We start from the raw sequence: 57671 nt of genomic DNA, 5'->3' as shown, positions 1-57671 counted from the left end.
CTTGTGAATTATTTATCGATAGACGACTCATTCATAGAGCCATAGAAAATATTGTACGAAATGCCTCTCATTATTCTCCCAAAGATCAGCCGGTTATTATTTCAACGCATTACACTGATAATCAGGATCAAATATGCATCGAAATTAAAGACAAAGGCCCTGGAGTTCCTGAAGATCAACTGGAAACCATCTTTAATCCCTTTTATCGAGTCGATACCTCCAGAACAAAGAAAACAGGAGGCTATGGATTGGGACTGGCGATTGCGGCCAGAGCAGTTACTCTACACCACGGTGTTATTACAGCAAAGAATAATGAAGATGCTGGACTGTTAGTACGTATTACTCTACCAGTTCAGAGTAACCAAACAGTCAATTGATGAACCCGGTGTTAATGCACTCCATTATCGCATCACTTAGATTTTAAGTTCTGTTTGCGATTGCGTTGATGGAGTATCGCGTAACATCTTGGACCCCAGAGCCAATTCAAGTTGAGATTTTAAATCAGGATCTGCATTTTTTTTATTTAAAAAACCCTTGCCTAGATTAATCAGGTCGCTATCGCCTGGATTTTTTTTGATTGCTTCGGCCAATTCTTTGACCTTATCAGCTTTCATATCTGCTTTAAACTGTTTGTATTCATCTCGCGCATAGGCCATATCCTGTCCATCCAGCTTATCAAAACCGCCTTTTTTAACTGCCTGCTGACAAAGTAATATACCATGAACATTAGCGCCAGAATTAGCAATCGTACAATTATCGACCTTCTGTCCTTTTTGTCGAATGACATGAATGGGATCTTTACCTTCGGTTACTTGCGCAATTTGTCTTTTGATTTCATCATGAGGTGTTCCATTATGAAAACCATTCATCATGTTATTTATAAACTGTGGATTGGCTTTACTGACATCGTCCAAACGATATATTTGCGTCCCATATTCAGCAGGTTTAGCACCTAAACCTTTGTTTGTATACACCAGATAACCTGATTTTGAACCCGGACCATCAGGGACAATTGAAAGCCCCATAGCATGCCCTTCACAACTTATAGGTATTGTGGTCAGCTTTCCGCTTTGTATGCGATCTGATAACTCTTGACCCGCTGCAGGATTTCGCTGAGATGTACTATTGGAAAATGCGGCAGATTTATTTGAAAAACTAAACGCATCAGCCAGCTCTCTAAAATCCTGATTTTCAGGATTTTTTTGAGCGTGTCTGTTTACATTATCCGTCATTAATTGGTATGTAGGCGCAATATGCGCGTATTGAGAAAAGGTTACACCGTCTTTACTCGTCATTTCTATACCCAAAAACAAGCCAAAATACTTAACAGTGTGTAATTGTTCTGATGGTGACGGCTCAGGCAATCCATATTCTCTAGCTGCTTTACTGTCACGCGCCAACTCAAATACAGCCTCTTCAACAGGTCCAAGAATAGCCCCATTATCCATTAATGCCCTGGCGCCTGAAAAATCCTGTTTTTGTATAAGATACTGCAGCGGGCTTTGTCCTTCATTATTGACTATTTTATTTAAAGCATCAGCCACACTAGTAAAACCAACCTGTATTGTCGCATGCTCAAGGTTGCCTTTTACATCTGAAGATCTTAGAGCCTCCATCATCAATTGAAAAAATAATTCGTTGATAATTTTGACTTGATTTAAATGGTCTGCTTCAGCAGCCATCTTATTTGCAGCTAATCTGTCAGCGGCAACCTTATCAGCAAATGCTTTATCAGAAGATGCTTTTATTGTATTCAGTGTTTCATCAGAGGTGTTTTCAGGTGTTTTATCGTTCTTATCACGATACAATTCATCGAGCTGTTCATGTAAAGATGAAGGACCATCAGGAAACTTTCCAAACATAAGAACCCTCTGTAAACGACAGACTATATATTGATTATATATTCACAAACGCACCATGTCTAAATAACGACCATTTATTTATTCGTTAGCGGTTTAAAAAACAGCGAACATTGCTCCAATCATAAACGCTCCTGACCCTTCATTTACTCCAATAAGCCCTTATAAAAAAGACCTTTTGTCGCATTATGCATGGTTTGTTTTTAGCGCACAATTAACTTATTGCTTTCCATTTCTAATAAAAACAATTACAGTAATATGTAATCAATTATTACAAATTGAGCTATTAATGTTTCAGTGTTTTATTGAAATAATCCAGGCCCTGGGGATACTTCATCGACTCAGATTATTCAAAATCCCAAGCTGCCTGGGCATATCTGCATTATGCAGTAGTTCAATAGATAGCGCGGACATACAAGGTCTTGCAGGGATTATGGAGCACCTATCAACAGCTCCTAATAAGCCGATATAAAAATTTATGAAAATTACTCATGAAACTTTAATGGAGTTAATGAAATTATTCGGTTATAACCAGGATTTTGAAGGCATCTGTAATGGCTATACATGGATGTGGATTCAATCTCAATTATTGGATCCAGCTGAATCCGAACAGTTCTATAAACGGTTAAAAATCATAGAAGCTTATCAAAATGATATTGGCAAACTAAAAGGAACCATCGATGAGATAAAAAAAACCATCATTTCGCTTACAGGCCAATCTGAACTGAAAAAACAACTTCATACCGAACATCAGGAACTGTTGGAAATTCTCTCCTTCTGCGAAGGAATAGAGCTCTATCATAATCCAGAGCGACATAAAGAATTATTTACCACTAATGAGACTGAATCGGATAATAAACACCGTTCAGACCCAAAAACATCCACTACTAAAATGTACTTTCAACAAAATAACGTACAACTTATTTCGCCAATCACTGCATCGGACAAGTTACTGGAAATAAATAGAAACAGAGGTAATCATTCACCGATGAATGTATTAATAAATGATTGCTTTATTCTGACACCAGAGGAATGTACTTCCTATTTTAAAGATCTTCAATCATGGTTTGATGAACATAGTAAGCAGTTTGGCCATCAAACAGTAATCCCTATTAAATTAGGTACTGATAATCATGCGATTGCTTGTACCTATAACCTGAAGTTAAAAAAATGGCAATTTATGGATATAAATGACTCTGATGAGCAAGAATACGTCAGAGACATTCAAAATATTGATGATTTAACCAATAACATTCAATTAGCATTTTCCGATGATATATACCTGCTATTTAACGCAATGCCCATTGTCATGGATCCTTCGACTATTTCAACAGATGCACTGTCTGAATTAAAACAACTCAACCAAAACCATCAGAATTTATCAAAAGAACGATCACTCCGTGTTAATAGCCGCAATGCATCAATACAATACATCGCTTCAAAAAATGGTGATCTTGAGGTGATTAAAAAATTAGTAGCACTTGGTGCCGATGTTAATGTAACTAAAATAAATGGTTCCTCGCCGCTATGCATTGCCTGTCAAACCAAAGAATTTAAAGTAGCTCAATTTTTAGTAACAAATGGAGCAACTGTAAATCACACTAAAAATAATGGAGCAACTCCCCTCTTCCTGGCCGTTCAGGCCGGAGATGTGGATATAGTTAATTTACTGCTGGAAAACAAAGCACAAGTAAATCAACAGGGCGATCAGGGAATAACCCCTTTATTAGCAGCGTGTAGTGAGGATAATGTCACGATGGTACAGGTTCTATTGAGCCATGGTGCAGATCCTAATCTGGCCAATAGGAACGGAGTTACGCCACTAGATTTTGCATTTAAATACAAGAACACCGAGTTAATTAAGCTATTAATCTCTAATGGCGCTTGCATCGACCAACACTTGATAAATGGATTTTCTCCTCTCATTAATGCCATTATATCAGGTGATTATGAGTTAATTAATTATTTACTGAACAATCGAGCAAATCCGGATCATCAGGATCAGGATGGTGTTACTCCGATCTATTGGGCCTGTATGCTTGGGAATGATTTGGCAGTTCGTCTTTTATTAGAACACAAAGCACGATCGATTAATTGTATATGTGAGACAGGACATACTCCTTTGTTAGTTTCCTGTTTAAGCGAATACACAAGAAGAAACCAGAATTTATTTCGACTGCTACTTGATTCTGGAGGCGATATTAACGCTAAAAATGATGATGGAGAATCATGTCTGGAAATTGCTTTAAAAAGTAACAATTCTGCAGCCATTAAAGTGCTGTTAGCTTATTTCCAAAAACACAGTTTAAAATATGAAGAGTTCTTATCCATAAAATCGCGTTCCAGCCAGGATATTTTAAGTTATCTGGTACAGATAAATAACTCAAACGAAAATGAAGAAATTAAAAATTCATCAGGTTTCTTTAATAATAACTCATCCCAAGCCAATCAAACCCAATTCCCCACAGCAGAGTTGATGAAACATCTATAACACCCTGGACTTCTATATAAACCAATGAATCCCATCCTGCTGCTTATTTGTTGATCAAATCCCAGTATATCTTGAGTAATTCTAATCCATTAACAGCCCTTTATTTTTAATTATTTTCTCTTAATTCATACATTTAATAATTTAATGCGCATCACTTCGCGCTGGCTTTATGCTCCTATTTTAAGTATTATGCTCAAAATAATTGTAGCTCGGATTTTAGCTCAGTGACTCAGGCAAAAAATATAAGTAAAGCCAGTAGTTATTTCTTTTTAATTGGATTTATAGTTTCTAAAATCCAGTATCTTCCTATTGTATTTGTTTCAATCATTCCCAATGTAATTTCACTTGTATGTTATTTTATGGCTTATGGTTTATGGTTTATTTCGAGCCATTTTCTAGACAGCAATAAACCGAATAAAGAAGAATGGTATGGATTTGCTCAATTTAAGGAGCAATTTTTATATGCTGCGACCATCGGTATTATCGCATCACTTATAAGCATCTCCTCTCTATTCCTTCCTGTACTGATTGTGCCGGCGACCTGGTTGTTTTGTACCAGCAATATACTATGGTCAATTGGAGAATATAATAAATTAAAGCATCCTTCTGAATCCGATATAAATTTTTCATACAGCTATCAACAGACCTACCTATCCTATGCTCTTACAATGACCGCTATCGCATTCACTACAGCTCTAGGTGCTACATTAATCTTTATTTTTCCACCAATAACCATGCCAATACTCATTATTTCCACAATAACCAGTTCAGGGTTAGGAATATTGTCATGTGACTATTGGCTGGATTATACATTTGGAGATCACAAGACAACATCTCCAGTAAATCAAAGTTATCATCAGATGAGCGATTCGCTGGGTTCAGCTTTGTCTAATCAACACAATGACTCAGCAGAACCCTATCATGGAGAAGCCCTTCTAAAATCACCACCGACCATACCAGCCAATAATGAAACAAAAGAACCCGATTTATCCATTCAGTCTTGTACACCGAGTCAATAATTTAGTATATTCTGCACGCCAATAAAGAGATTCACTATGGACAAATTGATTTCACGAATGATTAACGATGCTCATAATGCATTAAAGCATGCTTATGCGCCCTATTCAAAATTTAGTGTCGGATGCTGTATCAGTACTGTTGATGATAAGTTATATACCGGTGTCAATGTAGAAAATAGTTCTTATGGTTTAACTATTTGCGCTGAAGGTTCTGCTATCTGTCAAATGGTTACTGCAGGTGAGCGCCACATCAAAAGCATAGTAATATTAGCTTCAAATAATTTATTATGCCCACCTTGTGGGGCCTGTAGACAAAGGATTTATGAATTCTCTAATCCCGACACAATGATTTATTTATGCAACAAAGACTCGATATTTCAAAAGATGACTATGAATGAACTGATGCCCCTGGCTTTTGATATTAAACCCTGATTGGACAATAGAATGACTCAACCTGTACTAAACAAAACACATGCTCACTTGGCAGCAGACCGTATTCAATCATTACTTCCTTCATTTAATCCAACCGTTGGAGTAATTTTAGGTTCCGGATTAGGTCAGTTTGCTGAAGAACTGGAAGATGCTGTAGTTATCAACTATAAAGATCTGCCTGGATTTCCTAATACTACCGTTCAAGGTCACGGTGGTAAATTAATACTTGGATATTGTGGAGGCATTGCCGTAGTCTGTTTACAGGGACGCGCCCATACCTACGAAGGTCTGGAACATTATGACACAGTAAAAACTTATGTAAGAACTCTGAAACTCTTGGGATGCAGTCATTTTATAGCCACAAATGCCTCAGGTTCGCTCCGGGAAGATGTTGGACCCGGCGAGTTAATGCTTATTACAGATCATATCAATTTACAGCCCAGTAATCCTCTTATTGGGCCTAATGATGATGATTTTGGACCCCGATTTTATCCTCTTGATAATGCTTATGATAAGGTCATGCAGGAAGATTTATTAAGCACTGCTCAAAAACACTCAATCAAATTGAATCAAGGTGTTTATATCTCTGTATTAGGCCCTCATTATGAAACAGCTGCAGAGATCCGGGCTTTTAAAATACTAGGTGCCGATGCTGTTGGCATGTCTACTGTACCTGAAGTATTGGTAGCAAATCATTGCGGGATGAAAGTAGCAGTCATAGCGATGATCACCAATTATGCTACAGGTCTTTCTAAAACAAGTCACAATCACCAGGCTGTAGTTGAAATGGCATCCAGTGCCGCGGTAAAACTCAATACTCTGTTAAAACATTATATTATGGAATTATAGTGACCCTGGAAACTCAATTAAATGAACTCTTGGAACAGCTCCTGACTGCGCAGGCAGCAGGAACTATTTCTAAAGAGCAATTAATTCATACACTGGATTTAACCTTATTAGAGCCTGATGCCACAACAGAGGCTTTGGCTTTACTGGGAGATCGGGCGAATACTCATCATGTTGCTGCTGTCTGTGTTTTACCAGAACACTTATCTCAGTTTCACCTTCCTTCTTCTCTTAATTTAGCTACGGTGATTAATTTTCCTCACGGGAATGATGAATTATTGATTTCCCTGGCCGGTATAGATAATGCAATTCAGCTTGGCGCCAATGAAATAGATTTCGTACTGCCTTACCAAGCTTATCTTACAGGCAACAGTCAAAAGGTTTTAAATCACTGTGATGTCATCATACAGGCATGTAAAAAAAACGAAGTGACTATTAAAATCATATTGGAATCAGGTGCTTTTCCCGACATGGAGCACATTTATAATGTCAGCAAAGAACTCATTGCGATGGGAACTGATTTTATCAAAACCTCTACCGGTAAAATATCGCAAGGAGCCACTCTTCCAGCCGTTTTTTCAATTTTAAGCGCTCTTAAAGAATCAGAGGAAACCCCATGCGGCATAAAAATATCCGGAGGAGTTAAAACGACACAACAAGCACTAAATTACGCGTGCCTTGCTGAGTTGATGTTAGGTAAAACGATAAGCAATAGTTGGTTCCGCATAGGCGCGAGTTCTCTACTGAACGAATTGCTGAATGGTGTATAAGAAACATCCCGCCTTTCTTTTATGTCATGCAGACCCAGATGATATTATAGTTCTTCATTACTCAGGAGAGTTAATCAATGAAGTTATGGAAAATCGCGCTGTATCTTATTCTGGGATTTATTAGCATCCCCTCGCAAGCAGTTCAAACTGAAAAAACCAATGGCGCCACTTACTGTACTCCTGAGAGCCCCTGTTGGCCTAAAGAATCTGAATGGAATGATTTAAAAAACAAAGTAAATGGACATTTATTTAAAGGCGTCTCTCCGCTGGCGCCTTGTATTAAAAACAGTAAAAGCATTGCATGTCACAAAATTCTGGAGGACGTTAAAAACCCCTTCTATCTTGAGTCACACTCTGGGTCAACTCAATCAAATGGATGGATAGATGCCTGGCAAGCAAAAACAAGTTCCTATGTAGTAGCTGCTGAAAATGCTCAGGAAATCGCGAATGCGGTAGCGTTTGCTAAAAAGCACCATCTAAAACTTGTAATTAAAGGTACTGGACATGACTACCTGGGGCGCTCTAATGCACCCGACTCATTATTAGTATGGACTCATAAAATGCGGAAGGTACATGTGCATAATGATTTCATACCTGCAGGATGCCCAAAAACTCAACAAGGAATCCCTGCTGTAACCGCGGAAGCAGGCACTCGATGGTTGGAGGCATATAAAGAAGTTGTCGTTAAAAATGGACGTTACGTTCAGGGAGGAGGTTGTACCTCCGTTGGTGTTGCAGGCGGATTCATCCAGGGAGGTGGATTTGGCAGCTTTTCAAAAAAATTCGGAACTGGAGCAGCAGGAATACTTGAAGCTGAGATTGTGACTGCAGATGGTACATTATTAACAGCAAATGCCTGTCAGAACTCTGATTTGTATTGGGCTTTGAAAGGAGGCGGCGGTGGAACGTTCGGTATAGTCACTCATATTACTTTGGAAACACACGCTCTCCCCGCTCTATTTGGTGCTCTGACAGGCACCATCAGTGCAAGTTCAGATGAAGATTATAAACAGTTAATAGATTACTTCATCCGCTTTTACCGGGTAAAACTGCATAATGAACATTGGGGTGAACAGGTTATATTAAACCCGGATAATAAAATGCAGCTGGGTCTGGTCTTCCAAGGAATGAATAAAACTGAAGTTGATAGACTCTGGCAGCCATTTAAAGACTGGTTGTCTCTTAAACCAGAACACTACCAATTTACTCTGCATAGTCTAGTCCTTCCGGCAAGAAAATTCTGGGATTATGACTATTTAAGTAAAAATCTGCCAAGCTATATTGTAATTGATAAGAGAAAAAACGCACCCTATGGAGAGTTTTGGTGGACTGGCAATCAGTCAGAAGTGTCAATATATTTAACTCATTATCAATCCGGATATCTTCCTTTTCGCCTATTTGAAGAACGTAATGCCAGTCAATTATCTGATGCACTATTTAAGGCATCACGTATGACGAGCCTATCACTCCACTTCAATAAAGGCCTGTCCGGAGCCTCCGCACAAGCTGTTGCTCGGCAAAAAAACACCTCCATGAATTCTGCCGTTCTTGATGCTGCAGCGTTAATTACCATTGCAGGTGGCCAACAGTATACCTACCCTGATATCTCTGGACATAAGCCCAATTTGGCCCAGGCAAGAGAATCTGCTTTAAAAGCAAAACAGGCAATGGAATTAATTCATCGTTTAAGTCCTGATGCCGGTACTTACGGCAATGAAGCGGATTATTTTCTTAATGATTGGCAAAAGGCATTATGGGGATCTAACTATGAACAATTGCTGCAGATTAAGCGGCACTACGATCCCAATAATCTCTTCAATTGCCATCATTGTATCGGGAGTCATTAAAAATGGGTTAAAATTTATTGGAAACTCAGCTAGAATGACGAAGCAATTTAATCAATAACTATTGGAGTTTAAATCACTATGAACATAAATGCCGTATTTAAATCCATTTTAGTAGTTCTGTTGGGTCTTGTATTAGCAAGCTGCAATAAAGATCTACCTCCTGGTGAATATGATGCAAATGAGATTGGTAAAATTAAAAAAGTAATACCTGGTACCATTATTTCCAAAAGACCTGTGAATTTACACCGTCAAAACACAGACAGCAGCAACGCTCAATCAAAAAATACTGCTGATGGTGGTTTTATTGATGGCGGTTACAATCAAACTCATGGTGTTGAATACGTAATCAAATTAAATTCAGGAAGTATTATTTCCGTGGTTCAATCTGAAGATTTGAAACTGAAAAACAAACAGAAAATTCTGGTCATCTATGGCAGACATACTCGAGTTGTAGCTGATAACGGGAGTGATGTGTATTAATTCATTTAAGGGTTTTGTTGCTCATCAGCAAAGCCCTGTTAAACCACCTTTTCAGTCTATATAAATCCTAAAGTGAACGAATTGTATAATTCTTCTTACTGATTTGCCTTCTTATCCTCTCTTAACCTATGTATTCAATAATTTAAATCATACGATTTTTTAATACCTGTTATTTATTTTTTAAATGGAAATTTAAGCAAACCTTAAGGTTAACCTTGTAGATTAAACCACTTTATCTATCAATCACGCTCCTCGCTAATCGAATCATAGAGAATTGAAATGCCCAAAAGTTACGTCATCCTAAACAACGATGGATTTACACTCGCTCAAAAAGGATCATTTAAAGAAGCTCTTTTGAAATTCAATAAATCAATAAGTCAAAAGAAAAATTATTACGAAGCCTGGTTAAATAAAATCCGTACACACATAATGCTTAAAGAATACGCAGAAGCTGTAGTCACTCTTGAGCGTCTGGAACAAATGAAACTAGATTTAACTACAATAAAAAATATAGAACACTTATATAAACTTATTTATACAACCAACATTAAAAAAGACCAAGAATATCAGAAATTATCCTTAGAACAGTTGTTTCGCCAAGACATTTGTAATGAACACTATCTCCTGGAATTACACCAATTGCAATGCTCTCATCAATCGGTTACACAGTGGGATTATCCTCAGCAAATTAAATGGATTGAACAGTTAATTGAGTTTTGCTTGTTTTATTATAACAATCCATCGTATCCATTTATTAAAAATGATTTTTTGGAAAAAGACAGTGATGGGTTTAGTCAGGCTTTTTACGTAATGAGCAACAAATGCTCAAGTCTTTTAATTAATATAAAACGTCATGGAAATCACACCCAGTATCTTAAGGAGATGATATCTCACTACATACAGGACACTCAAAACGAGATTTTATCTATGGATGCGATAACCATTTTGCACATGATTTTTGAGACTATACATTATCTTCCGAGGGAAAAAAGAGGTGAATTAGTAGCTTTTCTTCCATGGGGTGCAAACTCGTGGTATCTGTTGGAATTTTGCGGCGCTATCATTAACGGCAAAAACTATGGCCACTTAGTTCCGATACTTTACACTAGTGATTTGGATGTCCCCTCAACCAACTTACTCTATACCTTTCAACAAGTACAAAAAGACAGTAGTTGCTTAGTAAAAATTGCTATTCGTGACATTATAAAATGTGATCTGCCAATTATGCTTCATTTTTTTTCAAATATTAGCAATCCTTCAGGACCATCTCGTATGGGTGATTTACCCAATTTAAGACCTCTGTTATGGAATCATAAGCAGATATTTAACTTGACACGACTTACTAGCATATTGCCAACAGACCGAAAACCGATGTCAATTATCAGAGATGATAAGCAAGATTATATAAGTCTAACACCTTATGCACAATTAATATTACTTAATAAACCTGATTTTTCTTTTAGCTTAAAAAGCAGGCTCACTTTGATACGACGCTTACAATTGTTAGGAGAAATATTTACCAAAAAACATTTAGGCGATGAACTGGATAAAGTAACCTATATTAATCCAAAACAATTGACATCAGTTCGCAATGCCTTATGTCATATAGAAGATCTTGTATCCTATTCGGAGATATACGATTTAGAGCAGAATGCATCCCTGGTCAATCAGCTCTATGATGAACTGTCACATTTAAACAAAATCATTTATCATGAAATCGTAAAATTTCAAAGTCAGTTTCCTCGTTGGAGTGATACTCACAAAGCTTATTCTACCTGGAGTGGCCCTGTATCGATTTATTGGAATGCAGTAAAGGAAGTATATCGCCAGAATAATACATTTGATCATGAAAACTATAGCCCAAATACTAATCTTCTGCCTGAGGATCAAATTAATTTCATATTAAGCCGTCTAAAAGAAGGTGACATTAAAGAGAAGATTTGTCATATGTTAAAAGGTGTTATTCCGTTTCAAAAAACCGATAATAAAGAACTTTCTTTATTTATAATCGATGGTATTAAAGCAGCAACTGTAAGAAAACCATTACAGGCGGCTCTTAAAAATTACAATCAATTAAAAAAAGCAGCAGAAGCTGCCTGGGCTAAAGAAAATAAAGAGAAATACTGTGAAATCGAAAGGCTAAGAAACGCAGAGATGCACACACATTTTCCAAGATTGCTTGAATTAAGTCAAAATCTGGATGCTCAATATCGTCCTAGTCAACATACGAGCCAAGTTGAAATCTTGGAAATATTTAATTGTTTAAAATCACGTATGTCAATGCTCAGAGATGTATTGATTGAGTCAGGTATTGATTTTACCAATGTGAGTAGCATTTCCGAAAGCCTGATAGCTAAAATGCTGATAAACGATGTTGAGTTACTATTTGCATGCGCCTATTTGACTGGACAAATTGTTGAGATAGTAAATAAATTTGTCAGCTTAAATATAGTTCACGAAATGACTCCTGAATTAGCACCAAAGATCGATGACTATATTGCATTAAGAAATGGACTTGAGCACAGTAATCCAATCTACGATAGTGAAATGGATTTGTATATCCACATGCAAAGTAAAGTGAACATTAAACTTGCAACTGTAGTTTTTGATTTAGTCGCAACACATTACGATGTGATTATAAATCACATCCCTCAGAATATACCCGATGCACTTATCGAAAAAGGACGCAAACAACAGAATAGCTTTATTGATTTTTCTCAAACGAAATATATGTCACCAGCCAGATTAAGTTTTCTAAGAAACAGTGCGGACGAAAAGTCATTTTTTAACAGATTTAGTACCCACAGAAGCAAAGAAGATAGTCAGTGCTCAGTGAGTTCTATGCCATATAATAACAGTACAAATTGTTCTACCAGCTCAAGCAGCTCCGATTGCTCCAGTAGCTCAAGCAGCTTCGACTGCTCCAGTAGCTCAAGCAGCTCCGACTGCTCCAGTAGCTCAAGTAGCTCAATCTATTCCACTAGACCTACTAGCTCTGCTAGATCACCTAGAACTGCTGGCTCATCCCGAACTGCCAGCACATCCAGACCTGCAAGCTCATCAAATTTTACTATATTTAGCCGATCAAGGGGATCAAAAAAAGTTGTAAAGGTAAAATCTTATGGATGTTCATCATCGTCTAAAAAGGAAAAACCTTTCAGTCCATTTGGGTAAACAGATTTTTGAGAAAACAGGCAACATGTATCACATGCCTCAATAATTAATTAACTTTTATCAGTACATGAGAGGTTTTTACTCATGTACATAGTTAACATGCAGATCATTGAATACAAATAGCAGCCCAAATTATACCATATTTACAGATACAGCAGCCCACATAAGAGCCCCGTAGTAACTGCTGACTAAAAAGGCTCTAAAACATTCATTTGGATTTCGATTGTAGATAAGCTTCAATTGATAAAATAATACGCCAGCTCCCGCATACCAAAACAAATAAAATCCAGAGTTAGTTTTAGTCAGAAAAGCCCAGAGTAACCATAATGAATGAACTGTAAACAACAATACGCCGATGATGAAACGATCGTATTCAGCAAAATAAATTGCTGTCGATTTCACTCCAATTCTTAAATCATCTTCCTTGTCTGTCATCGCATACATGGTGTCATATGCGACTATCCAGGCAAAATTAATCAATAACAAAATAACCAAATCACCATTCATTGGGACAGAAGACGCTACAAAGGCCATGGGCATACCCATAGAAAATGCCAAACCCAGTACAATTTGTGGTGCATTTAAAAATCGTTTACAAAAGGGATAAACAAATGTAATGAGTAATGAAATTAAAGCCAGATAAAAACAATCTTGTGGCAAATTTATTAATACAATCAAAGAGCCAAAAAGCAGAATGATTAATATTACAAAAGCCTCAACCAAACTGATTTCACCCGAGGTTAATGGGCGTAATTTAGTTCTCGCGACATGTAGGTCAACGTTCCTGTCCGCTATGTCATTAATAACACAACCCGCCGAGCGCATGAATACCGTTCCGATTAAAAATAAAGAGAATAACTTAAATGATGGATTCCCTTTATTTGCTATCCACAGAGCCCAGGCTGTTGGGTACCACAATAATAAAATTCCGACCGGTTTATTTAATCTTGCCAGCCGCAAATAAGCACTCCACTTTGTCACATAACACTCGCTAGTTGTGGTAATAATATTTCTAACAAATAAAATCGATGCATCTGCTGTAATGAATACTCTGCCAATCGAACCCAAAGAATTCCATTAACTGTTTTTACATGGTTCTTGACCCAATGATACTCGATACAGTCAGTGTTAACTGGATAACAAAGCATCTGTACCCTTTGGACTCTGCCTTCACCAAAGATTAAATTTCGAATCGATTCTTTTTGCAGCCTATTAAAAAAATCAGGGTTGGAATCATAACATCTTTGGGGAATAATGGTTCGAGCATACCAACACTCGATACCTTTATTTTTCATCAGTATTTCCCTTAAAAAAACCTGACCATCCTGTATTTGCAGGACATAGTGACTCCACCAGTCTGTTTTAATCCAGTTTTGAAAAACGAGCTCCAAATCTGCTGATCCCGTGGACGAAATTAACTTATCAGTTAATGAGTCCTCATACTCTCGCCACTCCTTGAGAAACTCAGAGTTTTGAGGGTCAGCTATATAAATTGGCTGGCTGTTAATATACATAGGTACTTTTACTTGAATGTTATTCAGATGAATAGTACAAAAATAACGGATTGGGAACAAGTAGATTAACCTTCCAGGTACTGATAATACCCTTATGACAATGCCTGTTGTTTCATCCTTACTCTGCCCAGTCTGTTTACTATAATCTTTATTTTTTCATGAGTTCGGATATTACTTAATGTAAAAGTTCCATTGCTTATTCCATGTACCGTATCATGTGCAAAAGCAATATTATGTGCCGCATTAACACCTGACCAATTTACAGTCCAATGATGATAACTCCATTGCCACTGATGAAGTACTTCATCCTGAGACAGTTTTTTATTAAAACGAGTAAGGGCAACCCCTTTTGACCAATTGAATGCAGGATCCAAAGGAGCAAGATATACAGTATGTCCAAGACTTACTGCTTGAATCCTTGCGTATTGAACGATGGTTCTGATGTCATCTATTAATGCCTGCTTTTCATTTTTACTGATCAATTGAGTAGATGAACTGACGCCTAATATAGTTAATCCAGTAATCAGAACCAGAACGATTACTAGTTCAATCAATGTAAATCCTTTTATATTCATATGAACTGATTAATTAATTGACTAAAGCTTTAATGGAATGGAGTACCTTAAACACCTCTCTTTTTTCCAGAGGATTATGAAGTAAATGTTCTGGTGATACTCCAGACAAGACTGGACAATGGCACTGCGTGGTGTGAAATAACTCGCTATATTCCAACCCTAATACCCAAATTACTTTAGGAGAGTTGTTCTCTGAAAAGGAATACTCCTGAGGTGTTTCACTAACTAATACTTCAGTTTCATTTAAATCAAGATAAGCTATCATCTTTTTTAAAAGAACTTCAGCTTTTTTGCTTAAATGAGGTTGCTTAATAACGATTAAGCTAGGTGAAGCCTGCTTCGACTTGAGCGCGGGAGGTTCCAACACCAGACAAGTCTCTTTATGTACCCAAGGAGTAATGCCTAATTGCTTCAAGTAATAAAGAGTCAGATTGGTATACATATCTATTTTGAATCAAAAAAAATGAGTATATCTTGAAAAGCCAGTAGAGTCAGCATCTAAATAATCAATTCGCACAGATGGTCTTCCCATTGTTCTGAGTGCTGCATTGAGCTTGTAACAACTAGTCCATGATATAGGTATCAGAATACAATCCAGTGCATATTCATTGCAAACATAGGACTTCAAATTATTAATGTGATGGATTATCCGGTTTATTATGAAAATAGGCAGCTAGTGCGGCAGCGATTTTCTTGGGAGAAATTGCTGCTAAATTCGCCAGGCTTTTATTAATAACTCCTGGGATAATGTACAATTTTTTTTGCATCAGACCTTTATATGCAATTTTAGCCACTTTTTCGGGTGATAACATACCAGTATATCCGCGTTCCAGCATGGAATTCTCCATTCCTGCAGATGTAAAAAATGACGTTCTGGTTGCTCCTGGACACAATATTGATAATGAAACATTAGTATCCTTTAATTCATAAGCAATAGCATGGGAAAGCGATGCAAGATAAGACTTACTGGCATAATATGCAGCCATATATGGACCAGGTTGAAACGCTGCGGTAGAAGATACTTGCAAAATACTTCCGCCATTACGCGCTACAAAATCGCCAAGATAACATTGAGTTAACTCACTCGGAGAAACAATATTAATCTGTAATAATTCATCAAGTTTATCGATTCCCATTTCTGCATAAGAACCCATATATCCGATTCCTGCATTATTAACCAGGCAATTGATTTCAACCCCTCGCGTTTCCAATTCATTATATAAATTGATAGCACTACCAGGTTTACTCAAATCGCAAACTGTATAAGCGACTTTGACATGATATTGTTCATGTATTTCATTACAAATCTCTTTTAATCGTACTTCATCTCGTGCAACAAGCATCAAATCACGGCCGTGTTGAGCAAATTCACGCGCCAAGCATAGTCCTATCCCTTTCGATGCTCCCGTCACTAAAGTCATCATAAAAAACTCCTTTTTTAAATGTTTGCATTGGCTCGGTTTTATCCTTTAGATAGGAAAGTAATTGAGTAGCCGCAGCATGTTGTCCATTATTTAACAATTTAAAAACTCTCAAGGTTTGGGGCATCGATAAATCCCATTGAGCATAATACTCGGGCTTTAATAATTTAATAGTATTAAACTGGAGTTTTTCGATTTCTTTTAGAGTATCAAACAGTATTTGTTGGGGGTTATCCTTCAATTCTTTTATTAAATTGATTATGATATGAAGTATAATATGTGTTTTGTTTTTAATCTTGGCAAAATGTTCCAGGCATATGAACGGATTATGAATCTTTAAGGAATGGCGTGCATAACTCAGAGCGCTCTTATCATCACTTGAACGCACCATATCCTGTGATAATTTAAGAAATATAGGATATAAGGCATGCAAAACATCATGATTTTCTACCCCTACTCCTGAACAGTGGTGTTGAGGAATAGCATTCCCGAAAAATGTAAGGGGACTTTGTTCTGGCTCATCCATATTCTTTAGATTGAGCTCCTTGTTTTGCCCTACTTCTTTCAATTCTTCACTCGATTCTTTTAACTTTTTATAAAGAGAAGAACCAGGGCCGAAATATAAAGTTCTTAACTCCAGTGATTGCTTCATTAATGCTGTGCGGTTTGGTAATGTGGATTGCGATATCAAATTATTTACAATATCAAACCAATGTCTATCGCCTCGATAACAACAATAAGCGAGCAAATCACCTAAGGAATTGAATGTTGAATACATCATTTCCTGATTTTTATTAGTGTAATTTACTTTGGTTCCATATCGGGCAGTCAAATAATCCTGCGTTGCTTCATAACCTCTTTGAATCATTTTATTCTGACTTTCTATCTCTACACTAAAGCCTGAAACAGGAATATCATCAACATTAGGAACTATAGTTTGATGCGCATATTGTCGTAATTTTAAACGGTCTTTTTCCCATCCACTGGCAGGATCGTTTACACCGGTTATGAAACTGTATATCCAATTGAGAACCACATTTTCTCGATATACTTTCTGCATGATACGATCTATCGCGGTTCGTTCTGTACCATTATCAAATTGAACCGCTAACAATTTAAGATTATTTCCATACTCTGACTCCAGTAAAGTTGAGTGGTCATCAGAAAAAACTTCAGTTGGAAAATTACTTAAAATTCCACCATCATTATGTGGTTCCCCATCGATCACTTCTGCCTTATATACAATAGGAAACTTAGCAGAAACCTCCACTGATTTGGTAAACTCCATATCAGGTGATCTGGCTAATGAAAAATAGGTTGTTTTACCTTGCTTTTTATTAGTTGCAGTAACCGTTATTTCGTCACCTAATCCACAACCTGGACATTGTTTCCTTATATTATCCAAAGTTCTAAATGTTATTACGCCTTGTGGATAGGGAATATTGAATTTTGCGACAATTTCTTTCAGCTTGTTGGTCACAGCATAATCCAGTGCCGCTTTTAAAGAATCAGAACCCGATAAACCATCAAAATCAATATCATAATGAACTAAATGTTCTTGTTTGAAATTTCTAAAAAGTACAGCTATTTCATCAGCAGAATAACCCAAGTAACACAACATGGCCATAATCGCACCGGCAGAGCTTCCTGCAAAACGGGTTGGCTTGATGTTCGCTTCATTTAATGCTTTCCAAACTCCGACATGCGCAAAAATTTTTGCGCCGCCACCACAAAAAACAAGATTTTCTATATCCGGCTTTTTCTCTCTGACGATAATTTCTTTAGTTACAGTACGCTGAAAAATCTTTATCGTATCCGTTTCATATAATAAAGTTAAATTATTATTAGGCACGGTCTGATCAATAGGTACATAATCGGTCGCAAACCAGGAGTAAATCCAACTCCATAATCTGATATACCAGGCCTCATATGCATTTAAATTATGCGTTTTTCTGTATGAACTCATTTCTTCAAAACGTGCTGCGGGATTTATTATATCAATTGCTTGAGGATGAGCGCGCTTGCATATGGATTCAGGTCTGATGTATTTGAAATTTTCCTTTACTAATTGGTCAACCAATTGATCGGTTAGAATGACTCTTTTCGTATTGCCTAGAGGTTCTCTCTGAGAAGAATCAGGATCTTTATATTTTGTGCCTGTTGGAGGAACAAGGAATTGATTGAAACCAATTAAAATACCTTTATCTCCATGATTGATTTCAATTCCAGTCAGCTGGTAATTAAGAGACAACTCCAAATCAGTAATTTTCCAATAATCAGATTTATTATTTTTAAACCAATTATTTAATGTATTCCACCAGCTTAATCGTTGTTCTGCTGTGTAACCTCGATATTCATTTACATTAACGCTACTAAAATAAACACTCTGTTTTTCATTTTGATGTGGCGCAAGCAGCCACTGAAGAAATTCCTCTTTTTTTTCTTCACTTAATCTGGAAAAATCGAACATCATTCGTTCGTTATCGAATAAATAATTACCCAGTGCTATCTTATTATCAGGAGCTAATCCGTTAACCCTAAGCCGCCCAAGATAAGCGGTTATGATAATTTTTTTTAAAAGTTCTAAATTTTTAGGGTATTTTGTGTCAGATTCCAGCAGCTGACTTATTATGTGCTGTGGGGTCATCACTTCATCCTTAAGTCTGAAAATCCGTTAAAAAAACATCTGGAGTAAAGCTGGTCTTTTTAAAATATTTATTAAAAATCATTATTACAATTATCATAAATTATCACGGATTAAAATAGAACAAAGTTAATTCACCCAGAAATGGCCACATATTATACCATGTGGCCAATGTATTTGATAGATGCGTTAAGATATATCAGTTATGATTTTAGCAATAACTTCTGCAGGATTAGCTGCTTGAGTAATGGGTCTGCCGATTACTAAATAATTGGTTCCTTCAGTAATGGCCTGTTTTGGGGTCATAATACGAGATTGATCATCTTTTGAATCAGGCGTTAATCTAATCCCCGGAGTTACTGTTATAAAGTCATCTCCGCACTCGTGTTTAATAGTTTGAACTTCATGAGCCGAACTGACGACACCATCAAGCCCTGCTTCCTGGGCAAGCCGAGCCAGTAGTGTTACTTCATTAGCTAATGGATTGATAATTCCTATGTCACGCAATTCATGTTCTGAATGACTGGTAAGGACTGTTACAGCAATGATTATAGGCCTATCCCTGCCAAAACCATTTAAAGCCTCATTTGCTGCTTTCATCATATTAATGCCACCAAGAGCATGAACATTCATCATCCAAACACCCAAATCTGCAGCTGCTTTACATGCATGAGCTACAGTGTTTGGTATGTCATGAAACTTTAAATCCAAAAAGACATTAAAATTTCTTGAAACTAATTGTCTTACAAACTGCGCACCAAAAAGGGTAAACAGTTCGCTACCGACTTTTAATCCACAGGTTGCAGGATCTATCGAATCTACCAGATTTAAAGCATGACGTTCATTATCAAAATCCAGTGCGACAATTAACTTTGAAGTCATTTAAACAACAGCCTTTTCTTGAGTTAATAAAGCATCTTTTACAGCTGAGACTACATTCATTTGTTCTTCAATCTGTAAATATGGGTGCATTGGTAAACTAATTACTCGATTACTTGCCAGTTCTGCATGAGGAAAATCACCCGTACGGTAATTCAAATAACTTAATGCTTTTTGATGATGCATGGCTACAGGGTAATGGACTGCTGTTGGAATACCCGCTGCTTGCATTGATTTTTGGAACTCATCTCTATCATCTACTTCAATAGTGTATTGAGCATAAACACTGGTATTGTGACGTTTTACAAATGGAACCTTAACCAAAGACCCCAGCATTTCATTATATCGCTGGGCTACTCTTTGGCGCATAATGATTTCATCAGGAAAAATCTTCAATTTTTCAATCAAAACAGCAGCCTGAATAGTATCCATGCGCCCGTTAATTCCAACACGACTATGACAATAACGTGCATTTTGACCGTGTATTCTGATTTCAATTAATCGTTGTGCGAGAACATCATCATTAGTAAAACAGGCTCCTGAATCACCGTATCCACCCAAAGGTTTTGATGGGAAAAAACTAGTACAGCCAATAGTACTTAAAGCGCAGGAATATTTATCTTTGTAGGTAGCTCCGAAACTTTGAGCGGCATCTTCAATCACCGGAATGCCATACTGATTAGCTATAGCATTTATTTCATCATAATCAGCACATTGACCGTATAGACCTACAGGCATTATCGCTTTTGTCTTTTTGGTAATAGCAGCTTCCAATTTAGCCGGATCAAGATTATAAGTCATGGGATCAATATCTACAAAAACCGGCTTGGCATGACACAGACTAATTACTTCCGCTGTCGCGAAGAAGCTGAATGGGCTGGTAATAACCTCATCACCTGGTTGAATTTCCAATGCCATCAGCGCCATTAATAGAGCATCAGTTCCGCTGGAATTAACAATAGCATGCTTTACTCCAATAAAAGATGCCAGTTGCTTTTCAAGCTCAGCAATCTCTGGACCCATAATATATTGGCCATGATTTAATACATTTTTTATACTGTTAAGTACGTCATTTTCGATCAAGGAATATTGTTTTTTCAAGTCAATAAATTGCATTATAGTCTCATAATTTTTATATAATATAGTTTATTATCAATAGGTTATTAACATCTTAGGAAATTCAATCCCAACCTATTCTAATCACCCTCTAAACCATGAATTGGTTTCATTCTACCCCACTGTTTACAACTTGGACAATGCCAATGCAAATGCTTACCACCAAAACCGCAATGACCGCATCGATAAACAGGTTTATTGTCTAAAAATTTGCTCGTAATATCATAGAGCATCTGTAATTTATCACGCACTTTCCCATGAGCGGATTCAAGATGCCAATAAATCAATCGATTTAAGCCTCGAATTGAAGGATGCTTGCTCAGCTTATCTGCTACAAAATCAATAGCAGTATCCATATTTTTATTCTGGCGTAAATATTCAGCAATGACGAAAATTACTGAAGCTCTGGGGTGATCAACCAGAGTTTGTTCCAGATAATGAATACAATCTGCCATTGAATCCAGTTCTTTATGACAGAACACCAGAGGTTCGATAATTTCAGTTAAGAATTCAGCATCCTGAAGGGGTACTCTTTTTAAAGAGCGTATAGCTTGTTTGTATCTCCCTTCTTTCATTTCAATACTTGCATTCATTAAACTGGCTCTGACAGATTGTGAGTCAACATTCATTGCCTGCTTAATACAATATACTGCTCTATCCAGAGCGTTCACTTTCAAAGCCTGGCTAGCCATTTCACAATAATAATGAGCAGCTTGATTATGCAAACTATTCCCTGTTGAAATTTCCAGTTTTTTGATTACATCCAGGGCTTTTTCCCAGGCTTTTTCCTGCTGATATATAGCCAATAAGCCTTGCAAACTACTGGTTTCTTTACTTCCACCTAATTCGACAACCTCAAGGAATATACGCTCAGCTCGATCAAAGACTCCTGCGCTCATATAATCTTGACCTAAAGCCATTAATGCTTCTTTTCGCTGTAATATACTCAGCTGTGGTCTTGCAATTAAATTCTGGTGGATTCGGATGGCTCTATCGACCTCTCCACGCCGTCGAAACAAACTGCCTAATGCTAAATGTGTTTCAACAGTATCACTATCAACTTCCAGTAATTTGATAAAGATATCTACAGCTTTATCCGATTGTTCGTTTAATAAATAATTTAATCCAACAACATATTCGCGTGATAAACGATTGGTTACATGAGTATTTTTATCGGAATTACTGCGATGTGCGACCCACCATCCTGACCAAGCGGCAGCAGGCAACAGTAGTGGCCATAAATTAATCATTTATTAATTTCCCTCTCTTTGCATACCGAGTTCCTGATAATAAAAGAATTAATGTTGATCCTGTAAAGGAATTGAACGTAAATTTTTAATTTCTTTTTCAGTGAGTTTCAATTGATTTTTCATTCTATGACATTCAATTTTTAAACGCCAATATCTGCTGATAAACAGTATAAATCCAATAAATATACCTACACCCAGCATCACAGTCATCAGTACGGATATAGGCATGGAAACCGTTTTAAAATATAAGTTAACAGCTACCGAAGATGCATTTAAAGCAGCAAAACTAACACCAATAATAATCAGTAAAATATAAGTAACCAGCATTAATATGCGCATTCAGGATTCCTTGTATCTTTAAACTGTCCCATCATAACATGATCAATCCAGATAAGTCAGTTGAAATGAGCTTTAAAAAAAATGGAATTATCAGCTAATTCATAGATGCGGACTCAAAATAAAACGACTTTATTAAAAATAATAAAATTGAATTGAAATAATAAACTGAGACTAGTCAATTTCAACATCACCTTATTTTTTTTAAATAAAAAAAGCGTAGTTAAAACTACGCTTTTTTATGTTTTGACCGTTTAGAGACTATTCGCCTTCTTTACTAGCCATTTTTTCTTTCAATAAATCACCCAGAGTTGTTGAAGTTCCTTCAGCTCGTGAGTATTTCTTAATTGCATCAGCTTCATCTTGTGCATCTTTAGCTTTAACAGAAAGAGTTATTGAACGATTTTTTCTGTCAACATTGATGATTTTTGCTTCAATTTCATCACCCTCTTTAACAAGAGTGGTTGCGTCATCAACGCGTTCATCAGAAAGTTCACTGGCACGAATAGTACCGGTAATATCATCTGCTAATGCTACAGTTACTGATTTGGCATCTACTGCTGTTACAGTACCCTTAACAATTGCACCTTTAGTATATGAATCAGCAAAACTTGTAAAGTTATCCCCTTCAAGTTGCTTCAATCCTAAAGAAATACGTTCACGCTCTGGATCAATGGCCAGGATGACTGCTTCCAGCTCTTGACCTTTCTTAAACTGTTTTACTGCTTCTTCACCAGGTACAGTCCAGGAAATATCAGATAAGTGAACCAGACCGTCAATTTCTCCATCCAAGCCAATAAAGATACCAAAATCAGTGATTGAACGAATCTTTCCACTAACTTTTTGGCCTTTACTATGAGATGCAGCAAATTGTTGCCATGGATTACCAACACATTGTTTCATACCCAGAGAGATACGACGTCTGTCTTCATCAATTTCAAGAACCATAACGTCAACAACATCACCCATAGATACTACTTTACTTGGATGAACATTTTTGTTAGTCCAATCCATTTCAGACATGTGTACCAGACCTTCCACGCCTTCTTCGATTTCAACAAAGCAACCGTAATCAGTAATATTGGTTACTTTACCTTGTAAGCGTTTGGTTAAAGGATAACGTTCTACCAAATCAACCCAAGGATCATTACCTAATTGTTTCATACCTAAAGAAACACGGTTTCTTTCGCTATCAAAACTTAATACTTTTACTTTTACATCTTGGCCAACTGATAATAACTCACTTGGATGTTTAACACGTTTCCAGGAAATATCAGTGATATGTAAGAGGCCATCAATGCCACCCAAGTCGATAAATGCACCGTAGTCGGTAAGGTTTTTAACGATACCATGAAGCTCTTGACCATCATGCAGCGACTCAAGAAGAGCCTGTCTGTCAGCACTGCTTTCTTCTTCGACAACTGCGCGACGAGAAACAACAATGTTATTACGCTTCAGATCCATCTTGATTACTTTGAATTCAAGTTCTTTACCTTCAAGGTAAGAAGGATCTCTTACAGGTCTTACATCTACTAACGAACCAGGTAAAAATGCACGTATGGTTCCAATTTCAACAGTAAAGCCACCTTTGACTTTGCCAGAAATGAGACCAGTAACTGTTTCATTATTTTCATGGGATTTAGATAATTTACGCCAGGCTTCCTGACGTTTGGCTTTTTCTCTTGAAAGCAGCGTTTCGCCGTGGCCATCTTCAACTGAATCTAATGCCACTTCGACAGTATCACCCAGGCTAATTTCCAGTGCGCCATCTTTGTCATAAAATTCTTCTACGGCTACAATACCTTCAGATTTTAATCCAGCATTTAAAGTGACGTAGTCATCATCTATACCAATAACTTTGGCAGTAATAATCGCACCAGGATAAAATTGAGCGCCGATAATACTTTGCTCAAATAGTTCTTTGAAACTTTCAGACATGTTAATAAACTCTTTAGTAAAAAAATGAAAGAATGAGATCCACTCACCTTTCCCCCAACAAACAACACTCTATAAACTATTCAATTGCTCATCCAATAATTTTAATACATTATTGAACACTTGTACAATTGATAATCCAGTTGTATCGATCTGCACTGCATCCTCTGCCGGTTTAAGCGGAGCATGAGTCCGTGCTGTATCCCTTGTATCACGTTTAACCAGTTCTTCAACAACCTGGGCGAGGCTAACATTAATTCCTTTTTCTTTCAACTGTAAATAACGTCTATTTGCTCTTTCTTCCTCATTCGCATAGAGAAATATTTTTAAAACTGCATTAGGAAACACTACCGTGCCCATATCTCGCCCATCAGTAACCAAACCAGGATATTGCGCAAAATCTCGTTGCCGTTCAAGAAGAGCCTGTCTTACTTCAGGAATCACAGCAATTTGTGATGCATCCTGACCACATTGTTCACTACGGATTTGTTGTGAAACATCTTCATTATCAAGGATGACTTGAGTTTCATTCTGTTCAGAGGATTCAAAACGTAAATCCAGGGTCACTGCCAAATCAATCAAATGATTCGTGTCATTAAAGTTCACACCTTTTTTTCTGGCCGCATAGGCAAGAACACGATAGATAGCGCCACTATCCAACATATTCCAATGAAGATGTTTCGCTAGTAAATGGCAGATAGTACCTTTACCTGTTCCACTAGGTCCATCCAACGTAATTACGGGTACATTATTATCAAACATTATCAATTATGTCCTCTATTCTAAAATCCAGGGTATTGGCTGTTGTTACAAAATCAGGGAATGATGTAGCGACATTGGCACAGTTAAGAACCGTTACTGACTGTCTGGCTACTGCTCCGGCAATAGCAAAAGACATTGCTATTCGATGATCGCCAAAACTATCAACTGTTCCACCTTGAATAATTCCCCCTTTAATCTGTATTCCATCATCAAATACAACTGTTTCAATACCTAATTGCTCCAAACCTTTTGCCATGGAACCAATGCGATCACTTTCCTTCAAACGCAACTCTTTTGCACCACGTAAAGTAGTCATGCCCTTGGCACAGGCAGCAGCAATAAATAGTATTGGAAACTCGTCTATAGCGAGGGGGACCATGGTCTCAGGAATTTCAATTCCTTTAAGTGGTGCTGATTTAATGCATAAATCGGCTACTGGCTCTTCACCAAAAAATCGCTCATTCAAAATCGTTATATCAGCCCCCATTTCCAATAAAATATGGATAACTCCGGTACGAGTAGGATTAATACCGACATTGCGGATTACAACATTTGAACCTGGGATGATTGTGGCAGCGACAATAAAAAACGCAGCTGAAGAAATGTCACCTGGAACAGTGATATGAGTACCTTTACATGCCCCATTTTCATTTGTTTCTATAGTTTTTCCTGACTGTAATACTGGATAGGAAAATGTTTTTAACATGCGTTCGGTATGATCTCGACTCACTCCGGTTTCTGTAATTCGCGTTGTTCCCTCAGCATAAATACCCGCCAAAAGGATGCAGGATTTCACCTGAGCACTTGCCTCAGGCATTAGATAATCTATAGCTTTTAATTCTTGACCTCCTTTAATGTTGATTGGAGGTTTGCCGTCACGAGTTTCTATAGCCGCACCCATTTGGCTCAAGGGTTTGCTGATACGAAGCATGGGGCGCTTTAATAAACTATCATCCCCGGTTAATGTGCTGTCAAAGTCTTGTGCAGCAAGTAACCCTGCTAACAAACGCATACTGGTTCCTGAGTTACCGCAATCAATTATTTGATTTGGCTTTTTTAAACCATGCTTTCCAACACCATGAATAATGACTTGTTGTTTATGCGGTCCTTCAATGGAGACACCCATTGATTTGAATGCCTTGACAGTAGCCATGCAATCATCACCATCAAGAAAACCTTGAACAACAGTGACTCCCTCGGCTATAGCTCCAAATATGATAGAGCGATGAGATATGGATTTATCACCTGGTACACTAAGTTCACCATTTATCGATTTAACAGGTTGGCTCACAAAATTCTGTCTTTTCATTGGTTATGTTCCCTTGCAAATTCAGACATATAATCAATTAAAGAATCAACACCTGACATGGGCATTGCATTATATAAACTCGCTCTAAGACCGCCGACGTATCGATGACCTTTTAATGCGCATAGACCACGCTGCTCAGCCAATGCAATAAATTGATCTTCCAGGGTTGGTTGTTTAAGTCTAAAACAGACATTCATAATCGATCGCGCATCGCGGTCTACAGTTGGAATATAAAAATCAGAAGCATCAAGGAATTGATATAATTTTGCAGCTTTTAAGCAATTTAACCGAAATAAAGCTTCTACGCCACCTTGCTCACGAATCCAATCAAACATCTTGGCTGCCAAATAACAGTTAAATACCGGTGGAGTAGCATAAAGTGAGTGATACTCTGCCTGTACTCTATAATTCAACATAGTCGGTACCACAGGATTTGCTACCCGTTCCAACAAATCGTTACGAATAATAACCAATGTTAAACCGGCATTGGCGATATTTTTTTGGGCTCCGGCAAAAATCAATCCAAATTGTCTAATATCGATTGGTTCACTAAGTAAACACGACGTCATATCAGCAATTAAAGGTATATTTCCCGTCTTGGGAACATAAGGAAATCGGACTCCATTGACCGTTTCATTTGGAGTATAATAGACATATTGCGTATTTTTTTTGATTTCCCAATTTTTTGCATCAGGTATTGATTTATAACCATTAGATTCTTCGCTGACACAACAATAGGCATTTTTTAAAAGGTTCGCTTCCTGAAAAGCCATTTGAGACCAGATGCCAGTAATCAGATACCCGGCTTGCTCTTCTGGATGTAACAAATTCATGGGAATCATGGCAAACTGAGTACGAGCAGCGCCACCAAGAAAAAGCACCTGATAATTATCAGGGATGCTGAGCAATTGTCTAAGCGAATGTTCGGCGTGCTCAAGCAACTCCATAAAATGGGAAGTACGGTGACCTATTTCAAGTACCGACATTCCAAGATTGTGCCAATCCAGAAACTCTTCCTGAGCCGCCTTAAGAATTGGCTCAGGAAGCATTGCAGGTCCTGCACCAAAATTATAAATCCTGGTGTTCATCATTGCTTTCTTCAGTATCTACTGATGATTCTTCCAAATCGTCAAACTCTTCAGATTCTTCACCCAGATCTTCAATTTTTTGCATACCAACTACCAACTCACCGGAGCTGACGTTGATTAAACGGACGCCTTGAGTATTACGGCCAATAACTGATAATTCATTTACCTTAAAGCGTACTAATGTACCCTTATCGGTAATCAGCATTGCCTCATCACCATCAGTTACCTGTATGGAGCGTACTACTTTTCCATTTCGTTCGGTAACCTGAATAGAAATCACTCCTTGTCCACCTCGTCCGGATACACGATATTCATCAATATCTGTGCGCTTTCCATAACCATTTTCAGTGGCTGTCAATATGGTGCCGTTTGGATGAACAACAACCAGAGATTTAACTTCCTGGCCCTCTTCTATTCTAATACCTCGAACTCCACGTGCTGTACGCCCCATCGGCCGTACTTTGCTTTCAGCAAAACGTATTACCTTTCCAGCATCAGTGAACAACATGATGTCTCGTTCTCCATCAGTAATGTCCACACCTACCAGGCTGTCATCTTCGTCCAAATCTACGGCAATAATACCGTTTGAACGAGGGCGGCTAAAGGCATCCAGCGGTACCTTCTTAACCGTTCCTTTCTTGGTTGCCATAAATACATAAGAGCCATCGGTATATTCACGGACAGGAAGCATTGCATTAATTTCTTCGCCTTCTGCTAAAGGAAGAATGTTAATTATTGGACGACCACGAGAAATACGGCTGGCCAAAGGAAGCTGATATGCTTTTAACCAATAAAGTTTACCGTGGTTAGAAAAACAGAGTAAGGTATCATGAGTACTTGCGATCACGAGACGTTCAACAAAATCCTCATCTTTAACGTGAGTCGCAGATTTACCTTTACCGCCTCGACGCTGAGCTTGATAAGCGGATATTGGCTGATATTTTACATATCCCTGATGAGATAAAGTAACCACAACGTCTTCTTCAGTAATCAAATCTTCTATAGTTAAATCTTCCTGAGAAGCGGTTATCTCTGTACGACGCTCATCACCAAACTGGGTTTTTATATCAACTAACTCTTCACGAATCACTTGCATCAACCGTTCAGGTGAAGCCAGTATGTCCAATAACTCTTTAATTAACAGCAATAACTCTTCAAATTCATTAAGGATTTTGTCTTGTTCAAGGGCTGTCAATCGATGCAATCTTAATTCAAGAATGGCTTGTGCCTGAGCTGCTGACAAGCGATATCCGTCTGCGTTTAAACCGAATTCATCGGTTAAATCATCAGGCCTTGACGCGTTGGATCCCGCTTTATCCAGCATTGCTTTAACCAGACCTGGTTGCCAGGGTTTGGCTAATAATGCATCTTTAGCATCCTGAGGCGTAGGTGATTGTTTAATTAAAGCAATCATTTCATCAATATTTGCCAGAGCAATTCCCAAACCTTCCAATAAATGAGCACGACTTCTGGCTTTTTTCAGTTCAAATATGGTTCTTCGAGTCACTACTTCACGGCGATGCTTAATAAAGTACTCAAGAATTTGTTTTAAATTCAAGGTACGTGGTTGACCATCTACCAAGGCAACCATATTGATCCCAAATACATTTTGCATTTGGGTATGAGCAAATAGGTTATTTAAAATAACGTCCGCGACTTCATTTCTCTTTAATTCAATGACAACTCTCATTCCCTGTTTATCAGACTCATCTCTAAGACCGGAAATGCCTTCGATTTTCTTATCTCTGACCAATTCGGCAATGCGTTCAACCAAACGAGCTTTGTTTACCTGATAAGGCAACTCATGAATAATGATTGCCTGACGTCCAGAGTTTTCATCGGTTTCAATTTCAGTTCTGGCACGAATAACAACTCGCCCCTTACCAGTACGATAACCTTGAATAATTCCGGCGCGACCATTAATTATTGCAGCAGTTGGAAAATCCGGACCTGGAATAATTTCCATAATATCTTCAAGACTTGTTTCCGGATCATCTACTAAAGCAACACAGGCATTAATAACTTCGGTTAAATTATGTGGCGGTATATTTGTTGCCATACCTACAGCAATACCTGAAGAGCCATTGACTAACAGATTGGGAACCCGAGATGGTAAAACTACCGGAGCAAATTCTGTTTCGTCATAGTTAGGACTGAAATCAACTGTTTCTTTATCCAAATCAGCCAGTAAGGCATGTGCCACTTTGGACATACGTACTTCGGTATATCGCATTGCGGCTGGAGCGTCACCATCAACAGATCCGAAGTTACCCTGACCATCAACCAGCAAATATCGCAGCGAAAAAGGCTGTGCCATACGAACTATAGTATCGTATACCGCTGTGTCACCATGCGGATGATATTTACCAATGACATCCCCCACAACACGAGCGGATTTTTTATACGGTTTATTCCAGTCATTACCCAATTCGCTCATAGCAAAAAGTACACGTCTGTGCACAGGTTTCAGTCCATCTCGAACATCAGGTAAAGCCCTACCTACTATCACGCTCATCGCATAATCCAGATAGGATTGTTTTAATTCGTCTTCAATATTTACTGGCAGGACTTCTTTGGCTAAATAAACCATGATTTGGACGTATCCTTATTCAATGATTAATATTAATTTTGAGTAAGAGGATACCATACAGACGGGTGTAATTGAATCATCTTGAGCCTTTGTAACAGACTGTGGTTTTTTTAAAGGATAAAAAGCGCCTTTTTATGAATATTTACTTTATGTTGTCATATTTTTCTGTTCAACTATAAAAATCTCAACCATAATCATATTATGGAAAAATATGATTTGAATTTACACGATTTATAACTATCATCTAGTAAATGATAACAGCATTTAAAGATGAAATTGATGTTTAAATTGACTGTAAGTGCCCATTTTTATATAGTTCCTCGCACTACCGAAAGTAAAAATGCTGATATGGCATGAAATCAATCAGGAGACACAATGACACAAAAGACTGCAAAACTAAGTATTGAAGGTCAAGACACGCTTGAATTACCTATCTACACTCCAACCTTGGGAAATGACGTAATTGATATAACCCAACTTGGTGCTAACGGCGTGTTTACCTTTGATCAAGGTTTTTTATCAACGGCCTCCTGCGAATCTAAAATTACCTATATCGATGGTGATCAGGGAATATTACTGTACAGAGGCTATCCTATAGAACAGCTGGCAGAGAAAAAAGATTTTCTGGACGTTAGTTATCTTTTGCTCAATGGTGAACTACCTAATGTTGAGGAAAAGAAATCATTCGTAAGTCTAATCAATAACCATACAATGGTTCACCAACAAATGTACCAATTTTTGAATGGCTTCAGACGCGATGCACATCCAATGGCCATTATGGTTGGTATCGTTGGAGCGCTTTCGGCGTTCTACCATGATTCCATGGATTTAAATAACGCTCAGGATCGTTTTATATCGGCTATTCGTCTGGTTGCCAAAATGCCGACATTGGCTGCCATGAGTTATAAATACTCTACAGGCATGCCCTATATGTATCCGCAAAACAAGATGTCCTATGCTGAAAACTTCCTGCATATGATGTTTGGTGTTCCATCTGAAAATACCACTCCCGATCCGGTTTTAGTCAGGGCGATGGATACTATATTTATCCTTCATGCAGATCATGAACAAAATGCTTCTACATCCACAGTTCGTCTGGCCGGATCTACAGGCGCAAATCCATTTGCCTGTATATCAGCAGGAATTGGCGCATTATGGGGGCCTGCTCATGGTGGCGCGAATGAAGCCTGTTTAAATATGTTAAAAGAAATTGGCGATGTCAGTCGTATTGAGCATTATATTCAGCGTGCTAAAGATAAAAATGATCCCTTCCGTTTAATGGGCTTTGGGCATAGAGTGTATAAAAGTTATGACCCTCGGGCAAAAGTAATGCGAAAAACCTGTTATGACGTTCTCGAAGCTGTTGGTGCAAAAGATGAACCTCTATTTAAATTAGCAATGGAATTGGAACGCATCGCTCTTGAAGATGATTATTTCATTGAGAAAAAACTTTATCCTAACGTGGATTTTTATTCCGGCTTGACTTTAAGCGCTATCGGTATCCCAACAAATATGTTTACTGTGGTATTTGCTTTGGCTCGAACCGTGGGATGGATGAGTCACTGGATGGAAATGGTAGCCAGCAAATCAAGAATTGGAAGACCACGCCAATTGTATACTGGCGAAAAAAATCGCGATGTCATTTAACCAGTAGCACCATTCTGTACCCGTATTAGCACTGCATAGTACGGGTACTAGATTTCGTCACAACGTTATAAGCTATCAGTCAAATATCATTAAAACTCTCTCATTTATTGAATAGATCTAATCCACTGACTTTTTTATAAGCCCTCTTCGAGAGTTCTGAGATCCATCCTAAAATTTAGCACCATGCCACATTCTTGCATGGCTCCCCGCTTTCGAGAGTTTGACACCATTATAAAAGATGCAAATTAAGGATTAACTCATATGCATTTTTAACTAGTGAAAAGCTCTCAATAGCTACGCACATCACGAAGTGATTATAGAGCAAGGGTAACATCCTCTAATGCTTTCTTAGAGCAGGAATTGGATATTCAGGAGCAAGATCAGCAGCTAAATAGCGCCATAATTCCATACTTAAATTACCTGGGTCTTTCTTGGTTTTTTTCATCGTGTTAAAAGCAATAAATACCAATTTTTTTTCAGGCAGAACAGCGAATATTCCACTATATCCACCAAAGCTGGGATTCTGGATAAGCCAATGATTTACAACAACAAACCCCATGGCAAAATAGGCATCACGTGTGTTAGTACCTTTACCAACTGTATCTGCTGATCGTAATGTTTTAGTAGAGTTCTCTGACAGCAAATTCCCAGTCATCCACGCATTTGCCCAGACGCCCAAATCATTAATCGTTGAGATCATTGTTGCAAATGAAGTCCAGGAAGGACTCCAGAAAGTTGAGTCTTCATACACTCCTCTATCCTGACTGAATGCATGAAGTACAGGACATGGGATGTTGGCTGTACGAATATATTGAGAATTACTTAAACCCAATTTATCTAATATTCCAGACTGGTATAATTGTTTTAACGATTGATGACTCACACGACTTAATATGTCAGCCAATAAAACATAATCCGTATGTGAATATTTTTGATTTGTACCAGGTTGAAATAATGGAGAGTCCATCATTGCGTATTCAATTATCTCATTATCCGTCCATTGCTTGAATGGATGTTTCGTGTTTACTTCAATAAATTTCTTATTGTATACATAGTCAGGATAACCACTGGTGCAATTCGCCAACATTTTTAAAGTGACGCGATTAGCATTAGGCAGATTAGGAAACCAATTTGAAACTTTATCATCAAGGCTTAGGATTTTTTGTTCTACCATCTGCATTAACAGCGTGGTTAACATCGTTTCAGTAATACCGCCGATTCTAAAATGCATCGCTGTAGAAGCAGGCACAGCGGTCATGGACTTACCAAGAGCATGGATGCTAATCGGTTTTCCATTGATCCATAAACCGTACGTTATCGCCTTAACTGGTTGTTCGTTGACAAAATTATTAATTTTGGTATCAATCCATTTTTTATCAATCATCGAATAAGCATCAATCTTTATGAGGATGAGAGAGATAATAAACAGTACACTTAAAATACGACGCATTAAATTCACAATAATTCCTTATTATAATTGTATTATGGTAATTTTAGAGTGTTATCGCAGTCCTGCAAGTTGGAAGTTTATTCTGCTCTAATTACCCGATTTAACTCGGTTCAACGCCCTGTTCCACCCATCAAAATCAGCTTCAACTTCATCAATGTCCCTTTGCGGTTTAAACTCTTTCTCAGTATCCCATACATGATGCACCGCAGATATTGAATCAAATACACCATAACCTATAGCGGCTAGAATTGCGGCCCCCCTGGCCGTTGTTTCTATATCTCTGGGTTTTTGAACTGTTAATTGACATTGATCGGCTAAAAATTGTAAAAACCATTGATTAACGGCCATTCCTCCGTCAACCCGTAACAAAGCCAAATCCAAATGACTGTCTTCTCGCATACAATTTAAAACTTCGCGAGTTTGATAACAGACTCCTTCCAATGCTGCTCTTGCAAAATGAGCTCTGTTTGTGGAGCGCGTCAAACCAAATACAGCAGCACCTGTTGTCGATAACCAATGAGGCGCACCCAGTCCTGTAAATGAAGAAACGAAATATACACCTCCATTCCCATCCAGACTCTGAGCCAAAGTTTCCGTTTCACTAGAGCTGGAAATCAACTTCATCTCATCGCGCAACCATTTTACCGTTGTTCCCGCATGATAAATACTGCCTTCCAAGCCATATGCAATGGTGCCTTTAATTTTGTATGCAATGGTAGTCAGTAGTTTATGTTGTGATAATACGGGTATGTTGCCTGTATTTAACAATAAAAAACCGCCGGTTCCAAAAGTTGCCTTAACCATGCCATCTTCAAAACACCCCTGACCTATTAATGCTGCTTGCTGATCTCCAGCAACGCCATTGATTGGAATTTCAAAGCCAAACCATTTTTTATTGATAACACCAAAATGGCCATCGCTAGCACATACAGTGGGTAATACGGATTCAGGGATATCAAAAAGCTCCAGTAGATCAGCGTCCCATTGTTCATGTTTAATATTAAATAACATGGTTCTGGATGCATTGGTCACATCTGTTAAATGCTTGTCTCCATCATTCATCCTCCATATCAGAAAACTGTCAATCGTGCCAAAAGCCAAATCACCATTTAATGCCAATTCCTTAGCCTCTGGACAATGTGCCAAAAGCCAGTGTAATTTGCTGGCGGAGAAATAAGGATCAGGGAGCAATCCCGTTTTCTCCTGAATCATCAAGGCATATTCAGAGAGAGAGTTACAATAATCTGCTGTTCTCCTATCCTGCCAAACAATTGCAGGGGCAAGACAGGATCCGGTTTTCTTGTTCCAGATAACCGTAGTCTCCCTTTGATTGGTAATACCGCATGAAAGTATCTGATGAGCATCTACTTGTGTTACTACATCGTTGATGGCTGTTAAAGTTTTTTGCCATATCTCGTCAGGATCATGTTCAACCCAACCAGGGTGAGGATAATATTGGGTAAGCGAATACTGGCTGCTTGTAACCAACTCTCCTCGAAGAGTGTATAACATAGCTCGAGTACTGCTCGTTCCCTGATCTATGGCAAGTAAATAATTCATATCACCCGTCTCCTGATTTCAATTACATCAGTGTAAACTTTTTTTATGAAGACAAAAACAGGGTTTTGTTTTATTTATAACAAGCGATCATTAATTGTAAGGTCTGAATAACTATAGAAAACGTCATCCCGAAATACATCCGTCATCCCGAGTGTAACGAGGGATCTCCTGAAGGTGGTACGGTGCCTGCATGAGGAGATCCTTCACTACGTTCAGGATGACGAAATACAACCAGCATGACGAAATACAACCGACATGACAAAATACATCCAGCATCCCGAAATACAACCGTCATCCCGAGTGTAACGAGAGATCTCCTGAAGGTGGCACGGTGCCTGCATGAGGAGATCCTTCACTACGTTCAGGATGACGAAATACAACCAGCATGACGAAATACAACCGGCATGACGAAATACAACCGGCATGACAAAATACAACCGTCATCCCGAAATACAACCGTCATCCCGAGTGTAACGAGGGATCTCCTGAACGTGGTACGGTGCCTGTATGAGGAGATCCTTCACTACGTTCAGGATGACGAAATACAACCGGCATGACAAAATACAACCGTCATCCCGAAATACAACCGGAATGGCGAAATTCCCTATTGAGTAGATTAATCGCACAGTCCCTATTCAATGAAATAGGTACATACAACACCAATTTGCTGTATTTTTTAAGTATATTTTCAAAATCATTGGTTGAATATCTTTCACTACACCTTAATAGTGTTCTAAAATTAACTAAACGTGTAAACCAGGCAAATTCATGTACTCACCATTGATAGAAAAAAAATTAGAAGACATCCAGTCAAGAATAGCGACTCTTGAAACTAAATTAAAAATTAATATACAACCGGCTGAAGAACCCAGTCAGGAAGAGATAAAAGAGATTGCAAAACCCATATCCGGTAACCTGCTCGGTGTAGTATCTTCCATATGCTTCATACTGGCCGCTGGATTTATTTTTAAACTATCCATTGACTCTGGTTGGCTCACCCATGAAAAACAATTAGGCCTTGCTTCCTTATTAGGATTGGCTCTGTTTGCTGCCGGAATTTTAATTTCTAATACAGATAAAATATATGCGAGCTTTTTACCTGCAGCTGGATCTACTATTTTATATCTAACCTGTTTTGCTGCATTTCAATTTTATTTTCTTATATCGTTTCAAACCGTAATCGCTATAACCTGTATTATTACAGGGATATCCCTTTGGTTTTACATTCAATTTAAACATGATATTTATGCAGTAATTGCCGCAATTGGCGCATATAGTGCTCCATTTGTTACTAATATCGATAATAATGCATTTTTCTCCCTCTATTACTTCATCATCTGTTCTTTAACTTTTGCTACTCTTTCAATATGGGTGCAATCACGAACTTTAACAGTAATTTCTTCTTATTTAGCTATTTCGATTACTGCATTTATAGGGTTGAATTTGCATCTGAATGCCATCATTGCGAGCGCGCTGGCCCTTAATTTCCTTATTTTTTCTATGGCAACCTATTTTTATACCCGGCTAACTCATAATGCACTTACAGTAAAGGAGACCTGGAGTTTATTTCCGGTGCTGCTGGTATTTTACGCTATGGAATATTATTACATCAGCCGAATTGATCCGGCTCTTGCGTCATTGGTTTCAATAGCTGCAGCAGCCTTTCTGGTTGCTTTAAATCTTTCGGCTAAAAGGCGATCACCCGATCGCGCAATATCCAGTAGCGGTCTCGTTTTAACCTTTGTAACCCTGGTTTTCTTCCACTCCATTTATCTGGAGCTGTTACCTGCAGACATCAAACCCTGGCTGTTTGTTATCATTATCATAGGTTATAGCCTGCTCCATAAACAAATATGCTTAAAAGATATCAATAACATTAAAATTATTCCCATTATTGCGTTATCGTCTATTTTAGGAATTGAATATCTTAATATGCTCAGTCATCTGGCCATGCAATTTAATGCTCCTTGGGCAGCAGTTTCCTGGACTTCGTTTTTAAGCCTCTGGTTTATCATTATAAAACATCATAACGCGCTCAATACAAACAAGAACTATATATACCCAATCCTGGCAGCAGCTCACATATTGTGTATTATGGGACTTTATCAGATTACCATTAATTATGGTTCTCTTGCCGTTTCGACTTCATGGCTTATCTACGCACTTACAGTACTATCATTTTCTTACATTAAAAAAGATCTCATCATGGCAAAATCTGTTTTGATTGTTTTAAGTTTTGCTGCCGGCAAAGCACTCCTTTATGATGCAGCATCAACCCCCAACATTCATCGTACACTAAGCCTCATATTAACTGGAATTGTTCTCTATACTTCAGGTTTAGTCATTAGAAAAATGGCTCGATAACCAAAATGGTTAGCCATTGAACTACAAATCTACAACTGAGTCATCCCGAGTAAAACGAAGGATCTCCTCACAGTGGCAGTGCCACTTTGAATGAGATCACTTCGTTCAGGATGGCAACATGTTAAGTCTGACTGTATGTGCAAATTAAAGTAATATACAGACTCATGAACTCTCATCATCAATACCATTCGTTCAAAACTCTAAACATCAAATCCATGTAGATCAAATGATCTATCTACTAATTTTTGTATATTCCATGTATTTTATAGTTTTATAAGGGAGAACTATCCATGGCTGGAAAATCAAAATACAGTACTCATGAAATCGTTAATGTATTTCGTTCCGTTTCACTATTAATACAACATCACCCTGAATTATTAGACAATAAGGGTATTTTTAGAATTACTGGATCAAAGCCAGCTACTGAAGAGTTATTAAAACAACTTATCGATCAGGACTTTGATTGGAACATACTGGAACAATACGTTTTCGTAAGCCAGGAGATGAATAGCGATAATGTACACAATACTATAGGTATGTTTAACTGCGTACTTAAGGACTCCTTGCTATTAGATGCAACGGATGACTTGTTGACTGGTTTTACAAAAAAACTCCAAAAGTTACTCACTGCTGGAGATTTAACTAGCGAAAGTGTATTAGAAGCCGTTTATTTACTAGATGAATTTATCAATAATCTCCTGTTATCCAAATCTCTGGAACACCAGCGAACTGGTGAAATATTGTATCACTACTGTTATTTAATGCACCGGGCTTCTTCATTTGAAGAAACAAATATGATGTCAGCACGAAATCTGGCAATTATTTTAGCCCCGCATTTAACCAGCGAATTGGAATTGGTTGCTACGGATGATTTATTAGTACTTACGGAATTTACCATGGGGAAATTAGTACCGATACTTGAAAGTTATATTAACAGTCAGCTGACTGAATGCTCTTTTTCAGTACGTCATGCAGATAAAATAAATCATTTAATTGCAACACGTCACTTTATTATGAATAAGTTAATCGAAATGAAACTGGCAAATAAAAAACAAACGATAGATCCCATGGTAGAACTGATGGTACAAGCTAAAGAAATGCAGAATCAACAAGAGCAATTAAAAATTACAATTCACGATGAACCGCACGACCATGATGAGAAAAAAAATTTAAAAAAACAACTGAAGAAATTACAGAAGGATATTGAGGAATTGAATCAGGAGATTATTGTATTAAGAGATCAAATTGAAGAAATGAATGATGCTCATGCTGGGCTAATAGTTGTAAACCGTAAATTATCATTATCTGTCGATAATCTTGCACAACTTGTATACATACCAGGCCTCAGTGATTGGGAGCAGAACGATCCATCCCTCCCTGCAAGTACTTCAGCTCGTCAACGATATGGTGTTTTTCGGGAAAATTCAAATGCTGATCTTTCTCAAGAAGCTGATGAGGCGAATGAGCTTGCCTGGGATGATGATACAGACACGACACATCACTCTTTGAGTTGAGAATTGTGTTAATTCAATAACATCAGGATTAAAATGAACCAGTTGATACAAAACCATGCAAAAATCAAATCAGATTACAGAATCATCATCTGGTTCATTCTTATATTTATCAGTACAATCAGTAGTGCAGCAGAGAACGATTTCCAACTTTGGACCAACAGCACAGTTATGGGTTCAATAACTAAAAATTACCCGAAAATTAAATATTGGCTGGAATATCAGGGTCGATTTGGTGACGACGCGTCGAAACTTTCGCAGCTCTTATTGCGACCAGGACTAGGGTATCAGGTGATCCCAACAACAAGCTTCTGGTTAGGATACGGATGGATTCGTACCGCACAACCATTCACTGTAAGGCCGATTGAAGAAAAAAGAATATGGCAACAAATACTATGGAGTAAAAAATTCAGTCCATTTACTGCTACGATTCGATCTCGCCTCGAACAGCGTTTTATACAAGCCACGATTCATACTGCCTGGCGGTATAGACAATTATTTAAATTAGCGTTCCCAATACCCAATCATGAACAATTTAGTCTTATTGGAATGGATGAGCTTTTTTATCATCTTAATCATTTCAACATACAGAATAATACTGGACTTGATCAAAATCGAGCTTTTATAGGCTTAGGCTACAAAACCACAGAACAGAGCTCTATTGAAATGGGTTACCTTAATCAGTACATCAAAAGACCATTGAGAGAGAACTTTAATGGAAATTGTTTGTACATGAGTCTTCTTTTTAATTTTTAACACGACTGAATGCTTTATTTATCGATAATCATGTACCAAAGACATGATTGATCTTAAGTCGTTAAGAAGGTGACACATCAATTTGGGAAGGTTCCAAATCTGATTCAATTAACTGCTCTTCAGATGGGTCTTGACGTAGTACATTCAATTTATCTCTTAACGTTACAGGACCAGCTTCTTCCTCGAATAAACAATCCTGATCGGGGTCAATAAGTACATCCAGATCCTCTTCACATGCATTACCATACACACAATGAGATATAATGTCTCTCTGAGTGCTCGTTATTCGCTCATAACCATTTGTATTGATGTGATTCATTAAATATTCAATTTTAGCGGGATCATCTGTTATTAGGCGATCCCTCTCTATCTCACCTTTCACGGTCATATAAAATAATCCATTAGCGGCCAAAACATATACAGGAACCTTATCAACTCTCTGACCTTCTGCGCTTCCTTCTAATTTATATAAATAATTTCCGCAAAAACTGATTGAGAGCATTCTTTTAGTAAAATCACCAAACTCCATCCAGAACTCACCCTGTTTAGTCGATTTTGCAGATAATGTTCCATCTTTATTTTGAGAGTATTCTCGACCATACTTTCCCCAAGGGTTTCTTACTACGACACCTGCTAAACCGTTTCTTTCCTCACATCGCATGACTGCATAAACATGCTCACCCGCCATACCTTTTGCAATACCCTCACCTGTATTATCTCTTGCTGTCTGCTTTCCGCCACTTACAACATTAGGGTCTGACATTGCTGTAATACAAAAACCGTCTTGTGTTAGCTCTTTCATTTGTTCGTATAGCTCTAATTGTTCTGTTGAATATTTACCAGTACCTCGTTTGCCGGGTAAAACATTGTTATTATTAACCCAGTCTTTGATTTTTTGAATGACCATTTCTTCTTCATTTGTATTTGTTTGGGCTTTGTTTAGAAGATAATCCAAATCCACATCGCGCATCGTATTAATTCCTCTATCCAAATATTCCTTTTGTAACGAGTTTCTATTCCAAATTAACTTCCATAGTTCCAATTCATCACGTGATAACCCAATATTATTCTTATTACTGAGTGAAAATTCCCCGAACAAAAATAGAGCTTTTAATTCATTTTCATCTTCACTTCGTACTGATTTTGTATTAGAACGTTCTCCTAATAAATAAGGAAATACACTTTCAGAGTGTCCACCATTTATAAAATTTTTATAATCAGATCCTAATTGATAGCAGATATAGGCTTTTTCCAATATGCTAATCCACAAAGGAGCTTGATTAAAAAATCCAGAGCTTTTGTTGTGCTTTAAAGGATCTGCTGGTATTTTTTTATCGACACAAATAATTTCTGGTAAGCCATTTTTATTATAAAATCGAACATAAACTTTACCATTTTCCTCTCTCATCATATTTTGAATAATTTCAGGGCCATTGGGTTTTGCAAGAATGCTGTTAATAACACTTAGAAAATAACAATCTCCGATACCACCTTGCCTAATATCTCCAGGTGAGGGTGGATGAGGAAATAATGAATCCTTTGATCTATCCAAATACTTGATATCCTTTCCATCTTCCTTTGGGTTTTGATAGGTAACGACGTCTTGAGGATTGGGAACATCGAGCGTACCTGAACGACTAACTTTTGCTTCTGCTGATCGAATCTCAGATTTAGTCTGTTTTGAGTCAGCAACGATATCAGCATGACTGGGAACTTCAAACAATTCAGTAGGTTCATCGTTACTGAGCATTAAATCAGTCTCATATTCAGAATAGTTTGAAGAAGTAACGGCATCGTTAGATCTGGAGCCACCTGATACAACCGGGCGATTGCCTCGTTTATTTGTAGTTTTAATCCGTAAAAACCGTTTAATGGATATCGATCTCATGACGGGCTCATATTTTATTCAATATGTATAAGTTAATTGTAGTTCATTTTCGATCTATGGTTTATATTTAATCAATATGATCATAATGATTTAAATAGATAGGGAGATGTCGAAAACTTTTTAACGATATGACTGACAATGTTCATCAGCCAGACCTAGAGGTATTGATTACAAAATAGATACTAAATCACGTGATTCTCAAGAAAAGATACTTTACTATTAAATTGTACTTATTATTCTGGCGGAGACAAAAACATGGAACAGGTTTTTGATGTTGCGATTATTGGTGGAGGTATCAATGGTTGCGGCTGTGCTGCAGATGCGGCACTTAGAGGGCTTTCCGTAGTACTCTTCGAACAGGATGATTTAGCCTCTAAAACCTCATCCAGCAGCACAAAATTAATTCATGGAGGGTTACGCTATTTAGAGCATTATGAATTTGGATTGGTAAAAAAAGCCCTGGAAGAACGACAAACTTTATTGAACCTGGCACCTCATCTCGTCCATCCCCAATCCTTTATTTTGCCCTACCAAAAACATATGCGTCCTGCCTGGTTATTAAGGCTGGGGTTGTTTTTTTACGATCATTTAAGCCGAAAAAACCATTTACCTAAATGTAAAGCCATACATAGAACTACAAAAAACACCTACTTTAATCCATTAGTAGATCAATTAAACCGTGGTTTTCAATTTTATGATGCGTCTACAGATGATGCTCGTTTAACTATTATAAATGCCATTCAAGCAAAAAATCATGGGGCAAGTATACGCCCTCGCGCCAAAGTGATTCAAACTGAACTGGTGAATAACATGTGGCAATTAATTATTCAACCGGACAACGGTCCCATTTATAAAGCCTATGCAAAATCCCTAATCAATGCTACAGGTCCATGGGTTAAATCCCTGGCTAAACTAACAAAAACCTCGATTAAGAGCGACATGACTCTTGTAAAAGGAAGCCACATAGTCGTACCGAAACTGTACGAGGGGAAACATGCCTATTTTTTGCAACATGATGATAAACGTGTTGTGTTTGTTATACCCTTTCATGGATTCAGCATGATCGGTACTACTGATATTGAATACACAGGATCGCTGGATCAGATTGAAATTGATGAAGAAGAAATGGTGTATTTAACGACTTTGGTTAACTCGTATTTTAAAATTAAAATTCACAAAGAAGATATTATATATTCCTGGAGCGGAATAAGACCTCTCATTGCAAATGAAGGAAAAGAAGTGAAAACGTTAAGCCGTGACTACAGTTATGAATTTAGTACCGATCCAGCCCCCATTGTGACTATTCTTGGAGGTAAAATAACTACTTACAGACAATTGGCAGAAGATGTTATTAATCAACTTTCTTCAGTATTTCCTCAGATGCGTCAATCACGAACTAAAGTCACCCCGCTTCCGGGATCCGTCTTAGGTACAATGAGCTTTGAAGAATACATCATCTATGCCAAAGATAAATATCATTGGTTGGACACTGAATTATTGAATCGCTATCTCAATAATTACGGGAGTCATACTGAGTTTTTTCTTTCACACTGCACTAATATTGAATCAATGGGAAAAAGATTTGGAACTTGTCTCTATCAAGTTGAGGTGGATTACCTGATTTTAGAAGAATGGGCAAAAAGCGTTGATGATGTGTTAAAGCGACGAACCAAACTTGATCTCTCAATGGACGCCGCCAGCAAGGATGAATTAAAAGAATATATAGCCAGTCTTATTCCTTGTCCTGCTCAAGCTGAGCCCGTATTTCAGTAACATCAGCATCCAGAGCTTGTTGAGCCAATTCTTTTAATGTGGACTCGGGCATGCTTCCAGCTCCCGAGTATATTACAATACTGTCTTTAAATACCATGAGATGTGGAATAGAACGAATCTCAAAAAAATCAGCCAGCTCCTGTTGTTCCTCAATATTTACTTTGGCAAATACTATACCTGGAAATTGATCGGAGACCTGTTCATAAACTTTGGAGAACTGCTTGCAAGGAGCACACCACTCAGCCCAAAAATCAATAAAAACCAATTCATTTTCATTAATCAATAATTCAAATTCTGCACTGGTTAAAGTTTTGGTTGGCATGCTGGTTCCTTAGCGTCAAGTAACGTAACAATTTCATCAAAAATTTGATCTACAGTTCCTGTTCCAACTACAGTATGAAATTGAGGCGCATCAGGTGAACCTTCAGTTGCCCAACTTTTATAGTAGTTAATTAATGGAGCGGTCTGGTTATGGTATACCTCTAACCTTTTACGTACGGTTTCTTCTTTATCATCATCACGTTGAATCAATGGTTCCCCAGTGAGATCATCAACTCCAGGATTTTTTGGAGGATGATTGATGATGTGATAAACCCGTCCGGATTGTTGGTGAATACGACGCCCACTGATCCGTTCTATGATCTCGTTATCATCTACAGCAATTTCTATCACATGATCTAAAGAGATACCCGCGTTCTTTAAAGCATCTGCCTGGACTATGGTTCTTGGAAATCCATCAAATAAAAAACCATTTGCGCAATCTGGATTTTTTAGGCGATCTTTAACTAAACCAATTATAATATCATCTGATACAAGACCACCGGCCTCCATAATCTTTTGAGCACTTAAACCTAAAGGAGTACGCTGAGCAATTGCGGCACGCAACATATCTCCTGTTGAAATTTGAGGAATTTTATATCGTTCAATTAAACGCGATGCCTGGGTTCCTTTTCCAGCACCCGGACCACCTAAAAGCATTAATCGCATCAAAAACTCCTTAATAATTGGTCTAAATTTAAAACCTGGGAATATAGTATAATACCAATCCAGTGAAATATTATAAATTTTTTAGCATATTTTCTCTAGTACTCTTTCAAAGCAGAACAGAAGGTTTGACTCTTAGATTGTGCACAGAGTTGAATGATTGAGTTATTAAAAAATCGCAGTACTAGCAGGGCTAATTCGAGCATTTTTTGATAACTCAATCATTCAAAGATGGATACAAGATAAATGAGCAAACGTTCTGTTCTGCTTTGAAAGAGTACTAGGTATCACTCAATCAAAACCATGCGTGAGATTTCATTGATCCTTGACATGAGTTAAGTTGCATTGCATAGATTTGTGATTTTGCTTTAACTTTACGTGCTACAGAAATCAACCAAGGCTTCTGCAGATAAGTTTTTCGCTGATATCCACCCACTCCTTCATGATATGCCAAATAAAGTGAATAAGCGTCTGTTCGCGGTATTCCTGCCTTGACCGCAGCTTGATTGGCATACCAACCAATAAAATCTACCCCATCAGCAAAGTCATCGCGGGATGACAAAATCCAGCCATTGCTTTGCTTATACTGTTTCCAAGTCGATTGTAATGCCTGGGTATAGCCATATGCCGTTGATGGTCTTTTCCACGGTATTATCCACAATAATTTAGTACGAGGCGGTCTGGCACTTGCGTCAAACTTTGACTCCTGATGAATAATTGCCATTTGTACTGGAACAGGGACTTTCCACCGTTTTTCTACATCTTTGGCATCAGAATACCATTTAGGATATTGTTTAAATATGTTACATATATTATTTACATCTCTAGGGGGTTGACTAACACAAGAGGTAAGAAGCAAAACCGATAATAAAAGAGTAAATAGTTTATAATTCATGATAATAATTAGGTAAAAATCCGGGTATGTTGTACCCAATAATACGAAAAAAGTATAGTAGCAAATTTAATCTTCACAATCCATGTCATTTATCGGACGAAACAAGAGTGCTTCTATACCCCTTTTTATTGCCAGAATAATCAGGCTTTTTAATCTGTTGCAAAGGCACCATACCCTTGATCAATAGTAATACCCTCCTCCCCATGTTATAATTTAAGTCCCTGAAATCACACAGATTACCAAATGAGCGTACTTGTATTTGATATTGAAACCATACCCGACATCGATGCAGGGCGAACATTATATAATCTGGATGGTTTATCCGATATGGAAGTTTCCCAAGCCATGTTTGCATTAAGACGAGCAAAAGTTGGAAACGATTTTCTACCTCATTATTTACAGAAAATTTGTGCCATATCCTTAGTTCTCAGGCATGGTTCACAGCTGAAAGTCTGGTCCCTTGGAGATGAGCATTCGGATGAAAAAGAATTAATTACTCGTTTTTTTGCCGGTATTGATAAACACACTCCAACTCTGATCAGTTGGAATGGCAGTGGTTTTGATTTACCGGTTTTACACTATCGCTCTCTATTGCACGGTGTAAGTGCACCAACTTATTGGGAAACTGGTGAAAATCAACAATCTTTTAAGTGGAACAATTATTTAAGCAGATTTCATTATCGTCATATAGATCTGATGGATCTTATTGCAGGATATCAAAATAAAGCCTTCGCACCACTCGACGACATTTCCACCATGCTCGGTTTCCCAGGCAAAATGGGTATGAGCGGCTCTAAAGTCTGGGAGCAATTTGCAGCAGGGCAAATAAGGGAAATAAGAAATTACTGTGAAACAGATGTACTTAATACCTATTGCGTCTACCAGCGCTTTGAGCTAATTCGTGGAACCATCACTCATGATGAGTACACGAATTCTATAGAGCACTTAAAAACCTATCTGGGGACGGAGAAGGACAAACAACACTTGCAGGAGTTTTTGCGTCAAATGAATTGATGCATTATCATTTCACATTATTTTAGTGGCATTTTGTTAAAACAGAATGACACTGGACTTAGGAAAAACCGCAAGGTCGAGGTAAAATGAATTTTTAACGAAGAGATTGGGCATTTTTCGTAAATTCTGTGATAATTACTATCGAAAAATACGCCAGAGCAGGTATATACTATACGACTGTTCATTAGAATTTCATTCGTAAGGCAAAAGCAATGTCTGAACCACTTATAAACATATCCCACAGACAAGCTATAACTTTCGCCTGTTTTCTAGTCTTGTACGAATTTCTAACCTATATCGCCAATGATATGATCATGCCCGGGATGATTCATGTTGTTAACTCATTTAATGCGCCTGAATCAATGGTAGCTACATCACTTACTGTGTATATTCTCGGTGGAGCCAGTCTGCAATTAATTCTTGGTCCGGTATCTGATGCTTACGGCAGAAGACCCATGATGTTGCTTGGCGCAAGCTTATTCTTTATTTTTACCTTACTGATTGCCTGTTCACATTCAATGGATCAATTTCTTACCGCCCGATTTTTCCAGGGTATGGGTTTATGTTTTATAGGCGTCATTGGATATGCAACCATTCAAGAGCTGTTCGAGGAAATGGATGCGGTACGTCTTATTGCAATCATGGCTAACGCCGCAATTTTAGCGCCCTTATTAGGACCTATCTTAGGCGCGATCATTATTCACTATACCTCATGGCGAGTCATCTTTGTGATGATAGCACTTTGTGCAATTTTGGCTCTTTGGGGGTTATGGCGATATATGCCTGAACCAATAGGTCAGATTAAAAAAGACGGCCACCAGATCCCCAAAGCACCATTATCGCTTCTATCTGTATTCAAAAATTATTGGGATCTACTGACTAATGCAACTTTTTGCTACAGTGCTTTGGCAATAGCCATAGTAGGTATTCCCTGTATTGCCTGGATCGCCCTCGCACCAATAATTATGATTACCGAAGCAAAATTAACGGTCATTCAATACGGTTTATGGCAGCTGCCAATTTTTGGAGCAACAATTTTGGGTAACTGGTTTTTACACCGTTTGACTTACAAAATGGAACTTAAAAATATAATTTATCTGGGTTGCATCATTATGACCTCAGGAATAATATTAATGGCATTATTGCCTTATTTCTATGGAAATAATTACATCTATTTAATTCCCGGTGTCATTATTTACTTCTTTGCCCTCAGTGTAATTAACGCGCCATTAAATAGATTCTGTCTGTTTGTCACCTCAGTGAGCAAAGGTACCGCTTCCGCGCTGATCAGTCTAAGTGTGATGATTATTGGTGCAATAGGTATTGAAATAGCTAGCCTGTTTTATCACAGCCATAATAATCTTCACTTCGGAATTTATTGTAATGCTATTGGATTACTGTTCTTATTATTCATTGCATTAACATTTATGGGAGAAAAGAAGTCTTCAATTAAGGTGGGTTAATAATTCAGATTTTGAATATAAAAATAACTTGCTGTCGGTTATTTGAATAAGAATATTAAGCAAGATAGAATACCAGTCGCCAATTAAATCACTAAGGATGTATGATGACGTTAGACAGAAGGTTTAAAGATATTGATAAACAATTTGAGGCCTTTCAACATTTAATTTTAGATGAAAAACTACTGGCTCAAAGTGGATATGCTGTTCTACTTGGCGATCAGCAGCTCCAAATATTAAAAAATGCTGGAAAAGATCTGCAGACAATAAGAGATTTCTATCATGATCGTTATTACAATAAAAACACTATTTCTCAATCAGAAATTATAGATAAGTATAGTGAGCTGTATTCAATACTCTATCAATTAAGCCAAAATAATTTGGATCTGAATAAAGCCATAAATAAAATTGAAGCCAGTTCCAATGAGTGGCTCGATGAACTTGTTATGGAAAGTATACTCAACGTATGTTATTCAGTAGCATGGCTTATACCGCTAGTCGCAGGTGCAGCGATTCTTCCATTCGCATTGCCATTATTGTCTTTGAGCACCTACATGGGATTGTCTGTACTTATCTCCGCAACATCATCGATGTTCCTGTCTCTCTCAAAAGTTTGGGATAATATGTCCAGTATTGAAAACACAACTCCGTTGGTTGAAAATACAACATTGGAGCGTTCATTGCTCACTAATATGCATACTTTTTATCAGTCTAATTTAAGAAAAAATATTAAGTTGGATAATTCACCAGAACATCAAGAACAGAGAATGGATGAAACGATACTTTCTTGTTAAAACCCAAAACGATACATGAACAATTAAATGTTTTGCGCACCTCTATCAAGGTGCGTATTGAGTAACATTATACACATAACACACAATCATCCAGTACCCAATTATTGAAGTTTATGTGCAGGATGTGTTTCTTTTATCAAAAACGCTGCAATAAGCAAGCTTCCCAAAAAACACAGCGGCATAACCAATAATGCGGTTTGGTAGCTGGAAATATCATACACATGTACCCCATTGACCAAACGCCAGGAGTCCGTGTGCTGTAAGATATAACCTACCAGGGGTTGAAATATGGCGCCACCGATTAAAACCGATAAATTATTAAATCCGGACGCTGTTCCAACCAGCTCTGGAGTGTTATTCTCTTTAACAACAGCGAAACTTACAGTTTGTCCGCCTGCACCCAAACCAAGAGTGAATAAGGTAATATAAGACCAGCCATAGGGCAGATTTGGATAATACAGCAATATCAAAGTGGCAAACAACCCTAAAACAGCACTAATGATTAGAGCTATACGCCTGCTTTCAATGCGATCACTGAGCCAACCCAGCAAAGGACTGCCTATACCTATGCCAATCCAGATCATGCTGCATAATCCTGATGCAGCAACCACAGTAATTTGATATTTTTCCTGTAAATAAGGTACGCCCCATAATGCAGCAAAAACTGCAATAGGAGTCCAGATGGCAAAAGCATAGCCACCTATAATCCAGGTATGGGCATGTTTGCATACTGCTACAAGTCGTTTCCATTCATCTCTTAAATAATGATCAGGAATTGACTGATTTTGCTGATGGGGATAATCGCGAATAAAAGCCCAAAAACATCCAGCCAGTATGAAGCCTATAGCAGACAGTATAAAACTGGCATTACGCCAGCCAACATGACTAATTAATGCAGCAAGTGGCATTTCGCCAAACATGGCACCTACTGAACTCATCAATTGGGCTATACCTGCAAGAATGGCGAAATAATACGGTGGAAACCAGCGTGAAATAAGCACTAACACACCGATAAATGAAAATGCAGAGCCAATACCAATCAAAAATCTTCCTATACAGGCTGTGAATACACTATCTGTCGAGGCAAAAAAAGCAGAGCCTATGGCACAAAGAATAATCGCAAATGTCATTAATTTACGAGGTCCATAGCGATCGTATAATACTCCAGCAGGCAACTGCGATGGAGCATAGGCATAAAAATAAAAGGCGGAAATTACACCAAAGCCCTGCCCGGACACACCAAAAGTTTTCATCATGGATTCTGCCATGACACTTGGCGCTACCTGAAGAATAAATTCATACAAATAAAAAGATGCTGCGAGAAAAAAAATAAAGTACGCTGCAGCCAGACTATCACCTACTCCATCCTTTGCTTTTATAGTGTAATGTGCGTTCAATTTAAATTCACTCTGATGAGAATTGCCCATTTAAACGCAAGGCGATTTGGTTTGTCAATATCATTTTATTATAGGATATACTGCACCCAATAGTGCAAGTTCTTTCGCGCCGGTAATCGATGTTAAATTAACAGGGATGTAATCCAAAGTTTGAGATGCTAACCAGGCAAACATCATGGCCTCCAGATAATCAGGACTAGCACCGGTTTCAGCAATACTGCAAACCTTTATATGAGGTAATAAATCAGCCAGAGAGTTAAGTAAATGCGTATTGTGAGTACCTCCACCGCATAAATAGACTTGTTTTATTGCACCTTGATTGCTGATGATGGTACTGGCTATCGATCGTGCGGTTAACGCCAATAAGGTAGCCTGGATATCAACTGGTCTATATTCCGAGTCAACATGGGCTTCTAACCAGGAAAGAGAAAAGTATTCCTTACCGATACTTTTAGGAGCTGACCATGAAAAAAATGGGTCTGCCAATAATTGAGTCAATAAAGGTTCAATCACTGTTCCTTGTTTAGCCCAAGCACCTCCGGCATCATATGATTTATGTAGGTGCCGCATAATCCATGCATCCAATAAACAGTTTCCTGGTCCCACATCCCAGCCACGTGTTGGTTGATGTGGTTTAATAAAAGTCACATTAGAAATACCGCCAATATTAACTAATGCTATTTCTGAATCACAATTAGAAAATAACTCCTGATGATAAAGTGGCGCAAACGGAGCACCTTGACCACCATTTACTATATCTCTTGTTCGAAAATCAGCGACTACTGTTATGCCTGTTAATGATGAAATGGTGTGTCCGCATCCAAGCTGCAATGTATAAGGAATGTCACATTTGGTTTCGTGACACACTGTTTGTCCATGACTTCCTATTGCCTTGATTGCTCTATGAGAAACCTTAGTCTCCTGTAATAATTCATTTACAGCGTGGGCAAATTCTCTGCCAATTAATGTATTGAGTTGGCAAATTGATGCAAGGCTTATTGAATTGCCACTGACCAAATCATCAATGCGTTTCCTTAATTCATCACTGTATTTCTTGGTAATGCCACATTTCAGTTTATTAGAGGGTAAGTCAACCAAAGCGGCATCGATACCGTCCATACTGGTACCTGACATCAAACCTATATATAAACTCATGGAATACTCTAATTAATGATATAGTTGATATATAGTACTAAATACGAAGATAACTGACAAAGTTCTCGTTAAATAAATTGCATAACAGATATTATCGGTAAAATATCTGAATTTTATTTCAAGGATAGAGATGTACGTTACAAAAACTCCATTTTTCTATATTGCCTGTCTTTCGGGTTTTTCATTAATAACCTTTGATTTATACCAACCGGCATTACCGACCATTATCAATTATTTTCAAACCACTCATGAATTAGGACAACTTACTCTAAGTGTCTATATCTTTGTTAATGGATTCGCTCAGCTCATCTGGGGACCATTGATTGATCATTTTGGTCGGTTGCAATCGATTAAGGTCAGTCTATCACTATTCTTGATCGCTACCATGATTTGCATTTTTTCCACGTCTATTTATATGTTAATTGCCGGTAGAGCATTGCAAAGTTTCTTTATCTGCTGTTCTGGAGTCATTGCCCTATCGTCAACCCGAGATTATGAAAAGACTGCAGAACGAGCCAATATCATTTCACATATCTCAATGATTGTATCTATTTCACCGATTATTGCGCCATTATTCGGAGCAGTAGTATTTCTCTATATGGGATGGCAGGCGACTTTTATATGCATGGCGGTATTTGGTTTTATACTTCTGCTGCTTGCCAGAATGATATTGAAGGAATCACCCTCATGGAACAGGAGTAAATCGAAATTTTCTTATATAAAATCATTAAAACAATACAGGTACATTCTTCAAAACAGGCATCTTTGGTTAGGGATGATTATCCTTAGCGCTTCATTTACCAATATAATGATCATAATAATCAATATCACTTATTTAATCATTAACCAACTGCACTACTCACCTACTGCCTTTGCTTTAATCTTTGCATTCAATGGATTCACAATGATCCTGGGCAACTATATAGGTATACGTCTTAGAGATTATTTCTCATTAAGATGGAATATGTGTTTTGGTAGTCTGATGATCATCATTGGAGCCGCTATTTCGCTGATGCTCTATTATTTTATTGGTTTTAGCCTAAACTGTCTTGTCCCTTTATTATTGGTTACTCTAGGGGTAACTATCACCAATCCACCCGCATTATCCCTGGCACTTAAAGATTTTAACGAACAAGCAGCTTCGGCAACCGCTGTTATCAATACGATGCGTATGACTGTATCTTCACTGATTGCTGGAGTGGTTGGGAGTATATTAACGACCAATGATTACATACTACCCTTGAGTATGGTGCTCTTGGGCTCTCTGTGTTTATTATCCAGCCTACTACACAGAAATTAAAAAATCAGCCTATTAGAGCAATGAATTTTACAAAGCTTCCTTGCAGATGAATTTCAGTTTTCTGTACTAGATTTTTGCAATAACAGAACTTAACTCACCAGTAACGTTATTATTCACATCCAGCCATCCCAGTTGCTTCATCACCAATTTACTACGCATTCCCGTTCCTTCTTTAGATAAGCCTTGAGCGTGTTTTACGATTTCAGATAAATCCATGTCATTTGTAACATAACTTTTGACAAAAAATGAATAGATACCACAATATAAACTTTTGTCTGAAACCAATTGTTTATTATATTGTTTCAAAAAGGTTTCTTTTAATTGTTCCCTTTTTACTTTCTTCTCTTGCTCCTCAATCGCTAATTGTTTTGCTTTTTCGTAGGTATTTTTTTCTGCGCCTAATTTGCTATTGAGAAACTCAACAACGGCTTGATTCCCGTATTTAATAGAAACATCGAGCATACTATCAATGTGCTCTTCAGGTAAAAGCGAATTTTGAGGACGTAATTGATAGCATTGTTCAATAATATCCAGATTACTTGATGAAATTGCCATCAACATTAACGAGTGAAACATTCCTGTATCGAGTATTACTTCTTCCTTTTTAAATTCAACAAATAGTTTATTAAAAAAAGGCACTGCCAAGGATTGAGCATGTTCTAAAGCATCATTTAAAAATACATCATCATCAATAGCTAAAAGAATATCAGACTGCAATTCACCAACAAAGCTAAATGAATCGTCAATTTCATGGTTGTACATTTCTAAAATAGTGCAAGCTACTGTATTGGCAAGATGATATAGCGCGGCAATACCTTTTTTTCCCCAACGATGCTTACCAGGTCCCTCTTTTAATTCATTTAGAGTAGGAGCCCTGAATATAAAGGGAAAGGTAGCAACATCTGAGACTACATCCCAAAACATGTATCTCACTACAGGGGGTTCATTAGAGTTTTGAGGCAGTTCAAAAATGATATGCTGACTGTCATCATTTGTTTGTAATATATTGATTGGTAACGAGAATGTGTAAGCAACCGCATATTCCTTGATGATTTTTTTAAACATGTGTTGAACGAATTCTTTATCCTTAAAACGTCCTCTCATGCTGTGAAAATCAGGAGGAGTACCAGTCACTCTTTGACTGCCCTTGGAATCATGTATGACTATAGATTCGTCATTACACAGACTTTTAAAGTCCTTGGTCAACAGACCATTAATGGCTCGCGGCTGTTCTCCAGGAACTCTTATTTCGATCGAAACCAACTCGAATTGTTGGGTTTTCAAACCTAATTGGCTTATCTCATCAAGTATAAGCTTTTCAAATTGAATTTTCTGGTTCCAATGTTCTTCACTTCGATATTTATGGGGTATAAAAAAACATAAGGCGTCATCTTTAAGCTGATACACATGCTTTTCTGAGCCACCGCCAATGCGCTTACAGTCAGTGAGTTTATAAATCGTGCCATTTATAGTTAAAGTTGTTCCCTCAATTTTTTGATAAAATAGCCTTAACCATTCTTGCATCATTTTCTCACAACAAAACCAAATGACATGCAATATATCACAAAGTACAAATATTGGTCAAACATTAAGTTTTAGTGTTCATTTAAAGATGAACACTAACTTCGGTATCATGTATTGGATTCTGAGTAGATAACAGTACATAACTATACCTTCATCCATACTTTTAATGGATTGATAACTCTGAGTTTTGTAAGTTCGGTGTTCTTTTGTTAGGGGCTGTTGACAACTCACCCTAGTGTGTTTCACTTAATTTAAAACATTTATAGAAGTTATCCGTGGTAATTCTGGCAATCGTTTCATAATCCATTCCTCTTAATTGAGCAATCGCTTCTGCAACATATTTCACCAGTGCCGGATGATTTTGCTTTCCTCGGTAAGGAACAGGAGCCAGGTAAGGTGAATCTGTTTCAATCAATATTCGGTCCAATGGAATTTGTTTTGCAACTTCCTGAAGGGCAACAGCATTTTTAAAAGTAACAATACCTGAAAATGAAATATAAAAATTAAGGTCGATAGCTCTTCTGGCAATATCAAGATCTTCGGCAAAACAATGCATTACTCCACCAATTTGATGGGCATTTTCTTCAGCCATTAATAAGAGAGTATCTTCAGCTGCCTGGCGTGTATGAATTATCAGTGGCTTTGAGGTAATTAATGCGGCTCTGATATGCTCTCTAAACCGCTCCCGCTGCATTTCCTGCGCTTCATCTGTGAGCGTCCGATAATAATCAAGCCCTGTTTCACCAATAGCGATACATGCCGGGTTAGCTGCTAAATCACAAAGTAAGGATGCAGTTACCGGATCGGCCATCTCACTATTAGGATGTACACCTACCGAGATATTAATATTAGAGTGTGCTGCGGCTATAGCTTCCAATTGTGGGTAATCACTTAATTCAACGCAGACCGTTAGGAAATGCTGAACTCCATTTTCTTTTGCGCGATTTATTACCTCAGACAGATCATTATTAAAATCAGCTAAATCAATGAAATTTAAATGACAATGTGAATCGACTAACATGTGAATCCTCTGTAGAAATCAAATCAGATAGTATCCGTCATTTGCGTTGATTTTAACATTCCTGCCAAATAAGTTTCGATTTTATTACACAGATATCTACTGTTTTCACCCTGAAACTGCACGCCTATTCCTGATGGCTTGTTACCCTGTGCTCCCCTTGGAGTAATCCATACTACCTTTCCATTCACAGAATAAGCATCCTGTTCATTAATTAATTTTACTGATAATTCAACTAGTTCACCCAGGGGATAAATGTGATTTGTTCGTATAAAGATCCCCCCTCCTTTAACAAAGGGCATATAAGCCAGATACAGAGAGGCTTCACTGGTAAACGAACAGTTTATCAGTTGAGTTTTATCCGCCATAAACCCTCCTCTTTAATACTCGTCCAGATTAGGTACCTGGTATTAAAGAAAATAACAAATCTTCTAAAACCAATGTATGATTTACATTCATATTATGGCTTATTTTTCTCAATAATGTATTTATTTTATCAATTTGGTCAAATATTGAAATCTGAGGCAGTAATGTCAATAACTTATTAAGCTGAAGGGTTGCTGGACCTGTCGCAGCAGTTTTCATGACATGCATGTGTTCTATTTGTGCATACACTAAATATAAAAACCATAAAAAACTACCCAATTCATATTGAGTCCATTGAGCCGCTAAAACACAAGGATGCTGCCTGCGTTCAATCAAGGCAATGAGTCCATCTAAAATGACTTCGGCTTGATTAAAAAGTACAGCCCTCTCGGATTCATGTGAGTAGTGTTCTCCAAGCGTCAATAAATTATTTGATGTTGAATCATCTACAGGAGAAAATGTGATGATATGACATCGACTCAATACAGTTGGGAGTACAGTAGTTAACTGTTGTGCTATTAAAATAAAAACAGTATGTTGTGCAGGTTCTTCCAATATTTTCAATAATGCATTTGCTGAAGCTGTATTCATGCGATCAGCTGACTCGATAACAATTAATCGGTAATTGGATCGTTGAGGCGTTAGATAAGCTGAACTTTGTAGATCTCTAATTTGATCAACTTTAATAGCTCCGCCATTCTTTTCAGGCTTAATCCATTCAACATCTGGATGTTCCATTCGTTCAACCATCTGACAATCACCGCAACTCATGCAAGGTTCATTCTGGCCTGATTTACACAATAATAAATTCATGGTCTTTCTGACAAACAACCCAAGTTCACAATGTAAAGGTCCAACCAATAACATGGACTGTGGAATGCGATGGTTAACAAATGCGGCTTGAATTTTTTGCCATTGTTCCTGATGATTATTCATCATCATGCTCGAGAAATCGAATTATTGCTTCCTGAATTGCACAACGTACATCAGTCAGAGAACGACTTGCATCAATTGTAACAACATCAGGATTCACATGAATGTACTTTATATACGCATCATGCACACGATGAAAAAACTCAAGAGCTTGTTGTTCAATTCGATCAAATGCACCGCGCTGTTTTGCTCTTTGCATTCCAATCTCGGGAGATATATCCAGATACAAGGTAAGATCAGGTTTAAATCCATTGAGACAGAAAGAGGATAAACTATTTATCATTTGAAGATCCAACCCTCTACCCCCACCTTGATAGGCTATAGTAGATAATTCAAATCGATCAGCAATAACCCATTTTCCTTGCCGCAAAGCGGGTTTAATCACTTGTTCAATCAATTGAATACGTGCAGCATAAAGCAAAAGTAATTCTGTTTTGTCATCCAGGACATCACTGTATTCAGGATTTTTAATGAGGTCTCTTAATATCTCACCTACAGCTGTTCCACCCGGTTCACGCGTCGTTATAGAACTGATATCACGTTTTGATAGCTCATCAATTACAGTATTCACTGCCGTCGATTTGCCTGCTCCTTCCAATCCCTCAATTACTATTAATTTTCCCGCTAACAATGCCATTAATAGTCCTTTCTTTGATATTGATTAATCGCTTGACGTTGTTGCTCATAAGTTTCTGAAAATTGATGAGAACCATCTCCTTTGGCAACAAAATACAAATATTTGGATAATTGAGGATGAGCTGCTGCATCTATGGATTCTTTGCCTACCATCGCTATTGGTGTTGGAGGTAAACCTCGGTATATATAGGTGTTATATGGCGATTTAATTAATAGATCATTATGGGATAATTTACCTTTATAATCATTACCTAATGCATAAATTACAGTAGGATCCATTTGTAAAGGCATTGATTTCTTTAATCGATTGACCATTACACCCGATATAAGTGTTCTTTCCTGGGGAATGGCTGTTTCTTTTTCAATTATTGAGGCTGCAATAAGCAGTTCATAAGCACTTCTATAGGGTAAATCAGCTGCTCTATGAGACCAGGAATCATTCAAATAAGACATCAGATTACGATGTGCCTGCTCTAATAGAGTTTTACTGCTACTGCCACCTTGATATTGATAAGTATCTGCCAGTAGTAATCCTTCAGCATTAGGATAATTACCTTTAATTGATAACCAATCATCAGGATGATAATTTAAATAGTGTGCTTTCATTAAATCCTGAGCCACTTTTTGCTGAGTTGTTCCTTCAATAATTGTAAATTTTTGAGTTATTACATCACCAGCAACAATTCTCTGCAGCAACTCCATTACTGTCTCACCCGGATTTATTTGATATACGCCCGCTTTAATTTGATGAGAGAGTCCTTTACAACGAATGATCAATAGCAAAAGTCTTGTTGAATGAATCAGCTTTTTTTCTTTTAATAATTGAACGACCTGATAGGCTGATGCAGAGCGATCAATACTGATTATTTGCGCGGCGTCAGTCTTGGGAATAACAGGACATTGTACTAA

The 57671-nt window shown here is 37.7% G+C and carries 48 protein-coding genes (2 of these 48 cut by a window edge); 18 read left to right on the top strand and 30 right to left on the bottom strand.

From position 1 onward, the window contains the following. Window positions 1-377, top strand: partial view of a two-component system sensor histidine kinase CpxA gene (gene cpxA, locus Lqua_RS05160; protein WP_058473218.1) — the 3' portion only. Its footprint begins 1003 nt before the window's first position; only the last 377 of its 1380 coding nucleotides appear in the window; its start codon lies beyond the left edge, outside the window; its stop codon occupies window positions 375-377. Between the two features lie 36 nt (window positions 378-413). Here cpxA and ankD read toward each other — a convergent pair whose 3' ends face one another. Beyond that, window positions 414-1862 carry a Dot/Icm T4SS effector AnkD/LegA15 gene (gene ankD, locus Lqua_RS05155; protein ID WP_115148734.1) on the bottom strand — a complete coding sequence of 483 codons (1449 nt, stop codon included), beginning with the start codon at window positions 1860-1862 and terminating at the stop codon, window positions 414-416. A 475-nt stretch (window positions 1863-2337) separates the two neighbouring features. Here ankD and Lqua_RS05150 point away from each other — a divergent pair, with 475 nt between their 5' ends. From Lqua_RS05150 to Lqua_RS05115, 8 genes are all read left to right on the top strand, one after another. Further along, a complete protein-coding gene (locus tag Lqua_RS05150) occupies window positions 2338-4350 on the top strand; it encodes an ankyrin repeat domain-containing protein (protein ID WP_083501261.1) in 2013 nt (670 codons plus the stop codon). Between the two features lie 224 nt (window positions 4351-4574). Next, on the top strand, window positions 4575-5369 hold the full coding sequence (locus Lqua_RS05145; RefSeq protein WP_058473216.1) for a hypothetical protein: 795 nt from the start codon (window positions 4575-4577) through the stop codon (window positions 5367-5369). Window positions 5370-5405: 36 nt separating this feature from the next. After that, entirely contained in the window at window positions 5406-5801 is a 396-nt protein-coding gene (cdd, locus tag Lqua_RS05140; protein WP_058473215.1) for a cytidine deaminase, read from the top strand. 12 nt (window positions 5802-5813) lie between these two features. Next, on the top strand, window positions 5814-6650 hold the full coding sequence (locus Lqua_RS05135) for a purine-nucleoside phosphorylase (RefSeq protein WP_058473214.1): 837 nt from the start codon (window positions 5814-5816) through the stop codon (window positions 6648-6650). Then, on the top strand, window positions 6650-7417 hold the full coding sequence (gene deoC / locus Lqua_RS05130; RefSeq protein ID WP_058473213.1) for a deoxyribose-phosphate aldolase: 768 nt from the start codon (window positions 6650-6652) through the stop codon (window positions 7415-7417). The genes Lqua_RS05135 and deoC overlap by 1 nt, the downstream gene beginning before the upstream one ends. 77 nt (window positions 7418-7494) lie before the next feature. Further along, window positions 7495-9264: an FAD-dependent oxidoreductase gene (locus Lqua_RS05125; RefSeq protein WP_058473212.1), complete on the top strand. Its 1770-nt coding sequence runs from the start codon at window positions 7495-7497 to the stop codon at window positions 9262-9264. A gap of 78 nt (window positions 9265-9342) precedes the next feature. Further along, window positions 9343-9744 carry a hypothetical protein gene (locus Lqua_RS05120; protein ID WP_058473211.1) on the top strand — a complete coding sequence of 134 codons (402 nt, stop codon included), beginning with the start codon at window positions 9343-9345 and terminating at the stop codon, window positions 9742-9744. A 279-nt stretch (window positions 9745-10023) separates the two neighbouring features. Beyond that, window positions 10024-12918, top strand: coding sequence for a tetratricopeptide repeat protein (locus tag Lqua_RS05115; RefSeq protein WP_058473210.1), 2895 nt, complete (start codon window positions 10024-10026; stop codon window positions 12916-12918). A 132-nt stretch (window positions 12919-13050) separates the two neighbouring features. Here Lqua_RS05115 and Lqua_RS05110 read toward each other — a convergent pair whose 3' ends face one another. The 15 genes from Lqua_RS05110 to gyrA form a co-directional block, all read right to left on the bottom strand. Beyond that, a complete protein-coding gene (locus Lqua_RS05110; RefSeq protein WP_058473209.1) occupies window positions 13051-13899 on the bottom strand; it encodes a 4-hydroxybenzoate octaprenyltransferase in 849 nt (282 codons plus the stop codon). Then, window positions 13896-14432, bottom strand: a complete 537-nt coding sequence (locus Lqua_RS05105) for a chorismate--pyruvate lyase family protein (protein WP_058473754.1) — start codon at window positions 14430-14432, stop codon at window positions 13896-13898. The genes Lqua_RS05110 and Lqua_RS05105 overlap by 4 nt, the downstream gene beginning before the upstream one ends. Before the next feature lie 92 nt (window positions 14433-14524). Next, a complete protein-coding gene (locus Lqua_RS05100) occupies window positions 14525-15007 on the bottom strand; it encodes a GspH/FimT family pseudopilin (RefSeq protein ID WP_058473208.1) in 483 nt (160 codons plus the stop codon). Window positions 15008-15020: 13 nt separating this feature from the next. Then, window positions 15021-15449, bottom strand: a complete 429-nt coding sequence (locus Lqua_RS05095) for a DNA polymerase III subunit psi (protein WP_058473207.1) — start codon at window positions 15447-15449, stop codon at window positions 15021-15023. A 190-nt stretch (window positions 15450-15639) separates the two neighbouring features. Beyond that, the gene (locus Lqua_RS05090) at window positions 15640-16431 is read right to left on the bottom strand and encodes an SDR family NAD(P)-dependent oxidoreductase (RefSeq protein WP_058473206.1); all 792 of its coding nucleotides are present in this window, start codon (window positions 16429-16431) and stop codon (window positions 15640-15642) included. Then, complete coding sequence (vpdC, locus tag Lqua_RS05085) at window positions 16376-19075, bottom strand: Dot/Icm T4SS effector VpdC (protein WP_058473205.1); 2700 nt, start codon at window positions 19073-19075, stop codon at window positions 16376-16378. Before vpdC ends, Lqua_RS05090 begins: the two co-directional genes overlap by 56 nt. A 186-nt stretch (window positions 19076-19261) precedes the next feature. Next, a complete protein-coding gene (gene pyrF / locus Lqua_RS05080) occupies window positions 19262-19954 on the bottom strand; it encodes an orotidine-5'-phosphate decarboxylase (protein ID WP_058473204.1) in 693 nt (230 codons plus the stop codon). Continuing rightward, window positions 19955-21067 (bottom strand): DegT/DnrJ/EryC1/StrS family aminotransferase, encoded by a 1113-nt coding sequence (locus Lqua_RS05075; RefSeq protein WP_058473203.1) that lies wholly within the window; start codon window positions 21065-21067, stop codon window positions 19955-19957. 80 nt (window positions 21068-21147) lie between these two features. Further along, complete coding sequence (gene lapB / locus Lqua_RS05070; RefSeq protein ID WP_058473202.1) at window positions 21148-22317, bottom strand: lipopolysaccharide assembly protein LapB; 1170 nt, start codon at window positions 22315-22317, stop codon at window positions 21148-21150. A 48-nt stretch (window positions 22318-22365) separates the two neighbouring features. Continuing rightward, window positions 22366-22656 carry a LapA family protein gene (locus tag Lqua_RS05065; RefSeq protein WP_058473201.1) on the bottom strand — a complete coding sequence of 97 codons (291 nt, stop codon included), beginning with the start codon at window positions 22654-22656 and terminating at the stop codon, window positions 22366-22368. A 258-nt stretch (window positions 22657-22914) separates the two neighbouring features. Continuing rightward, window positions 22915-24591 (bottom strand): 30S ribosomal protein S1, encoded by a 1677-nt coding sequence (gene rpsA, locus Lqua_RS05060; RefSeq protein ID WP_058473200.1) that lies wholly within the window; start codon window positions 24589-24591, stop codon window positions 22915-22917. A 69-nt stretch (window positions 24592-24660) separates the two neighbouring features. Next, entirely contained in the window at window positions 24661-25350 is a 690-nt protein-coding gene (cmk, locus tag Lqua_RS05055; RefSeq protein WP_058473199.1) for a (d)CMP kinase, read from the bottom strand. Beyond that, window positions 25343-26659 carry a 3-phosphoshikimate 1-carboxyvinyltransferase gene (gene aroA, locus Lqua_RS05050; protein ID WP_058473198.1) on the bottom strand — a complete coding sequence of 439 codons (1317 nt, stop codon included), beginning with the start codon at window positions 26657-26659 and terminating at the stop codon, window positions 25343-25345. Before aroA ends, cmk begins: the two co-directional genes overlap by 8 nt. Next, on the bottom strand, window positions 26656-27747 hold the full coding sequence (gene serC, locus Lqua_RS05045; protein ID WP_058473753.1) for a 3-phosphoserine/phosphohydroxythreonine transaminase: 1092 nt from the start codon (window positions 27745-27747) through the stop codon (window positions 26656-26658). The genes aroA and serC overlap by 4 nt, the downstream gene beginning before the upstream one ends. After that, a complete protein-coding gene (gyrA, locus tag Lqua_RS05040; RefSeq protein ID WP_058473197.1) occupies window positions 27728-30337 on the bottom strand; it encodes a DNA gyrase subunit A in 2610 nt (869 codons plus the stop codon). The genes serC and gyrA overlap by 20 nt, the downstream gene beginning before the upstream one ends. Window positions 30338-30712: 375 nt before the next feature. On the opposite strand from gyrA, the gene gltA reads away from it, so the two are divergent. Beyond that, complete coding sequence (gene gltA, locus Lqua_RS05035) at window positions 30713-31984, top strand: citrate synthase (protein WP_058473196.1); 1272 nt, start codon at window positions 30713-30715, stop codon at window positions 31982-31984. A 337-nt stretch (window positions 31985-32321) separates the two neighbouring features. Here the strand turns inward: gltA and Lqua_RS05030 are convergent, their stop codons facing one another. Both Lqua_RS05030 and glpK read right to left on the bottom strand, forming a co-directional pair. Continuing rightward, a complete protein-coding gene (locus Lqua_RS05030; RefSeq protein WP_238585546.1) occupies window positions 32322-33434 on the bottom strand; it encodes a serine hydrolase domain-containing protein in 1113 nt (370 codons plus the stop codon). A gap of 87 nt (window positions 33435-33521) precedes the next feature. Then, the gene (gene glpK / locus Lqua_RS05025; RefSeq protein WP_058473194.1) at window positions 33522-34994 is read right to left on the bottom strand and encodes a glycerol kinase GlpK; all 1473 of its coding nucleotides are present in this window, start codon (window positions 34992-34994) and stop codon (window positions 33522-33524) included. 768 nt (window positions 34995-35762) lie between these two features. On the opposite strand from glpK, the gene Lqua_RS05020 reads away from it, so the two are divergent. The 3 genes from Lqua_RS05020 to Lqua_RS05010 all read left to right on the top strand — a co-directional run bounded on the left by Lqua_RS05020 (window position 35763) and on the right by Lqua_RS05010 (window position 39625). After that, window positions 35763-37358 (top strand): DUF2339 domain-containing protein, encoded by a 1596-nt coding sequence (locus tag Lqua_RS05020; RefSeq protein ID WP_058473193.1) that lies wholly within the window; start codon window positions 35763-35765, stop codon window positions 37356-37358. A 290-nt stretch (window positions 37359-37648) separates the two neighbouring features. Beyond that, complete coding sequence (locus Lqua_RS05015) at window positions 37649-38872, top strand: RhoGAP domain-containing protein (protein WP_058473192.1); 1224 nt, start codon at window positions 37649-37651, stop codon at window positions 38870-38872. A 33-nt stretch (window positions 38873-38905) separates the two neighbouring features. Continuing rightward, window positions 38906-39625 carry a DUF2490 domain-containing protein gene (locus Lqua_RS05010; protein ID WP_058473191.1) on the top strand — a complete coding sequence of 240 codons (720 nt, stop codon included), beginning with the start codon at window positions 38906-38908 and terminating at the stop codon, window positions 39623-39625. A 61-nt stretch (window positions 39626-39686) separates the two neighbouring features. Here Lqua_RS05010 and Lqua_RS05005 read toward each other — a convergent pair whose 3' ends face one another. Continuing rightward, window positions 39687-41513 carry a C2 family cysteine protease gene (locus Lqua_RS05005; protein WP_058473190.1) on the bottom strand — a complete coding sequence of 609 codons (1827 nt, stop codon included), beginning with the start codon at window positions 41511-41513 and terminating at the stop codon, window positions 39687-39689. A gap of 255 nt (window positions 41514-41768) precedes the next feature. On the opposite strand from Lqua_RS05005, the gene glpD reads away from it, so the two are divergent. Continuing rightward, window positions 41769-43286, top strand: coding sequence for a glycerol-3-phosphate dehydrogenase (gene glpD / locus Lqua_RS05000; RefSeq protein WP_058473189.1), 1518 nt, complete (start codon window positions 41769-41771; stop codon window positions 43284-43286). Here the strand turns inward: glpD and Lqua_RS04995 are convergent. The 3 genes from Lqua_RS04995 to Lqua_RS04985 all read right to left on the bottom strand — a co-directional run bounded on the left by Lqua_RS04995 (window position 43246) and on the right by Lqua_RS04985 (window position 45165). After that, a complete protein-coding gene (locus tag Lqua_RS04995; RefSeq protein WP_058473188.1) occupies window positions 43246-43608 on the bottom strand; it encodes a thioredoxin family protein in 363 nt (120 codons plus the stop codon). The genes glpD and Lqua_RS04995 overlap by 41 nt on opposite strands. Beyond that, on the bottom strand, window positions 43590-44273 hold the full coding sequence (gene adk / locus Lqua_RS04990; protein ID WP_058473187.1) for an adenylate kinase: 684 nt from the start codon (window positions 44271-44273) through the stop codon (window positions 43590-43592). The genes Lqua_RS04995 and adk overlap by 19 nt, the downstream gene beginning before the upstream one ends. Before the next feature lie 292 nt (window positions 44274-44565). After that, on the bottom strand, window positions 44566-45165 hold the full coding sequence (locus Lqua_RS04985; protein ID WP_058473186.1) for a transglycosylase SLT domain-containing protein: 600 nt from the start codon (window positions 45163-45165) through the stop codon (window positions 44566-44568). 243 nt (window positions 45166-45408) lie between these two features. Between Lqua_RS04985 and Lqua_RS04980 the strand changes: the two genes are divergently transcribed. The 3 genes from Lqua_RS04980 (at window position 45409) to Lqua_RS04970 (ending at window position 48433) form a co-directional block, all read left to right on the top strand. After that, a complete protein-coding gene (locus Lqua_RS04980) occupies window positions 45409-46179 on the top strand; it encodes a 3'-5' exonuclease (RefSeq protein WP_058473185.1) in 771 nt (256 codons plus the stop codon). Window positions 46180-46391: 212 nt separating this feature from the next. Further along, window positions 46392-47642: an MFS transporter gene (locus Lqua_RS04975; RefSeq protein ID WP_058473184.1), complete on the top strand. Its 1251-nt coding sequence runs from the start codon at window positions 46392-46394 to the stop codon at window positions 47640-47642. 101 nt (window positions 47643-47743) lie between these two features. Continuing rightward, complete coding sequence (locus Lqua_RS04970) at window positions 47744-48433, top strand: DUF5638 domain-containing protein (RefSeq protein ID WP_133141052.1); 690 nt, start codon at window positions 47744-47746, stop codon at window positions 48431-48433. Window positions 48434-48534: 101 nt separating this feature from the next. Here the strand turns inward: Lqua_RS04970 and Lqua_RS04965 are convergent, their stop codons facing one another. Together Lqua_RS04965 and Lqua_RS04960 are read right to left on the bottom strand one after the other, a co-directional pair. Next, the gene (locus Lqua_RS04965) at window positions 48535-49830 is read right to left on the bottom strand and encodes an MFS transporter (protein WP_058473752.1); all 1296 of its coding nucleotides are present in this window, start codon (window positions 49828-49830) and stop codon (window positions 48535-48537) included. Window positions 49831-49890: 60 nt separating this feature from the next. Beyond that, window positions 49891-50985, bottom strand: coding sequence for an anhydro-N-acetylmuramic acid kinase (locus Lqua_RS04960; protein WP_058473182.1), 1095 nt, complete (start codon window positions 50983-50985; stop codon window positions 49891-49893). Window positions 50986-51115: 130 nt separating this feature from the next. Here Lqua_RS04960 and Lqua_RS04955 point away from each other — a divergent pair, with 130 nt between their 5' ends. Further along, window positions 51116-52285 carry a multidrug effflux MFS transporter gene (locus Lqua_RS04955; protein ID WP_058473181.1) on the top strand — a complete coding sequence of 390 codons (1170 nt, stop codon included), beginning with the start codon at window positions 51116-51118 and terminating at the stop codon, window positions 52283-52285. Between the two features lie 66 nt (window positions 52286-52351). Here the strand turns inward: Lqua_RS04955 and Lqua_RS04950 are convergent, their stop codons facing one another. The 6 genes from Lqua_RS04950 to mltG all read right to left on the bottom strand — a co-directional run. Then, window positions 52352-53812 carry a hypothetical protein gene (locus Lqua_RS04950; protein WP_133141053.1) on the bottom strand — a complete coding sequence of 487 codons (1461 nt, stop codon included), beginning with the start codon at window positions 53810-53812 and terminating at the stop codon, window positions 52352-52354. Window positions 53813-54041: 229 nt separating this feature from the next. Beyond that, window positions 54042-54830, bottom strand: a complete 789-nt coding sequence (locus Lqua_RS04945) for a TatD family hydrolase (protein ID WP_058473179.1) — start codon at window positions 54828-54830, stop codon at window positions 54042-54044. A gap of 23 nt (window positions 54831-54853) precedes the next feature. Continuing rightward, window positions 54854-55195: a PilZ domain-containing protein gene (locus tag Lqua_RS04940; protein WP_058473178.1), complete on the bottom strand. Its 342-nt coding sequence runs from the start codon at window positions 55193-55195 to the stop codon at window positions 54854-54856. Window positions 55196-55223: 28 nt separating this feature from the next. After that, window positions 55224-56129: a hypothetical protein gene (locus Lqua_RS04935; RefSeq protein WP_083501260.1), complete on the bottom strand. Its 906-nt coding sequence runs from the start codon at window positions 56127-56129 to the stop codon at window positions 55224-55226. Next, window positions 56122-56763 (bottom strand): dTMP kinase, encoded by a 642-nt coding sequence (gene tmk / locus Lqua_RS04930; RefSeq protein WP_058473176.1) that lies wholly within the window; start codon window positions 56761-56763, stop codon window positions 56122-56124. The genes Lqua_RS04935 and tmk overlap by 8 nt, the downstream gene beginning before the upstream one ends. Continuing rightward, window positions 56763-57671: the 3' portion of an endolytic transglycosylase MltG gene (gene mltG / locus Lqua_RS04925; RefSeq protein WP_058473175.1), read on the bottom strand. The gene runs 90 nt beyond the window's last position; 909 of the gene's 999 nt are visible here — the last part of the coding sequence; its start codon lies beyond the right edge, outside the window — the gene reads right to left on this strand; the stop codon is at window positions 56763-56765. Before mltG ends, tmk begins: the two co-directional genes overlap by 1 nt.

Source organism: Legionella quateirensis (genome assembly GCF_001467955.1).
Lineage (GTDB): Bacteria > Pseudomonadota > Gammaproteobacteria > Legionellales > Legionellaceae > Legionella > Legionella quateirensis.
The sequence above is the reverse complement of the archived record's forward strand: the minus strand, read 5'-3'. Positions and strand labels throughout refer to the sequence as shown.

Coding starts and splice junctions, on each gene's coding strand:
- Lqua_RS04935 (WP_083501260.1), bottom strand. CDS start 56,129: ATGAATAATCATCAGGAACAATGGCAAAAAATTCAAGCCGCATTTGTT.
- Lqua_RS04975 (WP_058473184.1), top strand. CDS start 46,392: ATGTCTGAACCACTTATAAACATATCCCACAGACAAGCTATAACTTTC.
- Lqua_RS05075 (WP_058473203.1), bottom strand. CDS start 21,067: ATGCAATTTATTGACTTGAAAAAACAATATTCCTTGATCGAAAATGAC.
- Lqua_RS05125 (WP_058473212.1), top strand. CDS start 7,495: ATGAAGTTATGGAAAATCGCGCTGTATCTTATTCTGGGATTTATTAGC.
- Lqua_RS05115 (WP_058473210.1), top strand. CDS start 10,024: ATGCCCAAAAGTTACGTCATCCTAAACAACGATGGATTTACACTCGCT.
- Lqua_RS04955 (WP_058473181.1), top strand. CDS start 51,116: ATGTACGTTACAAAAACTCCATTTTTCTATATTGCCTGTCTTTCGGGT.
- gltA (WP_058473196.1), top strand. CDS start 30,713: ATGACACAAAAGACTGCAAAACTAAGTATTGAAGGTCAAGACACGCTT.
- glpK (WP_058473194.1), bottom strand. CDS start 34,994: ATGAATTATTTACTTGCCATAGATCAGGGAACGAGCAGTACTCGAGCT.
- Lqua_RS05020 (WP_058473193.1), top strand. CDS start 35,763: ATGTACTCACCATTGATAGAAAAAAAATTAGAAGACATCCAGTCAAGA.
- adk (WP_058473187.1), bottom strand. CDS start 44,273: ATGCGATTAATGCTTTTAGGTGGTCCGGGTGCTGGAAAAGGAACCCAG.
- Lqua_RS05065 (WP_058473201.1), bottom strand. CDS start 22,656: ATGCGCATATTAATGCTGGTTACTTATATTTTACTGATTATTATTGGT.
- lapB (WP_058473202.1), bottom strand. CDS start 22,317: ATGATTAATTTATGGCCACTACTGTTGCCTGCTGCCGCTTGGTCAGGA.
- Lqua_RS05105 (WP_058473754.1), bottom strand. CDS start 14,432: ATGTATATTAACAGCCAGCCAATTTATATAGCTGACCCTCAAAACTCT.
- Lqua_RS05010 (WP_058473191.1), top strand. CDS start 38,906: ATGAACCAGTTGATACAAAACCATGCAAAAATCAAATCAGATTACAGA.
- Lqua_RS05135 (WP_058473214.1), top strand. CDS start 5,814: ATGACTCAACCTGTACTAAACAAAACACATGCTCACTTGGCAGCAGAC.
- cmk (WP_058473199.1), bottom strand. CDS start 25,350: ATGTTTGATAATAATGTACCCGTAATTACGTTGGATGGACCTAGTGGA.
- aroA (WP_058473198.1), bottom strand. CDS start 26,659: ATGAAAAGACAGAATTTTGTGAGCCAACCTGTTAAATCGATAAATGGT.
- Lqua_RS04940 (WP_058473178.1), bottom strand. CDS start 55,195: ATGGCGGATAAAACTCAACTGATAAACTGTTCGTTTACCAGTGAAGCC.
- Lqua_RS04950 (WP_133141053.1), bottom strand. CDS start 53,812: ATGATGCAAGAATGGTTAAGGCTATTTTATCAAAAAATTGAGGGAACA.
- ankD (WP_115148734.1), bottom strand. CDS start 1,862: ATGTTTGGAAAGTTTCCTGATGGTCCTTCATCTTTACATGAACAGCTC.
- Lqua_RS05015 (WP_058473192.1), top strand. CDS start 37,649: ATGGCTGGAAAATCAAAATACAGTACTCATGAAATCGTTAATGTATTT.
- Lqua_RS04970 (WP_133141052.1), top strand. CDS start 47,744: ATGATGACGTTAGACAGAAGGTTTAAAGATATTGATAAACAATTTGAG.
- cdd (WP_058473215.1), top strand. CDS start 5,406: ATGGACAAATTGATTTCACGAATGATTAACGATGCTCATAATGCATTA.
- Lqua_RS05005 (WP_058473190.1), bottom strand. CDS start 41,513: ATGAGATCGATATCCATTAAACGGTTTTTACGGATTAAAACTACAAAT.
- Lqua_RS05120 (WP_058473211.1), top strand. CDS start 9,343: ATGAACATAAATGCCGTATTTAAATCCATTTTAGTAGTTCTGTTGGGT.
- Lqua_RS05100 (WP_058473208.1), bottom strand. CDS start 15,007: ATGAATATAAAAGGATTTACATTGATTGAACTAGTAATCGTTCTGGTT.
- Lqua_RS04945 (WP_058473179.1), bottom strand. CDS start 54,830: ATGTTAGTCGATTCACATTGTCATTTAAATTTCATTGATTTAGCTGAT.
- Lqua_RS04960 (WP_058473182.1), bottom strand. CDS start 50,985: ATGAGTTTATATATAGGTTTGATGTCAGGTACCAGTATGGACGGTATC.
- rpsA (WP_058473200.1), bottom strand. CDS start 24,591: ATGTCTGAAAGTTTCAAAGAACTATTTGAGCAAAGTATTATCGGCGCT.
- vpdC (WP_058473205.1), bottom strand. CDS start 19,075: ATGACCCCACAGCACATAATAAGTCAGCTGCTGGAATCTGACACAAAA.
- Lqua_RS05095 (WP_058473207.1), bottom strand. CDS start 15,449: ATGTATACCAATCTGACTCTTTATTACTTGAAGCAATTAGGCATTACT.
- Lqua_RS04995 (WP_058473188.1), bottom strand. CDS start 43,608: ATGCCAACCAAAACTTTAACCAGTGCAGAATTTGAATTATTGATTAAT.
- Lqua_RS05150 (WP_083501261.1), top strand. CDS start 2,338: ATGAAAATTACTCATGAAACTTTAATGGAGTTAATGAAATTATTCGGT.
- glpD (WP_058473189.1), top strand. CDS start 41,769: ATGGAACAGGTTTTTGATGTTGCGATTATTGGTGGAGGTATCAATGGT.
- serC (WP_058473753.1), bottom strand. CDS start 27,747: ATGAACACCAGGATTTATAATTTTGGTGCAGGACCTGCAATGCTTCCT.
- Lqua_RS05090 (WP_058473206.1), bottom strand. CDS start 16,431: ATGATGACTTTAGTGACGGGAGCATCGAAAGGGATAGGACTATGCTTG.
- gyrA (WP_058473197.1), bottom strand. CDS start 30,337: ATGGTTTATTTAGCCAAAGAAGTCCTGCCAGTAAATATTGAAGACGAA.
- tmk (WP_058473176.1), bottom strand. CDS start 56,763: ATGGCATTGTTAGCGGGAAAATTAATAGTAATTGAGGGATTGGAAGGA.
- pyrF (WP_058473204.1), bottom strand. CDS start 19,954: ATGACTTCAAAGTTAATTGTCGCACTGGATTTTGATAATGAACGTCAT.
- Lqua_RS04985 (WP_058473186.1), bottom strand. CDS start 45,165: ATGAATTATAAACTATTTACTCTTTTATTATCGGTTTTGCTTCTTACC.
- Lqua_RS05030 (WP_238585546.1), bottom strand. CDS start 33,434: ATGCGTCGTATTTTAAGTGTACTGTTTATTATCTCTCTCATCCTCATA.
- Lqua_RS04980 (WP_058473185.1), top strand. CDS start 45,409: ATGAGCGTACTTGTATTTGATATTGAAACCATACCCGACATCGATGCA.